Origin of the sequence: Kitasatospora sp. NPDC087314 (assembly GCF_044744365.1) — a bacterium.
GTDB lineage: Bacteria > Actinomycetota > Actinomycetes > Streptomycetales > Streptomycetaceae > Kitasatospora.
Genome location: NZ_JBIUYE010000007.1, coordinates 389,321 through 445,224, shown reverse-complemented (window position 1 = coordinate 445,224; position 55,904 = coordinate 389,321). Strand labels below are relative to the sequence as shown.

Annotated in this window: 50 protein-coding genes and 3 pseudogenes (1 of these 53 cut by a window edge); 28 read left to right on the top strand and 25 right to left on the bottom strand. The window is 72.4% G+C overall.

Features of this window, described 5'->3' with window-relative positions:
* Window positions 1–475: the 3' portion of an ABC transporter permease gene (locus ACIO5E_RS18420; RefSeq protein WP_400668696.1), read on the top strand. The gene continues 383 nt to the left of window position 1, outside the view; only the last 475 of its 858 coding nucleotides appear in the window; the start codon falls outside the window, past its left edge; the stop codon is at window positions 473–475.
* Window positions 476–553: 78 nt separating this feature from the next.
* Here the strand turns inward: ACIO5E_RS18420 and greA are convergent, their stop codons facing one another.
* Together greA and ACIO5E_RS18410 are read right to left on the bottom strand one after the other, a co-directional pair.
* Window positions 554–1,054, bottom strand: coding sequence for a transcription elongation factor GreA (gene greA, locus ACIO5E_RS18415; protein WP_400668693.1), 501 nt, complete (start codon window positions 1,052–1,054; stop codon window positions 554–556).
* Window positions 1,055–1,366: 312 nt separating this feature from the next.
* Window positions 1,367–1,780 (bottom strand): DUF4307 domain-containing protein, encoded by a 414-nt coding sequence (locus tag ACIO5E_RS18410; protein ID WP_400668690.1) that lies wholly within the window; start codon window positions 1,778–1,780, stop codon window positions 1,367–1,369.
* Between the two features lie 240 nt (window positions 1,781–2,020).
* On the opposite strand from ACIO5E_RS18410, the gene mca reads away from it, so the two are divergent.
* On the top strand, window positions 2,021–2,926 hold the full coding sequence (gene mca, locus ACIO5E_RS18405; protein ID WP_400668688.1) for a mycothiol conjugate amidase Mca: 906 nt from the start codon (window positions 2,021–2,023) through the stop codon (window positions 2,924–2,926).
* 49 nt (window positions 2,927–2,975) lie between these two features.
* Window positions 2,976–3,167, top strand: coding sequence for a hypothetical protein (locus ACIO5E_RS18400; RefSeq protein ID WP_400668685.1), 192 nt, complete (start codon window positions 2,976–2,978; stop codon window positions 3,165–3,167).
* A gap of 190 nt (window positions 3,168–3,357) precedes the next feature.
* Here the strand turns inward: ACIO5E_RS18400 and ACIO5E_RS18395 are convergent.
* Window positions 3,358–3,657, bottom strand: a pseudogene (locus ACIO5E_RS18395) (LysR family transcriptional regulator); the annotation flags it as partial.
* A 62-nt stretch (window positions 3,658–3,719) separates the two neighbouring features.
* Between ACIO5E_RS18395 and ACIO5E_RS18390 the strand changes: the two are divergent.
* Both ACIO5E_RS18390 and ACIO5E_RS18385 read left to right on the top strand, forming a co-directional pair.
* Window positions 3,720–5,768: a thioredoxin domain-containing protein gene (locus ACIO5E_RS18390; RefSeq protein ID WP_400668682.1), complete on the top strand. Its 2,049-nt coding sequence runs from the start codon at window positions 3,720–3,722 to the stop codon at window positions 5,766–5,768.
* Window positions 5,769–5,873: 105 nt separating this feature from the next.
* Window positions 5,874–6,746, top strand: coding sequence for a GNAT family N-acetyltransferase (locus tag ACIO5E_RS18385; RefSeq protein WP_400668680.1), 873 nt, complete (start codon window positions 5,874–5,876; stop codon window positions 6,744–6,746).
* Between the two features lie 7 nt (window positions 6,747–6,753).
* Here the strand turns inward: ACIO5E_RS18385 and ACIO5E_RS18380 are convergent, their stop codons facing one another.
* Window positions 6,754–7,110, bottom strand: coding sequence for a hypothetical protein (locus tag ACIO5E_RS18380; RefSeq protein ID WP_400668677.1), 357 nt, complete (start codon window positions 7,108–7,110; stop codon window positions 6,754–6,756).
* 89 nt (window positions 7,111–7,199) lie between these two features.
* Between ACIO5E_RS18380 and ACIO5E_RS18375 the strand changes: the two genes are divergently transcribed.
* Together ACIO5E_RS18375 and ACIO5E_RS18370 are read left to right on the top strand one after the other, a co-directional pair.
* Window positions 7,200–8,888 carry an alpha/beta hydrolase gene (locus ACIO5E_RS18375; protein WP_400668675.1) on the top strand — a complete coding sequence of 563 codons (1,689 nt, stop codon included), beginning with the start codon at window positions 7,200–7,202 and terminating at the stop codon, window positions 8,886–8,888.
* 38 nt (window positions 8,889–8,926) lie between these two features.
* Window positions 8,927–9,505 (top strand): hypothetical protein, encoded by a 579-nt coding sequence (locus ACIO5E_RS18370; protein WP_400668673.1) that lies wholly within the window; start codon window positions 8,927–8,929, stop codon window positions 9,503–9,505.
* A 6-nt stretch (window positions 9,506–9,511) separates the two neighbouring features.
* On the opposite strand, the gene ACIO5E_RS18365 is transcribed toward ACIO5E_RS18370, so the two are convergent.
* Window positions 9,512–10,444, bottom strand: coding sequence for a hypothetical protein (locus ACIO5E_RS18365; RefSeq protein ID WP_400668770.1), 933 nt, complete (start codon window positions 10,442–10,444; stop codon window positions 9,512–9,514).
* Between the two features lie 264 nt (window positions 10,445–10,708).
* On the opposite strand from ACIO5E_RS18365, the gene ACIO5E_RS18360 reads away from it, so the two are divergent.
* The 3 genes from ACIO5E_RS18360 to ACIO5E_RS18350 all read left to right on the top strand — a co-directional run bounded on the left by ACIO5E_RS18360 (window position 10,709) and on the right by ACIO5E_RS18350 (window position 13,077).
* On the top strand, window positions 10,709–11,377 hold the full coding sequence (locus ACIO5E_RS18360; RefSeq protein WP_400668671.1) for a papain-like cysteine protease family protein: 669 nt from the start codon (window positions 10,709–10,711) through the stop codon (window positions 11,375–11,377).
* Window positions 11,378–11,386: 9 nt separating this feature from the next.
* Entirely contained in the window at window positions 11,387–12,235 is an 849-nt protein-coding gene (locus ACIO5E_RS18355) for a hypothetical protein (RefSeq protein WP_400668669.1), read from the top strand.
* A gap of 353 nt (window positions 12,236–12,588) precedes the next feature.
* The gene (locus tag ACIO5E_RS18350; RefSeq protein WP_400668666.1) at window positions 12,589–13,077 is read left to right on the top strand and encodes a hypothetical protein; all 489 of its coding nucleotides are present in this window, start codon (window positions 12,589–12,591) and stop codon (window positions 13,075–13,077) included.
* Here ACIO5E_RS18350 and ACIO5E_RS18345 read toward each other — a convergent pair.
* Window positions 13,048–13,737 carry a hemolysin III family protein gene (locus ACIO5E_RS18345; RefSeq protein WP_280676501.1) on the bottom strand — a complete coding sequence of 230 codons (690 nt, stop codon included), beginning with the start codon at window positions 13,735–13,737 and terminating at the stop codon, window positions 13,048–13,050. The genes ACIO5E_RS18350 and ACIO5E_RS18345 overlap by 30 nt on opposite strands.
* Window positions 13,738–14,013: 276 nt before the next feature.
* On the opposite strand from ACIO5E_RS18345, the gene ACIO5E_RS18340 reads away from it, so the two are divergent.
* The gene (locus ACIO5E_RS18340; RefSeq protein WP_400668664.1) at window positions 14,014–15,840 is read left to right on the top strand and encodes a phosphoenolpyruvate carboxykinase (GTP); all 1,827 of its coding nucleotides are present in this window, start codon (window positions 14,014–14,016) and stop codon (window positions 15,838–15,840) included.
* 181 nt (window positions 15,841–16,021) lie between these two features.
* On the opposite strand, the gene ACIO5E_RS18335 is transcribed toward ACIO5E_RS18340, so the two are convergent.
* A complete protein-coding gene (locus tag ACIO5E_RS18335; protein ID WP_400668662.1) occupies window positions 16,022–17,236 on the bottom strand; it encodes a pyridoxal phosphate-dependent aminotransferase in 1,215 nt (404 codons plus the stop codon).
* Window positions 17,237–17,573: 337 nt separating this feature from the next.
* Here ACIO5E_RS18335 and ACIO5E_RS18330 point away from each other — a divergent pair, with 337 nt between their 5' ends.
* Window positions 17,574–18,287, top strand: a complete 714-nt coding sequence (locus ACIO5E_RS18330) for a prepilin peptidase (RefSeq protein WP_400668660.1) — start codon at window positions 17,574–17,576, stop codon at window positions 18,285–18,287.
* Between the two features lie 130 nt (window positions 18,288–18,417).
* On the opposite strand, the gene ACIO5E_RS18325 is transcribed toward ACIO5E_RS18330, so the two are convergent.
* Window positions 18,418–20,028, bottom strand: a complete 1,611-nt coding sequence (locus tag ACIO5E_RS18325) for a chitinase (protein WP_400668657.1) — start codon at window positions 20,026–20,028, stop codon at window positions 18,418–18,420.
* Between the two features lie 383 nt (window positions 20,029–20,411).
* Between ACIO5E_RS18325 and ACIO5E_RS18320 the strand changes: the two genes are divergently transcribed.
* From ACIO5E_RS18320 to ACIO5E_RS18305, 4 genes are all read left to right on the top strand, one after another.
* On the top strand, window positions 20,412–21,206 hold the full coding sequence (locus ACIO5E_RS18320) for an isoprenyl transferase (RefSeq protein WP_400668655.1): 795 nt from the start codon (window positions 20,412–20,414) through the stop codon (window positions 21,204–21,206).
* 205 nt (window positions 21,207–21,411) lie between these two features.
* On the top strand, window positions 21,412–22,746 hold the full coding sequence (locus tag ACIO5E_RS18315; protein WP_400668653.1) for a PhoH family protein: 1,335 nt from the start codon (window positions 21,412–21,414) through the stop codon (window positions 22,744–22,746).
* A gap of 433 nt (window positions 22,747–23,179) precedes the next feature.
* Entirely contained in the window at window positions 23,180–23,938 is a 759-nt protein-coding gene (locus tag ACIO5E_RS18310; protein WP_280676487.1) for a transglycosylase SLT domain-containing protein, read from the top strand.
* A gap of 497 nt (window positions 23,939–24,435) precedes the next feature.
* Complete coding sequence (locus tag ACIO5E_RS18305) at window positions 24,436–25,845, top strand: AI-2E family transporter (protein WP_400668651.1); 1,410 nt, start codon at window positions 24,436–24,438, stop codon at window positions 25,843–25,845.
* Between the two features lie 66 nt (window positions 25,846–25,911).
* Here ACIO5E_RS18305 and ACIO5E_RS18300 read toward each other — a convergent pair whose 3' ends face one another.
* Both ACIO5E_RS18300 and ACIO5E_RS18295 read right to left on the bottom strand, forming a co-directional pair.
* Entirely contained in the window at window positions 25,912–26,454 is a 543-nt protein-coding gene (locus ACIO5E_RS18300) for an alkyl hydroperoxide reductase (protein WP_280676482.1), read from the bottom strand.
* Between the two features lie 3 nt (window positions 26,455–26,457).
* Window positions 26,458–27,009, bottom strand: coding sequence for a peroxiredoxin (locus ACIO5E_RS18295; protein WP_063347991.1), 552 nt, complete (start codon window positions 27,007–27,009; stop codon window positions 26,458–26,460).
* 191 nt (window positions 27,010–27,200) lie between these two features.
* Here ACIO5E_RS18295 and ACIO5E_RS18290 point away from each other — a divergent pair, with 191 nt between their 5' ends.
* Window positions 27,201–28,151, top strand: coding sequence for a LysR substrate-binding domain-containing protein (locus tag ACIO5E_RS18290; protein ID WP_400668648.1), 951 nt, complete (start codon window positions 27,201–27,203; stop codon window positions 28,149–28,151).
* Window positions 28,152–28,197: 46 nt separating this feature from the next.
* Here ACIO5E_RS18290 and ACIO5E_RS18285 read toward each other — a convergent pair whose 3' ends face one another.
* Window positions 28,198–28,821, bottom strand: a complete 624-nt coding sequence (locus ACIO5E_RS18285; RefSeq protein WP_400668646.1) for a TetR/AcrR family transcriptional regulator — start codon at window positions 28,819–28,821, stop codon at window positions 28,198–28,200.
* A 156-nt stretch (window positions 28,822–28,977) separates the two neighbouring features.
* Here ACIO5E_RS18285 and ACIO5E_RS18280 point away from each other — a divergent pair, with 156 nt between their 5' ends.
* Complete coding sequence (locus ACIO5E_RS18280; RefSeq protein ID WP_400668644.1) at window positions 28,978–31,170, top strand: MMPL family transporter; 2,193 nt, start codon at window positions 28,978–28,980, stop codon at window positions 31,168–31,170.
* Window positions 31,171–31,222: 52 nt separating this feature from the next.
* On the opposite strand, the gene ACIO5E_RS18275 is transcribed toward ACIO5E_RS18280, so the two are convergent.
* From ACIO5E_RS18275 to ACIO5E_RS18260, 4 genes and pseudogenes are all read right to left on the bottom strand, one after another.
* Entirely contained in the window at window positions 31,223–33,076 is a 1,854-nt protein-coding gene (locus tag ACIO5E_RS18275) for a SpoIIE family protein phosphatase (RefSeq protein ID WP_400668642.1), read from the bottom strand.
* A gap of 80 nt (window positions 33,077–33,156) precedes the next feature.
* Window positions 33,157–33,921: a methyltransferase domain-containing protein gene (locus ACIO5E_RS18270; RefSeq protein WP_400668640.1), complete on the bottom strand. Its 765-nt coding sequence runs from the start codon at window positions 33,919–33,921 to the stop codon at window positions 33,157–33,159.
* A 466-nt stretch (window positions 33,922–34,387) separates the two neighbouring features.
* Window positions 34,388–37,072: a BTAD domain-containing putative transcriptional regulator gene (locus ACIO5E_RS18265; protein ID WP_400668767.1), complete on the bottom strand. Its 2,685-nt coding sequence runs from the start codon at window positions 37,070–37,072 to the stop codon at window positions 34,388–34,390.
* A 36-nt stretch (window positions 37,073–37,108) separates the two neighbouring features.
* A pseudogene (locus ACIO5E_RS18260) lies at window positions 37,109–37,357 on the bottom strand (winged helix-turn-helix domain-containing protein); the annotation flags it as partial.
* A gap of 214 nt (window positions 37,358–37,571) precedes the next feature.
* On the opposite strand from ACIO5E_RS18260, the gene ACIO5E_RS18255 reads away from it, so the two are divergent.
* Entirely contained in the window at window positions 37,572–37,856 is a 285-nt protein-coding gene (locus ACIO5E_RS18255) for a hypothetical protein (protein WP_400668638.1), read from the top strand.
* Window positions 37,857–38,107: 251 nt separating this feature from the next.
* Here the strand turns inward: ACIO5E_RS18255 and ACIO5E_RS18250 are convergent, their stop codons facing one another.
* Window positions 38,108–38,311 (bottom strand): hypothetical protein, encoded by a 204-nt coding sequence (locus tag ACIO5E_RS18250; protein WP_400668636.1) that lies wholly within the window; start codon window positions 38,309–38,311, stop codon window positions 38,108–38,110.
* Window positions 38,312–38,506: 195 nt separating this feature from the next.
* Between ACIO5E_RS18250 and ACIO5E_RS18245 the strand changes: the two genes are divergently transcribed.
* Complete coding sequence (locus tag ACIO5E_RS18245) at window positions 38,507–39,265, top strand: GntR family transcriptional regulator (protein ID WP_400668633.1); 759 nt, start codon at window positions 38,507–38,509, stop codon at window positions 39,263–39,265.
* 66 nt (window positions 39,266–39,331) lie between these two features.
* Here the strand turns inward: ACIO5E_RS18245 and ACIO5E_RS18240 are convergent, their stop codons facing one another.
* On the bottom strand, window positions 39,332–40,999 hold the full coding sequence (locus ACIO5E_RS18240; protein ID WP_400668630.1) for a fumarate hydratase: 1,668 nt from the start codon (window positions 40,997–40,999) through the stop codon (window positions 39,332–39,334).
* 205 nt (window positions 41,000–41,204) lie between these two features.
* Here ACIO5E_RS18240 and ACIO5E_RS18235 point away from each other — a divergent pair, with 205 nt between their 5' ends.
* Window positions 41,205–41,906 (top strand): DUF1707 domain-containing protein, encoded by a 702-nt coding sequence (locus tag ACIO5E_RS18235; protein ID WP_400668764.1) that lies wholly within the window; start codon window positions 41,205–41,207, stop codon window positions 41,904–41,906.
* A gap of 316 nt (window positions 41,907–42,222) precedes the next feature.
* Window positions 42,223–42,618, top strand: a complete 396-nt coding sequence (locus ACIO5E_RS18230; protein ID WP_400668761.1) for a WhiB family transcriptional regulator — start codon at window positions 42,223–42,225, stop codon at window positions 42,616–42,618.
* Window positions 42,619–42,769: 151 nt separating this feature from the next.
* Here the strand turns inward: ACIO5E_RS18230 and glpX are convergent, their stop codons facing one another.
* Entirely contained in the window at window positions 42,770–43,810 is a 1,041-nt protein-coding gene (glpX, locus tag ACIO5E_RS18225; RefSeq protein ID WP_280676458.1) for a class II fructose-bisphosphatase, read from the bottom strand.
* 215 nt (window positions 43,811–44,025) lie between these two features.
* Between glpX and ACIO5E_RS18220 the strand changes: the two genes are divergently transcribed.
* Window positions 44,026–44,562: a DUF4245 domain-containing protein gene (locus ACIO5E_RS18220; RefSeq protein WP_400668628.1), complete on the top strand. Its 537-nt coding sequence runs from the start codon at window positions 44,026–44,028 to the stop codon at window positions 44,560–44,562.
* A gap of 151 nt (window positions 44,563–44,713) precedes the next feature.
* On the opposite strand, the gene ACIO5E_RS18215 is transcribed toward ACIO5E_RS18220, so the two are convergent.
* The 4 genes from ACIO5E_RS18215 to ACIO5E_RS18200 all read right to left on the bottom strand — a co-directional run bounded on the left by ACIO5E_RS18215 (window position 44,714) and on the right by ACIO5E_RS18200 (window position 48,365).
* Window positions 44,714–45,316, bottom strand: coding sequence for a malonic semialdehyde reductase (locus ACIO5E_RS18215; protein WP_400668626.1), 603 nt, complete (start codon window positions 45,314–45,316; stop codon window positions 44,714–44,716).
* A gap of 112 nt (window positions 45,317–45,428) precedes the next feature.
* Complete coding sequence (locus ACIO5E_RS18210) at window positions 45,429–45,686, bottom strand: exodeoxyribonuclease VII small subunit (protein ID WP_400668624.1); 258 nt, start codon at window positions 45,684–45,686, stop codon at window positions 45,429–45,431.
* 98 nt (window positions 45,687–45,784) lie between these two features.
* The gene (gene xseA, locus ACIO5E_RS18205; RefSeq protein WP_400668622.1) at window positions 45,785–47,005 is read right to left on the bottom strand and encodes an exodeoxyribonuclease VII large subunit; all 1,221 of its coding nucleotides are present in this window, start codon (window positions 47,003–47,005) and stop codon (window positions 45,785–45,787) included.
* Window positions 47,006–47,015: 10 nt separating this feature from the next.
* Window positions 47,016–48,365: an APC family permease gene (locus ACIO5E_RS18200; RefSeq protein ID WP_400668619.1), complete on the bottom strand. Its 1,350-nt coding sequence runs from the start codon at window positions 48,363–48,365 to the stop codon at window positions 47,016–47,018.
* An 87-nt stretch (window positions 48,366–48,452) separates the two neighbouring features.
* Between ACIO5E_RS18200 and ACIO5E_RS18195 the strand changes: the two genes are divergently transcribed.
* Entirely contained in the window at window positions 48,453–49,427 is a 975-nt protein-coding gene (locus ACIO5E_RS18195; RefSeq protein WP_280676446.1) for a 4-hydroxy-3-methylbut-2-enyl diphosphate reductase, read from the top strand.
* 131 nt (window positions 49,428–49,558) lie between these two features.
* Window positions 49,559–50,305 carry a polyphosphate--glucose phosphotransferase gene (gene ppgK / locus ACIO5E_RS18190; protein WP_400668616.1) on the top strand — a complete coding sequence of 249 codons (747 nt, stop codon included), beginning with the start codon at window positions 49,559–49,561 and terminating at the stop codon, window positions 50,303–50,305.
* A 22-nt stretch (window positions 50,306–50,327) separates the two neighbouring features.
* On the opposite strand, the gene ACIO5E_RS18185 is transcribed toward ppgK, so the two are convergent.
* A complete protein-coding gene (locus ACIO5E_RS18185) occupies window positions 50,328–50,954 on the bottom strand; it encodes a DUF6542 domain-containing protein (protein WP_400668614.1) in 627 nt (208 codons plus the stop codon).
* 161 nt (window positions 50,955–51,115) lie between these two features.
* Here ACIO5E_RS18185 and ACIO5E_RS18180 point away from each other — a divergent pair, with 161 nt between their 5' ends.
* Window positions 51,116–51,508: a VOC family protein gene (locus tag ACIO5E_RS18180; protein ID WP_400668611.1), complete on the top strand. Its 393-nt coding sequence runs from the start codon at window positions 51,116–51,118 to the stop codon at window positions 51,506–51,508.
* A 75-nt stretch (window positions 51,509–51,583) separates the two neighbouring features.
* Window positions 51,584–52,657, top strand: coding sequence for a redox-regulated ATPase YchF (gene ychF, locus ACIO5E_RS18175; protein WP_400668608.1), 1,074 nt, complete (start codon window positions 51,584–51,586; stop codon window positions 52,655–52,657).
* Between the two features lie 188 nt (window positions 52,658–52,845).
* Here ychF and ACIO5E_RS18170 read toward each other — a convergent pair whose 3' ends face one another.
* Together ACIO5E_RS18170 and ACIO5E_RS18165 are read right to left on the bottom strand one after the other, a co-directional pair.
* Window positions 52,846–53,511, bottom strand: coding sequence for an HAD-IA family hydrolase (locus ACIO5E_RS18170; RefSeq protein ID WP_400668605.1), 666 nt, complete (start codon window positions 53,509–53,511; stop codon window positions 52,846–52,848).
* A 73-nt stretch (window positions 53,512–53,584) separates the two neighbouring features.
* Window positions 53,585–54,714 (bottom strand): annotated as a pseudogene (locus ACIO5E_RS18165) (dihydrofolate reductase family protein).
* Window positions 54,715–54,871: 157 nt separating this feature from the next.
* On the opposite strand from ACIO5E_RS18165, the gene ACIO5E_RS18160 reads away from it, so the two are divergent.
* The gene (locus ACIO5E_RS18160; RefSeq protein ID WP_400668602.1) at window positions 54,872–55,690 is read left to right on the top strand and encodes a methyltransferase domain-containing protein; all 819 of its coding nucleotides are present in this window, start codon (window positions 54,872–54,874) and stop codon (window positions 55,688–55,690) included.
* The last annotated feature ends 214 nt before the right edge of the window (window positions 55,691–55,904 follow it).

Below are 55,904 nucleotides of genomic sequence, written 5' to 3'. Positions count from 1 at the left end.
CCGCACCCTGGCGGACCTGTGCCAGACCGCGTTCACCGTGATCGTGCTGGCCGCGGTCGCGCTGCTGGTCGGCTGGCGGATCCACGACGGCGTGCTCAACGCGCTCGGTGCCTTCGCCCTGCTGCTCCTGCTCGGCTACGCGTTCTCCTGGATCGGCGCGCTGATCGGCCTCTCGGTGCGCAGCCCCGAGGCGGCCACCTCGGCCGGCCTGATCTGGCTGTTCCCGCTGACCTTCGTCTCCAACGCCTTCGTGCCGGTCAGCTCGATGCCGGGCTGGCTGCAGGGGGTCGCGTACTGGAACCCGTTCAGCGCCACCGTGCAGGCCTGCCGCGACCTGTTCGGCAACCAGGTCGGCCCGGTGGACAGTGCCTGGCCGATGCAGCACGCGGCCCTGGTGTCGCTGCTCTGGTCGGTGCTGATCACCGCGGTGTTCTCCTGGCTGTCGGTGCGCAAGTACCGCTCGGCCGTGGGCTGAACCGCGCCCGGTACGCCGCGAGGGCGGCCGCGGAGTCCCTGGACTCCGCGGCCGCCCTCGTCGGTTCGTTCGGCCGGGTCAGCCGGCGTGCGGTACGACCTTGACGATCTTCACCATCGCGGGCTTGCCGTTCGGCAGCTCGTAGGTGGCCTCGTCGCCGATCTGCTTGCCGTCGATCGCGCGGCCCAGCGGCGACTGCGGCGAGTAGACGTCCAGCGCGTCGGAGTTGGCCACCTCGCGCGAGGCGAGCAGGAACTCCATGGTGTCGTCCTCGTCGCCGTCGAAGGCGACCGTGACGATCATGCCCGGGGCCACCACGCCCGAGTCGGCCGGGGCCTCGCCGACCTTCGCGCGCTCCAGCAGCTGGGTCAGCTGGCGGATGCGCAGCTCGTACTTGCCCTGCTCCTCCTTGGCCGCGTGATAGCCGGCGTTCTCCTTGAGGTCGCCCTCCTCGCGCGCCGCCTCGATCTTCTGGGCGATCTCGATGCGCCAGGGCCCGGTCAGATGATCCAGCTCGGCCTTGAGCTGGTCGTAGCCGGCCTGAGTGAGCCAGGTCACGTTCTCACTGGTCTGGGTCACGGGTGCTCCTCGTAGGTGCTGGGGCTGTGCTGAGGGTGTGAGTCGTCAGCAGGGTTGGTGGTGATATCGGTCGTAACTACAAAGCAACGCCCGCTCCCGTACCATCCGGTGCGGAAGGGGCGAAACCACGAGCCTAACAAGTCCTGCCGACAAGCAGAAGGGTCGTTGGCGCGCCATTGACGTCGGCGTCGCGCCACGGTGTGCAACGGCGGTGAACCGGGCCGGGGAGGGGACTTCCTACGGATGCCCGTTCTCCCGCTCGACTATGCGCCGGGTGCGGGCCCGAGTGCCGGTGACACCCCGGTGGCGGGCCTACTTCGTGGGGGTGCAGCCCAGCAGCTCGGCGGTGGTGCCGCGGGCGGTGGTCCGCAGCGTCACCACGGCCTCGTAGCTGGAACCGCCCGCCGGGACCGGGAAGTCGGCCACCCCGACCACCGCGCCGTCCGAGCCCTGCGAGCGGACCGTGCAGCTGCCGGCCGTGCCGTCGCTCTTGCGCACCGCCAGGTGCAGCTGGACCTCGGAGTCCGAGACCGTCTGGAAGATCGGCACCGAGCCGTTGATCTTGGTCTCGCGCAGCAGGTAGGAGCCCCCCAGCCAGACCACCAGGCCCAGGCCCAGCACGCCGCAGACCGCGCCGACCACCTTCAGGCGGCGGTCCGAATCGCGGTCGCCGCGCCGGCCGTAGCGCCCCTCGGGCAGCTGCGGGGTGGTGGTGCTCGCGTTCATCGGACCCAGTCCTCTCCTGAGGGGAGGGCCGCGTGGGTGGTGCGGGGGAATGCGACGCTCCTCCAGTCCGTCACTATAGGAGGGGCACGCCCACGGCCGGTCCGGCGGGGGCGGGGCTCGACCGGTCCGGAACACGTCCGCGGCCGGTCCCGCGTTGACGCGGCCCCGAGGTGAGCGGCTCGTACGGTGGGCGGACCGGACTTCGCGGAACGCCCGATGATGTGGAAGGAACGCAAGGCGTTGACTGAGCAGTTGCGACTGATGGCGGTGCACGCCCACCCGGACGACGAGTCCAGCAAGGGCGCGGCCACCATGGCCATGTACGTCGAGCAGGGAGTGGACGTGCTCGTGGCCACCTGCACGGGGGGCGAACGCGGGTCGGTTCTCAACCCCAAGCTGCAGGGGGACCCGTACATCGAGGAGAACATCCACGAGGTGCGCCGCAAGGAAATGGACGAGGCCCGGGCGATCCTGGGCGTCAAGCAGGCCTGGCTGGGCTTCGTCGACTCCGGCCTGCCCGAGGGGGACCCGCTGCCCCCGCTGCCCGAGGGCTGCTTCGCCCTGCAGGACGTGAAGGAGGCGGCCGAGCCGCTGGTCCGGCTGATCCGCGAGTTCAAGCCGCAGGTCATCACGACCTACGACGAGAACGGCGGCTACCCGCACCCGGACCACATCATGACCCACAAGATCACCATGCTGGCCTTCGACGCCGCCGGTGACCCGGACGCCTACCCGGAGGCCGGCGAGCCCTGGCAGCCGCTGAAGGTCTACTACAACCACGGCTTCCCGATGGGCCGCATCCGCGCCCTGCACCAGTACCTCACCGAGCACGGCCACGACTCGCCGTACGGCGAGTGGATCGCGGGCTGGGAGAAGAGCGGCCGCAAGGAGCGCGAGATCACCACCCGGGTGCAGTGCGGCGACTGGTTCGAGACCCGCGACCGCGCCCTGATCGCGCACGCCACCCAGATCGACCCCGACGGGCCGTGGTTCCGCGTCCCGCTGGACGTCCAGCGCGAGGTCTGGCCCACCGAGGACTACGAGCTCGCCCGTACCCTGATCGACGTGGACCTGCCGGAGGACGACCTGTTCGCCGGCCTGCGCACCCCCACCCTGGCGGCCGAGGCCGCCGACACGCGCGACTGACCCACCCCCCGATGGCCCGGCTCCGCGTGAGCCGGGCCACCATAGAGATATGAGCGCTCCCGTGCACCTCGTCCACCTCGCCGCCGACCTCGCCGTCGACGACGCCAAGGTCACCCCCGGTCTCCTCGGCTTCGTCGTCTTCGCCGCCCTCGGCGTGGCGACGTGGTTCCTGGCCAAGTCGATGAACCGGCAGTTCAAGAAGGTCGACTTCGCGGAGGAGCCGGAGTCCCCCAAGGAGTGACACGCCAGCCCCCGGCCGGGCGCTGATGCACGCTCTCCGGGACCACCAGGTCGATGCCGGTCGACTCCCTCGCTCCCGGTCGGCACGCGAAGGTCGTCTCCGGCGGGTGCATCGACTTCCCGGCTGACGAGAACTCCGCCCCCGATTTCGTCGCGATCCTGCGGGAGGACGCGCAGCGGCAGGGCGAGCGCTACGGCTCGGGTACGGCGCCGTCACCCAGGGCTGCGGCGCGCAGGGCGGCGGCCAGGCGGACGACGGGCTCGGCCGGCGGCTCGGGGAGCCGGGCCAGCAGCAGGCGCCGCAGCTCCTGCGGGCCACCGCGCACCGGCAGGACGCGCACCCCGGGCGGTGCGGCGGTGGCCATCGCGGGCGAGACGGTGGTCAGCCCGAGGCCCGCGGCGACGAGATGCAGCTTCGCCAGCCAGTCCCGGGCCGTGTGGACGATCTCGGGCCGTTCGTCCAGACCCGGTCACACCCCCAGCAGCCGGTCTCTCGGCGTGTTCGGAGGGACGGTCCCCACAGCGGGCCGGGGGGGCTGGGATACTGCCCCTCATGGTGAATCGACTGGTGCATGCCCAGTCGCCGTATCTCCAGCAGCACGCCACCAATCCTGTGGACTGGTGGGAGTGGGGAGAGGAGGCGATGTCGGAAGCAGCACGGCGGGACGTACCCATCCTCCTCTCGGTCGGGTACGCGGCCTGCCACTGGTGCCACGTGATGGCGCACGAGAGCTTCGAGGACGCCGGGCTCGCCGGATACCTGAACGAGCGGTTCGTCGCCGTGAAGGTGGACCGGGAGGAGCGGCCGGACGTCGACGCCGTCTACATGGAGGCGGTGCAGGCCGCGACCGGCCAGGGCGGGTGGCCGATGACGGTGTTCCTCACGCCCGACAAGGAGCCGTTCTACTTCGGCACCTACTTCCCGCCGCAGCCCCGGCACGGCATGCCGTCCTTCCGGCAGGTCCTGGAAGGCGTCGACGCGGCCTGGCGGGACCGGCGCCAGGAGGTCGCGGAGGTCGCCGGGCGGATCCGGGCCGACCTCGCCGAGCGCGCCGCCGTCTACTCCGCCGGCGCCCACCACCCGCCCGCCGGCGCGGATCTGCACCAGGCGCTGGTCGCCCTCAGCCGGGAGTTCGACCAGGCCCGCGGCGGCTTCGGCGGCGCGCCCAAGTTCCCGCCGGCCATGGTCGTCGAGTTCCTGCTGCGCCACCACGCCCGCACCGGCTCCGAGGCGGCGCTGGAGATGGCCGTCCGCACCGGCGAGGCGATGGCCCGCGGCGGCATCCACGACCAGCTCGGCGGCGGCTTCGCCCGGTACGCGGTCGACGCCGACTGGGTGGTGCCGCACTTCGAGAAGATGCTGTACGACAACGCCCTGCTGCTGCGCGCCTACCTGCACCTGTGGCGCGCGACCGGCTCCCCGCTGGCACGCCGGGTGGCGCTGACCACCGCGGACTTCCTGCTGCGCGAACTGCGCACTGCCGAAGGCGCGTTCGCGTCCGCCCTGGACGCCGACAGCCTCGACGAGGAGACCGGGCAGTCCACCGAGGGCGCCTACTACGTGTGGGAGCCCAGCCAGTTGGTCGACCTGCTCGGGCCGGCCGACGCGGCCACCGCCGCCCGGCTGTTCACGGTCACCGCCGACGGCACCTTCGAACACGGCACCTCCGTCCTCCAACTCCTCGCCGACCCCGAGGACTTCGCCGAGTACGAGGCCATCCGCGCCCGACTGTTCGAGGCCCGCGCCCAGCGGCCCGCCCCGGCCCGCGACGACAAGGTCGTCGCCGCGTGGAACGGCCTGGCCATCGCCGCCCTCGCCGAGACCGGCGCCCTGCTGGAGCGCCCCGACCTCGTCGAGGCCGCCGAACGCGCCGCCGACCTGCTGCTCGCCGTCCACCTCACCCCCGACGGCCGGCTGCTGCGCACCTCCCGCGACGGCCGGGCCGGTACCAACGCGGGCGTCCTGGAGGACTACGCCGACACCGCCGAAGGCTTCCTCGCCCTGTACGCCGTCACCGGCGAGGCCACCTGGCTGCAACTGGCCGGCGGACTCCTCGACACCGTGCTCAAGCACTTCACCGACGAGGCCTCCGGCGCGCTCTACGACACCGCCGACGACGCCGAGGAACTCATCCGGCGCCCCCAGGACCCCACCGACAACGCCACCCCCTCCGGCTGGACGGCCGCCGCCGGCGCCCTGCTCACGTACGCCGCCTACACCGGCTCGGACCGGCACCGGACGGCCGCCGAGCGCGCCCTCGGCATCGTCGGCGCGCTCGCGTCGCGGGCCCCCCGGTTCATCGGCTGGGGCCTCGCCGTAGCCGAGGCGCTGCTCGACGGGCCGCGCGAGGTCGCCGTCGTCGGCCCGGCGGACGACCCGGCCACCGCCGCGCTGCGCCGGGCCGCGCTGCTCGGCACCGCGCCGGGCGCGGTCCTCGCGGTCGGTTCGCCGGCGGACGGGGACGGCGAGGTGCCACTGCTGGCCGACCGGCCGCTGGTCGGCGGGGCGCCCGCCGCGTACGTCTGCCGGCACTTCGCCTGCGACGCGCCGACCACCGACCCGGCGGTGCTGGGGGAACGGCTGGGCGTAGCGGTCGAGTAGGGCCGACCCGGGGGGTAGGGCCGACCCGGCGGGTAGGGTCGGCCGGTCGAGTGGGCCGGCCCTAAATCGCTGGTGGGTGGGGGTCGGCCGGGGCAAGAATGGCCCATGACCTGGACGTTCACCACCTCCCTCGACGACTTCCGCGCCCACGCGGGTGACTTCCTCGCCGCCCACCCGGCCCAGAACACGGTGCTGCTCACCGTCGTGCACCGGCTGGCCGAACGCGGACCGGACGTGTTCGGGGAGCGGCCGCCGGCCTTCGGCTGGTGGCGCGGCCCGGCGGGCGGTTCGGCGGGAGGTCCGGTCGAGGGCGCCTTCCTGCGGACGCCGCCGTTCGGCCCGCGCCTCTCCGTCATGCCGGAGGCCGCGGCCGCCGAGCTGGCGGTCGAACTGGCCGCCGCCGGCGCCGAGTTCACCGAGGTGTCCGGGGTCGGCGGGGGTGCGGACGCGGTCCGGGCCTTCGGCGCGGCCTGGACCGCCGCCACCGGCGCCGGCCAGTCCGTCCGCTTCAACGAACGGCTGTACCGGCTCGACGAGTTGACCGACCCGCCGCGCCCCCCGGCCGGCCGCTACCGGTCCGCCGCACCGGACGACCGCGACCTGGCGATCCGCTGGTACGAGGAGTTCCTGGTCGAAGCCGGTGTCGATCTGCCCAACATCCCCCAGGCCGTCGACGACCGCATCGCCTCCGGTCGCCTCCACCTCTGGGAGGACCGGGGCCACCCGGTCGCACTCGCCGGCAGCAGCCCGGTGATCGCCGGGATGTCCCGCATCGGCCCCGTCTACACCCCCGCCGACCAGCGCGGACGAGGCTATGCCAGCGCCGTCACCGCCGCCGCCTCCGCCCACGCCCTCGCCGAGGGCGCCACCGAGGTGCTCCTCTACACCGACCTCGCCAACCCGACCAGCAACTCCATCTACCAGCAGATCGGCTACCGGCCGGTCGAGGACTGCCTGATCCTGGACTTCCAGGCGTGACGCATCCTCACGCGTAGTCGACCGGGTGCCCGCCGACGACCTTGGTGTTGAACGGGTCGTCGGCGGCGGTACCCGTGGGTCCCGGCAGGTGGTCGGCGTTCTGGTAGGTCTGCGCGCAGGTGAGGAGGTTCCCGCCGGCCGACTTCATCTCGTTCGCGAGGTCGTCCAGCAGCTTCTTCCAGGCCGCACCGCACCCCTGCAACGCCGGACCGCTCTGCCAACCCACCAGCCCCCCGGCCGCCTTGGCAGTCGGCTCCGCCAACTTCGCGGTCCCGTCCGGGACTTTCCCGGCCACCGTCAGCGCGTTGTTGCCCGCGGCCGTCAACTCGCCCGGCTTGACGGTGAATCCCGGATCGCTCGCCATCGTGTCCCCCCGGACGTCGGTGTCGGCCGTGGGAGCTATGGTAGCCCTGAGTGCATTGGATAGTGCCTGAGGGTAACGGGGGATTCGGGATGGACCTCGCAAGCCTGAAGAACGCCAGACCGGCGGATCTGTACGCGGTGGCGGACGCGTACGACGCGCTGTGCAAGGCGTACGGGCAGCACACCACCGACTGGAAGGGCGGCACCGCGGACCGCGTCCACGGGTCCGGGTGGAGCGGACCGGCGGCGGCCGCCGCGATCCCGGTGCTGGACGGCATCGCCGGCAAACTGGGTGCGGCGGCGACCGAACTGCACTGCATCGCCGCGGAGTTACGGGACTGCGCCGACTCCCTCACGCTCGCCCAGGGCAAGCTCCGCCAGGCGCTCGCCGACGCGCAGGCGAAGGGCCTGTCGGTCGGCGATGACGGGGCGGTGAGCTGGCCCCCGGCGAGCAGCCCCTTCCAGAGCACCGACTGGGAGGCCAAGCAGAAGGCGGCGGCCGAGGACATCGGCAAACGGATCGGCGCGGCGCTGTCCGAGGCCGCCCGGATCGACCAGGGGCTAGCCGGCGAGCTCAAGAAGTACACCGGCCACGCCACCGACAAGTCCGGCCTGGACGCCAGGACGGCGAGCGCGGACGTCTACCTGCTGCAGTTCGGCGAGGCGGCCAACCCCGGCTGGCAGCTGAACATGCCGGGCAAGGATGCCACCCCGACGGACGTCAACTCCTGGTGGAAGGGGCTCGGCCCGGACGGGCAGCAGTGGTTTCTCAGCCACCACCCGGAGGTGCTCGGCAACCTCGACGGGGTGCCGGCTCAGGTGCGGGACCAGGTGAACCGGGCGCATCTGGAGGCTCTGATGGGCGATGTCATGAGGAAGCACAAGGACCACGTCCCGCTCACCCCCGACGAGAAGGACCTGTACGACCGCTACGGGCCCATCGTCAAACGGCTCGGCGCGGACGGAGCGGACCCGGAACGACCGCAGGTCTTCCTCCTCGGCCTCGGCAGTGAGGGCAAGGGCCGGGCGATCCTCTCGTACGGGAACCCGGACACCGCCACCAACATCTCCGCCTACGTGCCGGGGATCACCACCGACACCGCCAGTCTGGGGACGGAGGGCAACGTGCACGACGGGACCAACGAGGCGGAGAACGCGCTGAGCCTCTACCGCAGCGCGAGCAAGAAGGCTCCGGCCGGTCATTCGGTCGCCTCGATCGTCTGGCTCGGCTACGACCCGCCAGGGGCCGACCTCGGGGCCGCGTCGACGAAAGCGGGCAAGGACGGGGCCCCGGCGTACGCGAAGTTCCTGAGCGGAGTACGGGCGAGCCACGAGGGCGCCCAGCCACCGCACATCACCGCGATCGGGCACAGTTACGGCTCGTATCTGGTGGGTCAGGCCACCAGACTCGCCACCCGGCCCGGATCGCACGACGCGCCCCCGGACGACGTGGTCTTCCTCGGCAGCCCGGGCGTCGGTGTGGACAAGGCCTTCGACCTCAAGCTGCCGTCCGGCCACGTCTGGGTCGGTGCGGCCGACAACGACGTCGTGACGCACGTTCCGTCCAAGTTCAGCATCGACCCGGACGAACGCTGGTACGGGCGGGACCCGGCGAGCAAGCACTTCGGCGCGAACCGCTTCACCGTCGACGACTGGAGCCGGGGCAACCCCGTCGACGCGCACACCAAGTATCTGACGGGTCGCGGCGGGCCCTCGCTGGACAACATCGCGGCCATCGTCACCGGCAGCGGCGACGTCAAGCCGGCGGGCGGGCGATGAAGCGGCCACGCCGGGCGCTGGGTTGTTCCGTGGTGGCGGTGGCGGTGCTGGCCACCGGGGTGGGACTGTTCTACACCGGCTACGGGCCGATGGCTCTGAAGGATCGGGGCGCCCCTCAGCTTCGCCCGGGGGAGGCGAAGGGGCAGCTGGACGACACCCTGCGGGCAGCTGTGGGTGCGATAACCCCGTCGCTGGCCTACTTCGGCAGCGCCTACGTCGTGGACCGCGATCCGGAGCACGCCGACGGTGAGCCGAGCCTGCTGTCCCAGGTCATGGTCTCGACCAGGCTGCGGACGAAGGTGGCCCCGGCAAAGATGCCGGTGCTTGTGGACCAGATGGAGCAACTCTGGGGTGAGAGGTGCCGGAGTCAGGACAGCACCGTCGGACACGAGGCGAAGCACTACATCCAACTGAACTGCCCGGGGCGCGGTCAGGCAGGCTTCGAGCTCTTGGCGGTCAACACCCCGAGCGATCCGTTCTTCGATGTTTCGATGAGCGCAGAGGTGACCCCGGTCCGCTACCAGCCCGAGAAGGACTACGGCACCAGCCCGGTCGGCGGGCGGCTGACCGGGCACGAAACCGGGCCCGACCTCGACGACCCGTACTGGTCGCACTGACCGCCGTCACTCCCAGTCCCAGCGGATCCCCAGCAGGCAGGGCCGCAGGGCCGTAGCGACGAGGTGGACGCAGTGGTGGCCGTCGAGGGTCAACTCCTCGGTCTCGTAGGGGGCGTCGCCGGGGGAGTGGAGGGCGAAGCGGTGGCAGCGGACGGGGAGGGCGGCGGGGTGGAAGGTGATCTGGAGGACGTACTGGCCGGCGCCGGAGTTGAAGCCGCGGACGTATTCGCAGCTGGGGTCGGGCGAGGGGGCGTCGTCGAAGCCGTAGCCGAGCAGGTGGGTGTCGCCGGCGCGTAGGCGGCGGTCGAGGAGGAGTTCGGCGACGAGCAGGTGGTGGGCCTGGTCGCGGCGGATGCGGCCGGGGCGGCAGTTCTCCTCGGCGCGGACGCCGACGCGGGTGATGTCGCTGCCGGGGTCGCCCTGGTAGAGGGCGAGGTAGCGGTCGATGCCGTCGCGGTGGGCGCGCAGGGCGTGTTGGGAGTCGCGGCGGGCGAGTTGGCGGTCGGGGCCGATGCGGATGCGTTCGATGTGGGTGATGGTGTGCAGGCCGGTGTCGCGGGGGCCGGCGATGGTGGCGAGCAGGTCGTCGACGGCGGTGGCGGGGGAGATGAGGTCCCGGTAGGGGCGTACGGGCGGGGTGGCGGGGGTGGTGTCGGCGGCGCGGCGGGGGCCGAGCAGCCGGGTGAGGGAGTGTTCGGGGAGGTCGAGGACGTCTTCGAGGGCGGCGACGGCGCGTAGCGATTCGGGGCGCTCGGGGCGGCGGCGGCCCTGCTGCCAGTAGCTGAGGCTGGTGAGGCCGACGTGGACGCCGCGCAGCGCGAGGTGGCGGCGGACGCGGTGGAGGGCGAGGCCGCGGGTGGCGATGGCGGTGCGCAGGGCGAGGTGGAAGGGGCCGGTGCGCAGGGCGGCGGCGAGGTCGGCCGGGTCGGTGCGGTGGATGACGGCCTCCTGGGGGACGGGTGCGGGCAGACCGTGTTTGACCGTGAATATTCACATCCGGGCGGCCGTTTGTCATCCGGGTCGGCGTGCCGCGAGGGGGTTTCCCGGGTGGCGTTCACAGCGGGGGACGGCCGTTCACATCCGAACCGGGGCGTTCCGAAGGCCGTTGACCCGCCTCTGTCAACGGCGCGATGCTCATGGCGCGATCCGGACCGCGCCCCCACACAGCACCCCGCTCCGTTTGTGCAAGGAGGCACCTCCCCCATGCCAGTTCCACGGATACGGCTGCGTCGCGCGGTCTCACTGCTCGCCCTCGGCGTGCTGGGCCCGGCGCTGACCGCCGCGGTGGCCGCTCCCGCGGTCGCCGCCCCCGCCCAGGACGTCCTCCAGGGCCGTGCCTCGGCGCAGGTCCGCCAGGCCGCGGCGCCCGGCAGCACGGCCGATCTGGCCGGCACCTTCAAGAAGCTCAACATCACCATGCAGCAGCAACAGCAGACCAACTGGTGCTGGGCGGCGAGCGGGAACACCATCGCCACCTGGTTCGGCTACAACTACAGCCAGAACCAGTTCTGCAACGCCGCGTTCGGCCGCTCGGTCAACTCCAGCTGCCCCAACAGCCAGGCCTCGCTGGCCGACGTGCAGAACGGGCTGAACTGGGTCGGCATCAACCCGGGTTCGTACGTCACCGGGTACCTGCGCTACAACACGGTGCAGACCGAGGTGGACGCGAACCGGCCGATCGAGACCCGGATCCAGTGGAGCTCCGGCGGCGGGCACATGCACGTCGTCTACGGCTACGACACCGGCAACAACTGGGTGTACTGGGGCGACCCGTGGCCGTCCAACTACCGCTACAACTGGGCGGACTACGGGTACTACGTGAACAACGACACGTTCTCGTGGACCCACTCCCTGTACCGGATCGGCGCGTGAGGGGCGACCATGACTGACTTCGGAAAGGCCCGTCGGGCCGCCGTCGCCGCCCTGCTCGCCGCCGGCCTCGGGCTGGCGCTCGCCCCGGCCGCGCACGCGGACGGGCCGGCCGGCGCCCCGGTGCCGGTGCCCGCCGCGGACCTGGCCGAGGCCCGCGGCGTGGTCCAGGACCAGGCCGTCCTCGACAAGGTGGGCCACTTCTTCGCCCGCAAGGGCGTCCCGCCGACCCAGCAGCTGACCATCGGCGCGGCCGAGGAGGCGCAGGCGGCGAGCGCGGCCGCGCCGCGACTGGCCGGGGACACCGTGCCGGTGTACACCCTGGACGCGGGCTTCGTGGCCGGCACCCCGGGCGCGCCGGTGGCGAAGGCCGAGTTCACCGCGAGCAAGGTGGTCGCGGCGGACGGCCAGGCGGCCTCGGTGTGGACGGTCCGGCAGGGTGACACCTGGCGGGTGGTCAACATCGCCTCCGGAGGCGACGAGAGCGACTACGCGGCGAAGGCCGCCGGCAGCGGCGGCGGGACCGCGTTCCGCGAGCCGCAGGTGAACGCCTGGTACGTGCTGCGCGACGGCCGGGTGCTGCCGCTGGACGACGAGGCCCGGCGCTCGGTGGGCGCGGGCGGGGTGTCGCTGGCCGCGTACCAGAAGCTGGTGCACCAGCGGTACGGGGACAAGCTGCCCGGCTCGGCGTACGACCGGGAGGGCAAGGGCGGCGGCTACCGGCTGGCGGCCGACCCGGAGCCGGCGGCGGGCGGCGGTTCGGTGCTGCCGGCCGTGACGGCGGCCGCGGCCCTGGGCGCCACCGCGCTCGTGGGCGCGGGTGCGGTCCTGCGGCGGAGGGCGGGCGCCCGACGGGGGTAGGGCCCCTCGGGCGCGCCACGCGCGGGACGCGGCGGGGTCCGGCCAACACGGCCGGGCCCCGCCGTCGTGCGTACGGACCCTTGCTTCCCCGCGAACGCCCCGGGTTCACACCCCGGTGATCACCGCGCCGCGGTCGCGCGACCGCGCTCCGTGGCGTGTCCTGGAAGTGCTGCTTCCGCACATGGAATTGACGCAACGTTGATCTGTCGTTCGCCGCCCGGGGGCAGCCCCGAGTGACGGACGGTAGATACCATGTGGCAATCGGTCAGTGCTGGCCGACGCGTGCCGAGAGCGGAGAAGGGGTGGGGCAGCAGGAGCCGACCACGAGCCCGGCGCCGGGAAAGGGGAGTCGAATGGCCGACAGGGAGTCGAGCGCCCAGGTGTGGGGCGCGGCAGTGGTGGTGGCGTCCGCGCTCGCCGTGGTCGCGGCCTACCTGATCAACGGGGCGATGCTGGTCCTGGCCGTCGCCGGGGTCGAGGTGCTGCTGCTCATGGTCTACGTCGGCCGGCGCTGGCGGATGCTCCATCAGCCGCCCGCTCCGCGCGGGCACCGGCCGTCGGCCACGACCCCGGACGCCGCGCACTGCGAGCGCTGCCGCCGGGCCCGCGAGGCGCTGGACGCCCGGCAGGCGCGCGGCCGCGCCGCCCGTCCGACGGTGGAGCAGGAGCCGTGGCCGGAGGCCGGCGTGGCGGACCGCCCGTCGTACCCGCGCCGCTCGCAGGGCCGGGCGCCGCACGAGCGCCCCTGGACGGCGGAACGGGCGGTCGCCCGGTCCGTGGACCGCGCGACCGCCCGCCGTGGCGCGTCGGGTTCAGCCGACCGCGCTGTACGCCACCAGTGAGACCCCGACGTACTGCACGATGAACGCCCCCAGGGTGAAGGCGTGGAACACCTCGTGGAAGCCGAACCAGCGCGGTGACGGATTGGGCCGCTTGAGCCCGTAGACCACGCCGCCGATGCTGTAGAGCACTCCGCCGACGATCATCAGCACCAGGACGGCGACGCCGCCGGTGCGCAGGAAGTCCGGCAGGAAGAAGGCGGCGGCCCAGCCGAGCGCGAGGTACACCGGCGTGTACAGCCAGCGCGGCGCGCCGACCCAGAACACCCGGAACGCTATCCCGGCCAGCGCGCCGCCCCAGACCGCCCAGAGCAGCACCTGCTGGGCGGCGCCCTGCAGGAGCAGGATCGTGAACGGCGTGTAGGTGCCCGCGATGATCAGGAAGATGTTCGCGTGGTCCAGCCGGCGCAGCACGGCGTCCCCGCGCGGGCCCCAGTCGAAGCGGTGGTAGACCGCACTGACCCCGAACAGCAGCCAGGCGCTGATCGAGTAGATCGCGCAGGCGATCTTGGCGGGGGTGGAGTCGGCCAGGCAGATCAGCACGATCCCGGCGGCGACGGTGGCGGGGAACATCCCGGCGTGCAGCCAGCCGCGCCACTTCGGCTTGCGCTCCGCACTCTCGATCTCCGTGCTCTCGACGAGCTCAGCAGTCATGCGCAGCATGCTACCCGCTACCTACGGCGCCGTAGGTTACTCGTGCGTAGTGAAGTGGCGATCATCACTCTTGGACGTTTTGGAGTATTCGAGGTGGGCGCGGGGGCGTCCCGGCCGGGATGTGGACGACCTATTACCAGCCAGTAACCATACTTACTGTAGTAAAAGATGGGTCAATTTCGACGCTGCGCCGCAGTTTGGCGTCGAGGCCGGAGCTACGCTGCAAGCACCCTCAGACCCCCGCTACGCCACCTCCTCGCCGAGATGGCGTGAAACGGAGCGATCGTGTCGTACGAGATCTCTGCTCTCAGCGCATCCGCGCCCACCCGCCACCAGCGCCTGCTGGCCTGGGTGAACGAGATCGCCGAGCTCACCCAGCCGGACCGCGTCGAGTGGTGCGACGGCTCCGACGAGGAGTACCAGCGCCTCGCGGACCTGCTGGTGGCTCAGGGCACCTTCAAGAAGCTGAACGAGGAGAAGCGCCCCAACTCCTACTACGCCGCCTCGGACCCCACGGACGTGGCGCGTGTGGAGGACCGCACCTACATCTGCTCCGAGCAGGAGAAGGACGCCGGCCCGACCAACAACTGGAAGGCCCCCGCCGAGATGCGGGAGGTCTTCCAGGGCGAGAAGGGACTGTTCCGCGGCGCGATGAAGGGCCGCACGATGTACGTCGTGCCCTTCTCGATGGGCCCGGTCGGCTCCCCGCTGGCCGCGTACGGCGTCGAGATCACCGACTCCGCCTACGTCGCCGTGTCGATGCGCGTGATGACCCGCATGGGCAAGGCGGTGCTGGACCAGCTCGGCGAGGACGGCGACTTCGTCCGCGCCGTGCACACCGTCGGCGCCCCGCTGGCCGAGGGGCAGGCGGACGTGCCGTGGCCGTGCAACAGCACCAAGTACATCTCGCACTTCCCGGAGACCCGGGAGATCTGGTCCTTCGGCTCCGGCTACGGCGGCAACGCCCTGCTCGGCAAGAAGTGCTACGCGCTGCGCATCGCCTCGACCATGGCCCGCGACGAGGGCTGGCTGGCCGAGCACATGCTGATCCTCAAGCTCACCCCGCCGTCCGGTGAGGCCAAGTACGTGGCTGCCGCCTTCCCGTCGGCCTGCGGCAAGACCAACCTGGCCATGCTCCAGCCGACCGTCCCGGGCTGGAAGGTCGAGACGATCGGCGACGACATCGCCTGGATGCGCTTCGGCGCCGACGGCCAGCTGTACGCCATCAACCCGGAGGCCGGCTTCTTCGGCGTCGCCCCCGGCACCGGCGTGGACACCAACGCCAACGCCATCGACACCCTGTGGGGCAACACGGTCTTCACCAACGTCGCCCTGACCGACGACGGCGACGTGTGGTGGGAGGGCCTGACCGAGGAGCCCCCGGCGCACCTCACCGACTGGCGCGGCAACGACTGGACCCCCGAGTCCGGCACCCCGGCCGCCCACCCGAACGCCCGCTTCGCCGTCCCAGCCGCGCAGTGCCCGACCATCGCCCCCGAGTGGGAGGACCAGGCGGGCGTGCCGATCTCGGCGATCCTGTTCGGCGGCCGCCGCGCCACCGCCGTCCCGCTGGTGACCGAGTCCTTCACCTGGCAGCACGGCGTCTTCCTCGGCGCCAACATCGCCTCCGAGAAGACCGCCGCCGCCGAGGGCACCGTCGGCGAGCTGCGCCGCGACCCGTTCGCGATGCTGCCGTTCTGCGGCTACAACATGGGCGACTACTTCGCCCACTGGCTGAAGGTCGGCGCCCAGGCGGACGCCGCGAAGCTGCCGAAGATCTACTACGTCAACTGGTTCCGCAAGAACGCCGAGGGCAAGTTCGTCTGGCCCGGTTACGGCGAGAACAGCCGCGTGCTCAAGTGGATCGTCGAGCGCCTGGAGGGTACCGGCGAGGGCGTCGAGACCCCGATCGGCGTGCTGCCGACCGTCGAGGGCTTCGACCTCGGCGACCTGAAGCTGACCAAGGAAGACCTCGACCTGCTCTTCACCGTGGACGCCGACATCTGGCGCCAGGAGGCCGCGCTGGTGCCGGCCCACCTGGAGCTGTTCGGCGACCACACCCCGAAGGAGCTGTGGGACGAGTACCGGGACCTGGTCGCGCGTCTCGGCTGAGCCTGAGCCTCAGACGAGCGAGAGGCCGGCGCGCGGCACGAACCGTGCGCCCGCCGAGCGACAGGACGGCCGGAGTTCCGCCGGGCGGTCTTTCCCCGACCAAGGAGACCGCCCGGGCCGGAACTCCGGCCGTAGTGCTTTTCCGGCCCACCGGCCCCACCGGCCCACCGATCAGGACCGGTCAGGGCTGGACGTAGCCGCTCAGGAAGTCGCCGATCCGGGTCACCGCGTCGGTGATCTCCTCCGGCCTGGGCAGCGTGACCAGCCGGAAGTGGTCCGGCTCGGGCCAGTTGAAGCCGGTGCCCTGGACCAGCAGGATGCGCTGGGAGCGCAGCAGGTCCAGCACCATCTGGGCGTCGTCCTTGATCTTGTAGACCTTCGGGTCCAGCCGCGGGAACGCGTACAGCGCGCCCTTGGGCTTGACGCAGCTGACCCCCGGGATCTCGTTGAGCAGCCGGTACGCGGCGTCGCGCGAGGCCAGCAGCCGCCCGCCGGGCAGCACCAGGTCCCGGATCGACTGCCGGCCGCCGAGCGCGGCGGCCACCGCGTGCTGGGCGGGCATGTTGGCGCACAGCCGCATCGAGGCGAGGGTGGCCAGGCCCTCGATGTAACTGTGGGCGCGGTGCCGGTCGCCGGAGAGCACCATCCAGCCGGAGCGGAAGCCCGCGACCCGGTAGGCCTTGGACAGGCCGTTGAAGGTGACGCAGAAGAGGTCCGGAGCCAGGGTGGCCAGCGGGATGTGCTCGGCGTCGTCGTAGAGGATCTTGTCGTAGATCTCGTCCGCGTAGACGATCAGCTGGTGCCGACGGGCGATCTCGACGATGCCCTCCAGCACCTCGCGCGGGTAGACCGCGCCGGTCGGGTTGTTCGGGTTGATCACCACGATCGCCCGGGTCCGGTCGGTGACCTTGGCCTCGATGTCGGCGAGGTCCGGGTACCACTCGGCCTGCTCGTCGCAGCGGTAGTGCACCGCGGTGCCGCCGGCCAGCGAGACCGAGGCGGTCCAGAGCGGGTAGTCGGGGGCCGGGACGAGCACCTCGTCGCCGTCGTCCAGCAGCGCGGTCATGGCCAGCTGGATCAGCTCGGAGACGCCGTTGCCGAGGAAGACGTCCTCGACGCCCAGCCCGTGCAGGCCGCGGTCCTCGTAGTGCATGACCACCGCGCGGCGGGCGGAGAGCAGGCCCTTGGAGTCGCCGTACCCGTGCGCGGTCGCGAGGTTGCGCAGGATGTCCTGGAGAATCTCGGGCGGTGCCTCGAAGCCGAAGAGGGCGGGGTTGCCGGTGTTGAGCTTGAGAATGCGGTGGCCCTGGTCCTCCAGCCGCATCGCCTCGTCGAGTACCGGGCCGCGGATGTCGTAGCAGACATGGGCGAGCTTGCTGGACTGGATGACCTGCATGACCGCTTACTTTAGGGGCACATCCGGGCACTTCAGCGCGCGTCCGGGGACGCGCGCCGGACTGCCCGGAGCGGCCTCCTTGGATCGGCAGGTGGGGGCGTCGGCCGACCTTCCAAACCAGGGGCGTGTTGTCCAGGATGTCCCTGTACATGAGGAAATCGGGCGGTGGTCTCGTCCGGGACGAGATGGACGGCACACGGTTGCACCGGCAGCGCGCCCGCCGAGCGGGTCTTCGCCACGACCGTCGCCCCCGTTGGATGATGTGGCCGGTGCGCCCCGCCCGGTCGCCGGGCGCCGCACGGCCGTACGGGTGTCGATCGAGAGGGGGGGTGCGCCGGTGCTGGTAGCCGCAGTCGGTGCGGGGCTGGCCGCGATCCTGGTGGCTCCGCTGCTGCGCGGGCTGGTCGCCCGGTTCGCCGTGCCGGAGGGCGAACCCTGGTGCGGCGCCTGCCCGTTGTGCGGGCGCGAGGTGCTGCTGCTGCCGCCGACCGGGCGCTGTCCGGGCTGCCGGGAGCGGCTGGGCGCGGGTGCCTGGTCGGTGGAGCTGGTGGCGGCCGTCGTCGCGGTCGTGGTGGCGTACGCGGCGCACGGGCCGTCGGCCGCGGCGCTGGCCTGGGCGGCCGGGCTCGGTGTGGTGCTCGGCTTCGTCGACGCCCGGGTGCGCCGGCTGCCGTACCGCCTGGTCCTGCCGCTGGCCGGCGGGGTGGCCGCGCTGCTGGCGGTGGCGGCGCTGGCCGAGGGGCGGCCGGGGGTGCTGCTGCGCTGCCTGCTGGTGGCGTGCGCGGTCGGTGCGCTGCTCGAACTGTTGGTCTGGCTGGGCGGGTTGGGCCCGGGGGACTCCCCGCTGGGGTTCGCCCTGGGCGGGCTGCTCGGCTGGTACGGCTGGCCGGTGGCGGCGGGCGGGCTGTTCGCCGCGGTGGTGCTGGCCGGGTTCTGGGCGATCCTGCGGGCCGCCGCCGCGCTGGCCCGCCGGTGCCCGGTGCGCGGACTCGACGTCCCGGTGGGCCCGTTCCTGCTGCTCGGTGCGCTGCTGGCGGTGCTGGCCCGGTAGCGCCCGGCACGCGGCCTCCGGACGCCGCCCGGGCCCCGGACGCGGGCGGGGCCCGCCGTACCGGTCGGGTACGGCGGGCCCGCCGCCGGCGCGCAGGCCCCACCCTCAAGGAGCGGCGCGCCGGGGGGAGTTACGGCATCTTGTGGACGAACGGGCCGACCGCGTTGGAGAACGCGTTGCCGTTGTTGGCGTCCCAGTTGGTGGACCAGGTCATCGCGCCGCGGATGGAAGGCCACTTGGCCGGCGGGACGAAGCTGCCGCAGTTGTTGCCGGTGGCCAGGCAGTCCAGCGCGTTGTTCACCACCGTCGGCGAGACGTAGCCGCCGCCGGCGGCCTTGGCGGAGGCGGGGACGCCGATGCCGACCTGGTCGGGCCGCAGGCCGCCCTGGATGTGGGTGCAGACCTGCGAGGTGATGAAGTCGATGGTGCCCTGGTTGTAGACCTTGCCGTCGCAGCCGTTCATGCCGCCCGAGTTGTAGAACTGGGTGTTGACGACGGTGAGGATGTCCTTGGTGTTCAGCGCCAGCTGGAAGTAGGTGCCGGAGGTGCTGTACATCCCGATCGTCTCGGGCGCCATGGTCAGGACGAAACCGGGGCCGACCTTGGCCTGCAGGGCGTGCAGCGCGGTGCCGAGCGGGCCGGCCTGGACGCCGTTCTCCAGGTCGACGTCGATGCCGTCGAAGCCGTAGTCCTTGATGATCGAGTACGCGCTGTTGGCGAAGTTGTTGCCGGCGGTGGCGTCGCCGACGGTGATCGCGCCGTTCTGGCCGCCGATGGAGAGGATGACCTTCTTGCCGGCCGCCTGCTTGGCCTTGATGTCGGCGCGGAACTGCGCGTCGGTGTAGCCGCCGAGAGCCTTGGACAGGCCCGGGTCCAGGGTGAAGCTGATCGCGCCGGTCTGGGTCGGCACGGCGTCGGCGAAGGAGACCGCGATGATGTCGTACGCGTTCTGCACGTCGCTCAGGCGCTGCGGGGTCGAGCCGTTGTCGAAGTTCTGCCAGTAGCCGGTGACCGCGTGCGCGGGCAGGCCGGTGGCCGGCGGGGTGGTGGCGGTCGCGGTGGCCGTGGGGGTCGGCGTCGCGGTCTGGGTGGGCGTCGCGGTCGCGGTCGAGGTGGCCGTCGGCGAGCTGGTCGCGGTGGGGGAGGAGGTCGCGGTGGCCGTCGCGGTCGGCGGGGTGGCCGTGGCGGTCGGGCTCGGCGTGGAGGTGCCGCCCGGGCCGACCAGGCTGACGTCGTCGGCGAGGTAGGCGCTCTGGCCGTACCAGCCGTGCAGGTAGACGGTGACGCTGGTGGCGTTCGCGCCGGTGGTGAAGGTGGTGGACAGCTGGTTCCAGCTGTTCTGGTTCGACCAGGCGGACGGGTCGGTGCCGCCGGTGCCGCGCGCGCCGAGGTAGACGTACGGCCCCTGCACCCAAGCGCTCAGCGTGTAGCTGGTGTTGGGCAGCACGCTGATGGTCTGGGTGCACTCGGCGGTGTCGCCGGCGCCCGGGGTGGCCTGCAGCGCGCCGGTGCCGGCGTGGACCGGGGAGGAGACGGTGGTCGCCGCGCCGGCGCAGGTCCAGCCGCCCAGCCCGCTGTCGAAGCCGCCGTTGGTGACCAGGTTGCCGACCGCCGCACTGGCGCCGCCGGCGAAGAGGGCCAGGCCGCCGCCGGCCAGGGCGAGGGCGGTGGCGCCGGCCGCGACGGCCGGGAGGGGGCTGCGCCGGCGCTTGTGCGCAGGCTGGTTCAGCGTACGGGCCATGGGATGACGCTCCTGGGGAGGAAGCGGCCGCCGCGGTGGGGGGCGCGGCGGCCGCGTGTGGGGGAGGGGAGGTCCGCTGTGGTGCGTGGGGGAGGGGCGGGGTGGTGGGGGTTCGTTCCGCCTTGGATCACAAGCTGGACTAGACCATTGCCGGTCGTCAAGCATTGGACAGTCGGCTTACGGATTCCTTAAGGATTCGGAGACCGTTCCGTGTCCGCCGTCCCGGCGCCCCGGCCGGGCCCGCGACACGCCCGCCGGGACGGATTTCGTACAGGACCGTGACCAGACCGCTACCTGCTGCTTTACCGTGCGCGTGCCCGCCGGAGTAGGCTGCGCCGGGGCGGTGACGCACCAGCTGAACGAGCACGGAGGGGCCGGGAATCATGGGTCTGCGCGATGTCGCGGAACGGACGCCGGGGCTGCGAACCCTGCTGGGCGGGATGTACGGGCTCTACGGCCGCCGGGTCGAGGTCCACCTCGCCCGCACCCCGCACCACATCGGCGTGATCCTGGACGGCAACCGCCGCTGGGCGAAGGCCGCCGGCGGCTCCACGGTGTACGGCCACCAGCGCGGTGCCGACAAGATCAGCGAGTTCCTCGGCTGGTGCGACGAGACCCACGTCAAGGTCGTCACCCTGTGGATGCTCTCCACCGACAACCTCGACCGCCCCGCCGACGAGCTCGTCCCGCTGCTCGGGATCATCGAGGACGCCGTCACCGGCCTGGCCGCCGCCCGCCGCTGGAAGGTCCACCCGGTCGGTGCGCTGGACCTGCTCCCTCAGCACACCGCCGACGTGCTCAAGCGGGCCGCCGAGGAGACCGCCGACATCGACGGCATCACCGTCAACGTCGCGGTCGGCTACGGGGGCCGGCACGAGATCGCCGACGCCGTCCGCTCGCTGCTCCAGGAGCACGCCGGGCGCGGCACCTCGATCGAGGAACTGGCCGAGATCCTCGACGTCGAGCACATCGCCGAGCACCTCTACACCCGCAACCAGCCCGACCCGGACCTGATCATCCGCACCTCGGGCGAGCAGCGGCTGTCCGGTTTCCTGCTCTGGCAGAGCGCGCACAGCGAGTTCTACTTCTGCGAGGCGTACTGGCCGGCCTTCCGCAAGGTCGACTTCCTGCGGGCGCTGCGCGCCTTCGAGCAGCGCAACCGCCGACTGGGCCTCTGACCGCCGAAGTGACCGCCGTAGGGCTGGCCTACCCGGGGCCCGCGTGAGGCCAAACGTTCACCGGCAATGATCCGTCAGTTCGCCGGGGGCGCGAATGCACCGCCCCTCGCCTGGGAATACTCCAGGCAGTCCGGTCCCGAGGCCACCGGGGCAGCGGGGGCCGGCTTGCCGCGGATGACGCAGGGTCATCCGCTCTGGAGGCCTAGTGGTCAGTTCCAAGAGCCGCCGGACGCCAGACCGGCGCACGTACGTTCTCGACACCAGCGTGCTCCTGGCGGACCCTCTCGCCATGACGCGCTTCGAGGAGCACGAGGTCGTCCTTCCGGTGGTGGTCGTCACCGAGTTGGAGGCCAAGCGGCACCATCCGGAGCTGGGCTACTTCGCCCGCCAGGCGCTGCGGCTGCTCGACGACTACCGCATCCGCCACGGCCGGCTCGACGAGCCGATCCCGGTCGGCGAGCTCGGCGGCACCATCCGGGTCGAGCTCAACCACTCCGACCTGTCGATACTGCCGGCCGGCTACCGGGTCGGCGGCGGCGAGGCGGACAGCCGGATCCTCGCGGTGGCCCGCAACCTGCAGGCCGAGGGGTACGACGTCACCGTCGTCTCCAAGGACCTGCCGTTGCGGATCAAGGCCAGCTCGGTGGGTCTGCTCGCCGAGGAGTACCGGGCCGAACTCGCGATCACCTCCGGCTGGACGGGCATGTCCGAGTTGCACGTCCCGGCCGATCGGGTGGACGCGCTGTTCGCGGCCGGCCACGACGCCGCGGTGGACGTCGAGGGCGCCGCCGAGTTGCCCGTCCACACCGGACTGGTGCTCACCTCGGAGCGGGGCCGGGCGCTCGGCCGGGTGACCGGCGACGGCCGGGTCCGGCTGGTGCGCGGCGAGCGCGAGGCGTTCGGGCTGCGCGGGCGCAGCGCCGAGCAGCGGGTGGCACTGGACCTGCTGCTCGATCCGGACGTCGGCATCGTCTCGATGGGCGGCCGGGCCGGCACCGGCAAGTCCGCGCTGGCGCTGTGCGCGGGGCTGGAGGCGGTGCTGGAGCGGGGGCAGCACCGCAAGGTGATGGTCTTCCGGCCGCTGTACGCGGTCGGCGGGCAGGAGCTCGGCTACCTGCCGGGCTCCGAGACGGAGAAGATGAGCCCCTGGGCGCAGGCGGTCTTCGACACCCTCTCCGCCGTCACCACCCCGGACGTGATCGAGGAGGTCATCTCCCGCGGGATGCTGGAGGTGCTGCCGCTGACCCACATCCGGGGGCGCTCGCTGCACGACGCGTTCGTGATCGTGGACGAGGCCCAGTCGCTGGAGCGCAACGTCCTGCTGACGGTGCTGTCCCGGATCGGCCAGGGCTCGCGGGTGGTGCTCACCCACGACGTGGCGCAGCGGGACAACCTCCGGGTGGGCCGGTACGACGGCGTGGTGGCGGTGGTGGAGAAGCTGAAGGGGCATCCACTCTTCGCCCACATCACGCTCACCCGCTCGGAGCGTTCGCCGATCGCGGCGCTGGTCACGGAGATGCTGGAGGACATCCACCCGTGATCCGTCCCTGACCGGGACATAGTCGGACAATACGGTCAATTCTCGGTACGGGGCCCGCTTCTGACGAGGCGGGCCCTCACCCCTTTCATCACATCGAGTGCTTTCCGTCCGGGAAACTCCCGTGCGGTGAATGTGAGATGCGCCACGCGAAGGGGAATTGCGTCGACAGCGTCCGGTGCGGCATGGTGAGGGTTCTGTCAGGCCCCGCGTACGGCGTGGCAGGGCTTCCGGACTCCGGGAGTCCGGCCCGGATGGTCCGCCAACTCCGGTCGGTGGACCGACAATTGAACACCGATGAGCCGTACGCCGCCCGATTCCAACGCCTGGTCGCCTCACCTCGACCGGACGCCGGGCCAGTACCTCCCGTGACCAGAGCACCGTGCGGAGGTCAGTGCCAAGGGGCATGTTGCGTCCGCACGGTCACGCGTGGGCGATGCTGGAAGGAATCCATGTGACTCGGATCTCGGTCCGGGGAGTCGCTGTGGCCTCTGCCACCGCCGTCACCGCTGTCGGTGCCGTCGTGGGTATGGCCTCGGGCAGCGAGGGCAAGACGACGCAGACGGTCGATGTCGCCGGCGCGACCCTGCTTGCCGAAGTCCCCTCTGGCGCCCAGGCGCAGACCATCAGTGACAACATCGGCCAGCAGGCGACCGCCCAGCAGGCCTCTGCCGACGCCGCCGCCAAGGCCGCCGCCGAGCAGAAGGCCGCCGAGGAGGCCGCGCGCCAGAAGGCCGCCGCGGACGCCCAGGCGAAGGCCGACGCCCAGGCCAAGGCCGACGCGGAGAAGGCGGCCAAGGCCGCCGACGACAAGCGCAAGGCCGACGAGGCCGCCGCCAACCGCTCCAAGGCCCGTTCGGCGATGGCTGCCACCGACAACAGCGCCCCGCCGGTCTCGGTCAGCCCCGGCTCGGTCCAGGACATCGCCCGGCAGGTCGTCGGCGACGACGCCCAGTTCCAGTGCTTCAGCCAGATCGTGAAGCGCGAGAGCGGCTGGGACTACACCGCGACCAACAAGAGCTCCGGCGCGTACGGCCTGGTCCAGGCGCTGCCCGGCACCAAGATGGCCTCGGCCGGTGCCGACTGGCGCACCAACCCGGCCACCCAGATCAAGTGGGGTCTGGGCTACATGAACAGCCGCTACGGCAGCCCCTGCGGCGCCTGGTCGTTCTGGCAGTCCCACAACTGGTACTAGGAGCCACCACCCCTGCGGTGGACTCCGTACGGCCCCCGGTCGCTCGTCGGATCCGACGAGCGACCGGGGGCCGTCGCTTTCCCGCCGGTCGGGCGGAGGGTCGGGCCGCGCCGCCCGGGCTGCGCTGACCAGTGCGCCCACGGGCGGTGCGGGCCCGGGTGCGGACGCGGGGCGCGGGAAGGGGTCCTGGTTGCCTCCCGCACCGGCAGGTCCGCCGACAGTTGGTCTGAGGCCGGGGCCGCTGAGACCGGGGCCGCTGAGGCCGTGATCTCGCCCTCCCCGGGGTCTCGTCCCGACTCCTCCCCAGCGATCCAGGTCCGAAACCATCTGAAACCTGGCGTTTTGCCCCGGTTTGATGACGGGGTTGTTCGAGCCGAACCCGCCGGGGGCCGGACTCGCCGCGCCCCCGCCCGGTAGCGTCATCCCTGACGGCCGTGGCGGGACCCACGGCGTACCGCCGGGTACGGCGGCTCAGCAGGGGAGCGGTGGTAGCGAGGATGGCGCGGGGCGGAAAGGCCTTCAAGGCCGTGGCCAAGGGCATGGCCGTGGTGGCGAGCGCGGCCGCCGTGATCGAACGGCGCCGGCGCGCCGCGATGGCGGCGGACCCGCACGAGCTCGCCGTCCCCGTGCTGGCCGGGGCGCCCGATCCGGTCCCGGCCCCGCGGGCCGAGCCCGCCGCGGCGCCGTCCTCCGAACCGGCGGCCGCGGCGGCCGCGGCCACCCCCGCGTCGGCCGCGCCGGCCGGCCTCGGACGGGAGTACCACCCCGGCCGGCCCGCCACCCCGGCCGAGGCCGTGCCCTGGGGGCTGCGGGTGGCCGCCGAGTCGACCTGGCGGCTGCTGCTGCTCGGTGCCGCGCTCTACGTCGTCTTCTACATCGTCGACATGCTGCGGTTGGTCGCCTTCGCGGTGCTGGCCTCGCTGCTGATCTCCGCGCTGCTGGAGCCGACGGTCTCCTGGCTGCGGCGGCACGGGGTGCCGCGCTCGCTGGCGGCGGGCGCGGTGTTCCTGAGCGGGTTGGCCGGCATCGGACTGGTCGGCTGGTTCGTGGTCTGGCAGGTGTCCACCAACCTGTCGAAGGTCACCAGTCGCGTGCAGGACGGTGTGAACACGCTGCGGGACTGGCTGAGCACCGGGCCGCTGCACCTGACCCAGCAGCAGATCAACGACTACGCCGACCAGATCGGCAAGGCGATCACCACCAACACCGACCAGATCACCTCGGCCAGCCTGACCGGCGCGCAGATCGCCGTCGAGGTGCTGACCGCGGTGGCGCTGGCCTTCTTCACCACCTTCTTCTTCCTCTACGACGGCGCGCGGATCTGGAACTGGGCGCTGCGCGGGCTGCCCCGGCACTCCCGCTTCGCCATGGCCGGCGCCGGCCCGAAGGCCTGGGCGACGCTCACCGCGTACGTGCGCGGCACCGTCTGCGTGGCCTTCATCGACGCGGTCTGCATCGGCATCGGCATCGATCTGCTGGGCGTGCCGATGGCGATGCCGCTGGCCGTGATCATCTTCCTGGGCGCCTTCGTCCCGCTGGTCGGCGCCCTCGTCACCGGCACGGTCGCGATGCTGATCGCCCTGGTCACCGAGGGGCCGTGGACGGCGCTGATGGTGCTGATCGTGCTGGTCGCGGTGATGCAGGTCGAGAGCCACATCCTCCAGCCGCTGATCCTCGGCCGCGCCGTCCGGGTGCACCCGCTGGGCGTCGTCCTCGGCGTCGCGGCCGGCGGCATCATCGGCGGCATCGGCGGTGCGGTGGTGGCCGTCCCCCTGATCGCCGTCACCAACACCGTGATCACCCACCTGCGCCGGCGCAACGAGGCCGGTCAGGCCGTCTTCACCGCTCTGGAGGCCGCCCGCGAAGCCGCCGGCCGTAGCGCCGCAGCCCCGCCCGCGGAGAGCTGACGACGCCGACGGGCCCCTTCCGGACGTGGTGTCCGGAAGGGGCCCGTCGGCGTTGGCGCGGGTCCGTCAGGCGGTGGCGTCGGCCAGGGCGGCCTCGGCGTCGAGGACGCCGGCCACGGCCTGCAGGACGGCGGCGATCTTCATCGAGGCCTGGACGACCTCGCGCTCGACGCCGGCCTTGCGCAGGACGGCCTCGTGCGAGTCGAGGCACTGGCCGCAGCCGTTGATGGCCGACACGGCGAAGCACCAGAGCTCGAAGTCGACCTTCTCGACGCCCGGAGTGCCGATGATGTTCATCCGCAGACCGGCGCGCATCGTGCTGTACTCCTTGTCGGAGAGCAGGTGCAGCGTCCGGTAGTAGACGTTGTTCATCCCCATGATCGCGGCCGCGCCCTTGGCGGCGGTGTACGCCTCCGGGGAGAGGTTGGCCTTGGCCTCGGGCTCCAGCTCGCGCAGCAGACCGGCGCTGCGGGTGGCCATCGCGCAGGACAGCACGGTGCCCCAGAGCTGCTGGGCGGGGAGGTCGGAGTTGCCGATGACCGAGCCCAGGTTGAGCTTGAGGTCCTTGGCGTAGTCCGGGAGGGCGGCCTTCAGGTCGTCGAGGGCCATGGGTCAGCCCGCCAGCAGGGCCTGGGCGTCGAGGGTGTCCTCGCCCTTGGTCCAGTTGCACGGGCACAGCTCGTCGGTCTGCAGGGCGTCCAGCACCCGCAGGACCTCCTTGGGGTTACGGCCGACGGAGCCGGCGGTCACCATGACGAACTGGATCTCGTTGTTCGGGTCGACGATGAACACCGCGCGCTGAGCGGTGCCGTCGGCGCCCTCGACGCCGCAGGCGCGCATCAGGTCGTGCTTGACGTCGGCCAGCATCGGGAAGGGCAGGTCGCGCAGGTCCTTGTGGTCCTTGCGCCAGGCGTGGTGCACGAACTCGGAGTCGCCGGAGACGCCGAGGATCTGGGCGTCGCGGTCGGCGAACTCGTCGTTCAGCTTGCCGAACGCGGCGATCTCGGTCGGGCAGACGAAGGTGAAGTCCATCGGCCAGAAGAAGACGATCTTCCACTTGCCCTCGTAGGACTTGTGGTTGATCTCGGCGAAGGCGTTCGCGGCGTCCAGGTCGACACAGGCGTTGAGTTCGAACTCGGGGAACTTGTCACCGATCGTGAGCACGTTCGCTTCTCCTGAAGTGAGACTGAGGGGAGTTTGTCCGGATTCCGGACACGTCCTACGTTTCCACATCGTGGACTGATCAGGGAAATAGCTAGACTGGATGTGTCTGATCGGAGATGGCTATCAGTACCGAACCTCCCACGTCCCGGCCCCGGCCCCGCAGGGGTGCCGCCGCCAGACCCGAGCCCGTTGTGGCGAGCGCCACAGTCCGCAGCCCCCGGGCGCCGACCGTCGCCCAGCTCAGGGCGTTCCTCGCGGTCGCCGAGCACCGGCACTTCCGGGAGGCCGCCGCCGCCACCGGGACCAGCCAGCCGGCGCTGTCCGGGGCGATCGCGGCGCTGGAGGAGTCGCTGGGCGCGCAGCTGGTCGAGCGTACGACGCGCAGGGTGATTATCACTCCCTTGGGGGAGCGCGTGCGCGAGCATGCACGCCGGGTGCTCGCCTCGCTGCAGGCCCTCACCGAGGAGGTCGACGCGGCCCGCCGCCCGTTCACCGGGCCGCTGCACCTCGGTGTCATCCCGACCGTCGCGCCCTACCTGCTGCCCACCGTGCTGCGCTTGGTCCGCGACCGCTTCCCGGAGCTGGAGCTGCACGTCCACGAGGAGCGCACGCCCTCGCTGCTGGAGGGGCTGGCAGCCGGGCGGCTGGACGTCCTGCTGCTCGCGCTCCCGGCCGGCGGCGTCTCCCCGACCCGGGACATCCCGCTGTTCGACGAGGACTTCGTCCTGGTCACCCCGCCCGACCATCCGCTCGCCGGGCGGATCGACGTCCCGCGCGACGTGCTGCTCGACCTGGACGTGCTGCTGTTGGAGGAGGGCCACTGCCTGCGCGACCAGGCCCTCGACATCTGCCGCGAGGTCGGCGCCGATCCGACGGGCTCCACCACCCGCGCGGCCGGCCTGTCCACCCTGGTGCAACTGGTCGCCGGCGGCCTCGGGGTGACGCTGCTGCCGGCCACCGCGCTGGACGTCGAGGCCGGCCGCACCGACCGGCTGGCCGCCGTGCGCTTCGCCGCCCCGGCGCCCGGCCGCCGGATCGGGCTGGCCACCCGCCCGGGTTCGGCGCGCAGTGCCGAGTACGAACGCTTCGCGGTCGCGCTGCGCGAGGTGCTGGCCGAACTCCCGGTCCGGATCGTCTCCTAGGGCGCGTCTGACGATTAGGGCGCGTCTGACGATTCCCGCCGAGGGCCTACGGTCTCGCCGGGGCGCCGAGGCAGAGCCCGACCGTGGTGGCCACCAGCAGGTCCAGGGCTCGCAGGGTGTCCGGGTCGGGTTGCTCGCCCGGCGCGCGCAGCGCCAGGTAGCGGTCGGTGAGGCCGTCGAAGCCGGTGAGGAAGTGGATGGCGATCTCCCGGGCGGGCATGGCCAGTTGGAGGCCGTGCGCGTCGGCGAGCGCGGTGAGCATCTCCGCCGCGGTGCCCTCGATCCCGTGCTGGAGCGCCCGCATGATCTCCTGCAGGTCCGGGTCGCGCATCGCCAGCGCCGCGAACTCGCTCAGCAGCACGCACCGCCCGTCCTCGCCGGTCGAGCTCTCCCAGAGCGCGTGGACCAGCGTCCCGACCTGCTCGCCGAAGGAGCCGTCGCCCGGGTAGGAGGCGCGGACGTGGCCGATGAACTCGGCGGTCAGCTGCTCGACGACGGCCCGGTAGAGGTCCTTCTTGGTGCCGAAGGTGTAGTGCACCGTCGCCTGCGCCACGCCCAGCTCGGCCGCGATCGCGCGGGTGCTGCCGGCGGCGACCCCCTCCCGGGTCATCAGGTCGAGGGCGGCCTGGACCAGTTGCGGACGGCGTTCGGAGGCGGGGACATGAGCCATCCCGCCAGGGTATCGCCATGGTCGGATAACTGTGTCGAACGATTCTGTCACTCGATTCGGTCGACCAACTTTGTCACCCGACAAGGTTGCGCGTACGGTGGAGCGCGACCTGCTTCAGGCACCTGCCTGCCCGACGACCTGACCGAGGGGTCACCCATGGCCACGTACCTCTACCGACTGGGCCACTACTGCTTCCGGCGAAGGCGGGCGGTGCTGGCCGTCTGGATCGCCGTGCTGATCGCGCTCGGCGGGGCCGCAGGGGCGTTCGCCGGCAGGACCAGCGACGAGTTCAAGGTGCCGGGCACCGAGGCGCAGACCACTCTGGACCGGATCAAGGACACCTTCCCGCAGCAGGCCCACGGCTCCGCCCAGGTCGTCTTCGCGGCCCCCGCGCCCGGCGGCGCCACCGCACCCGAGGCGGGCCGGGCCGTCAGCGAGGCGGTCGGCCGGATCGCCGCCGTCCCGGGCGTCGCCACCGTGCCCGACCCGTACGCCACCGGCGCCGTCTCGCCGGACGGCCGGGTCGCGATCGCCCTGGTCTCCTTCGACCACAAGCTCGCCGACGTCACCGACCAGCAGCGCGAGGCCGTCAGGGCCGCCGCCGAGCCGGCCCGCGCGGCCGGGCTGGACGTCGCCTTCGGCGGCGACGCGTACAACAAGATGGCGCAGGTCGACGGCGGGGAGGCGATCGGCCTGGTGGTCGCCGGAGTGGTCCTGGTGATCACCCTCGGCTCGCTGGTCGCCGCCGGGCTGCCGCTGCTGACCGCCCTGGTCGGGGTCGGCGCGGCGATGGCCGCGATCATGGCGCTGTCCGGCTCGTTCGAGATCATCACCACCGCGCCGGTGCTGGCGCTGATGGTCGGCCTCGCCGTCGGCATCGACTACGCGCTGTTCATCCTCTCCCGGCACCGCCGCCACCTGGACGAGGGCCTGGAGCCGGACGAGGCCGCCGCCCGCGCCACCGCCACCGCCGGCAGCGCCGTCGTCTTCGCCGGCCTGACCGTCGTCGTGGCGCTCGCCGGGCTCGCCGTCGCGGGCGTCCCCTTCCTGACCGTGATGGGCCTGGCCGCCTCCGGCGCCGTCGTGGTCGCCGTCCTGGTCGCGATCACGCTGCTGCCCGCGCTGCTCGGCTTCGCCGGCCGGGCCATCGACCGGCTGCCGGTCTGGAAGCGGGCGCTGCACCGGGAGACCCGCCCCGATGGCCGCACCACCCTGGGCGAGCGCTGGGCCCGCTTCGTGGTCCGCCGCCCGCTGGCGGTGCTGCTCGCCGGACTGGCCGGGTTGGGCCTGCTCGCCGTGCCCGCCGCGAGCCTCGACCTCGGCCTGCCGGGCGGCGGTTCGCAGGCCGCCGGCACCGACGCGCGCAAGGCCTACGACCTGGTCGGCGACGGCTTCGGGCCGGGCTTCAACGCGCCGCTGGTGGTCGTCGTGGACGCCCAGGGCGCGCCGCGGCCGGAGCAGGCGGTGCAGGGCGTGGCGGCCCGGCTGCAGACCCTGCCGGGTGTGCGGACACTGCTGCCCCCGGCCGTCGACCGGACCGGCGGCACCGCTCTGCTGACCGTCATCCCGCAGACCGGGCCGGACGACGCCGGCACCAGGACGCTGGTCAACGAGATCCGCGACCAGCGCGAGTCGCTGAAGTCCGCCACCGGCGCGGACATCGCCGTCACCGGCACCACCGCCGCCAACATCGACGTCTCCACCAAGCTCGGCCAGGCGCTGCCGCCGTTCCTCGCGGTGATCGTCGGTATCGCGCTGGTGCTGCTGGCGCTGGCGTTCCGCTCGGTGCTCGTCCCGCTCAAGGCGGTGGCCGGCTTCCTGCTCAGCGTCACCGCCTCGCTCGGCGCGGTGGTCGCGGTCTACCAGTGGGGCTGGCTGGACGGCCTGATCGACGTGCCGAAGGTCGGGCCGGTGGTGAGCTTCGTGCCGATCCTGCTGATCGGCGTGCTGTTCGGGCTGGCGATGGACTACGAGCTGTTCCTGGTCTCCGGGATGAAGGAGGAGTACGTCCACGGCAGGGCACCGCGGGACGCGGTCGTGGCCGGGGTGCGGGGCGGCGCCCGGGTGGTCACGGCGGCGGCACTGATCATGGTGTCGGTGTTCGGCTCGTTCGTCTTTGGCCACGACCCGATCGTGCAGCCGATCGGCTTCGCCCTCGCGGTGGGCGTGCTGGTGGACGCCTTCGTGGTGCGGATGGCGCTGGTGCCGGCCGCGATGGCGCTGTTCGGCCGGGCCGCCTGGTGGTTCCCGAAGCGGCTGGAGAAGGTCGTGCCGCGGGTCGACATGGAGGGCGAGCAGCTGATCGCCCGCCTGGAGGAGCGGCCGGCGAAGGAGCCGGTCGGGGTCTGAACCGCGGTCCGGGCGCTCGGCGGGCCGCTCCCGCCGGGCGCCCGCGCAGGCCCTAAGGCTGCCGCTGCTCGGTGGACGGCTGGGGGAGGCGCTGCTCGAACCAGACCACCTTGCCGGTGCCCAGCCGGGTGGCGCCCCAGCGGTCGGCGCACCTGGCCACTATCTGCAGGCCGCGGCCGCGTTCGTCCTCCGGCCCGGTGCGGCGCGGCCGCGGCAGCAGCGGACTGTCGTCGCCGACCTCGCAGCGCAGCCGGGTGGTGCGCACCAGGCTCAGGGTGACCGGGCGGGTCGCGTGCTGGACGGCGTTGGTCACCAGCTCGCTGACCATCAGCTCGGTCGCCTCGCTGAGCTCGCCGAGTCCCCAGCGGCGCAGCGTGTGGGCGGCCAGCCGACGGGCCCGACCGGGCGTCTCGTTGCGCGGCTGCAGGTACCAGTGCGCGACGTCCCCGGCCGGGATGCCGTCGAAGCACGCGCCCAGCAGGGCGATGTCGTCGCCGCGGTCGCCCGGCGGCAGGATCCGCAGTGCCTCCTGGCAGAGCTGTTCGGGGGACTGCCAGCGGGCGGCGGCGATCCGGGCGCGGAGCACCTCCAGGCCGTCGCTGATCGGGCGGCTGCGGGTCTCCACCAGGCCGTCGGTGAACAGCAGCAGGGCCGAGCCGGGAGGCGCGGGCAGTTCGACCGAGTTGAAGTCCACCCCGCCGACCCCGATCGGTGCCCCGGAGTCCAGCTCCACCAACTCGGCCGTCCCGTCCGGTCGGACCAGGACGGGCGGGACGTGCCCGGCGTTGGCCAGCACCACCCGGTTGGCGATCGGGTCGTACACCGCGTACACGCAGGTCGCCAGGTGCTGCTCGCGGCCGAGCCGCTGGGCCTGCTCGTCCAGGTGGTAGAGCACCTCGTGCGGCGGCAGGTCGAGGGCCGCCAAGGTCTGGGCACTGGTGCGCAGTTGGCCCATGATGGCGGCCGAGGTGAGCGAGTGGCCCATCACGTCGCCGACGATCAGGGCGACCCGGTTGCCGGGCAGCGGTACGGCGTCGTACCAGTCGCCGCCGACCTGTGCGCCGCGCTCGCCGGGCAGGTAGCGCTGGGCCAGCCGGACGCCGTGCGGCTGCGGAAGGCGCAACGGCAGCATGCTGCGCTGGAGTTCGTTGGCTATCTCCCACTCGCGGGCGTACCGCAGCGCGGTGTCCACCGCCAGCCCCGCCTGGGTGGCGAGGTGTGCGGCGGTCGCGGTGTCGGCGGCGTCGAAGGCGGGCCGGCCGGTGCGTTCAGGAGGGCGGCGGATCAGCACCAGCAGGCCGAGGACGGCCTTGCGACCGCGCAACGGCAGGGCCAGCACCGAGGTGCCCGCCGCCAACCGGGCCAGCCCGCGGGTGCCGTACAGCTCGCGCAGCAGCGCCTCGGTGCGTTCGGCGCCGGGCGTGCCGAGCACCGCGGACTCGGCGGGGCGGCGGCTCAGCAGGGCGTGCGCGAGCGCCCCGCCGCGGGTCACCGGGGTGGCGGGGCCGGTGTCGGCGGCCGAGCGGGAGCCGTACCGGGAGCGGTGCCGGTCGTCCGCGCCGCTCGGCCGGCCGCGCCGTCCGATCCGGGTGCCGGTGCTGTGGTGGATCCGCAGCTCGTCCGGGAAGCCGGGTTCGCGTTCGACGTTGGGCAGCGGGTCGCGCAGGTGGACCACGGCGGCGTCGGCCAGGGTCGGGACCAGTACCCGGCCGATGTTGCGCAGCGTCGCGGACAGGTCGAGCGCGCTGTTGATCCGCCGGGTCGCCGAATCGAGGTAGCCGAGCCGGCCCGCCACGTCCTCACGGTGTGGGTGGCCGGCCGGAGCGTGCGCCGGCGCCGGGAGCCCGCCGCGCTGGCCCGGGACGGCAGGCGGCTGTCCGGCCTCGGTCTTGAGCTGGTCGCGCACGGGCTGCCTGTCCTGGATTCGGTGTGGTTCTGCGGTGGTCTGCGGTGTTCTGCTGGCGGACGCTGCTGCCGTCCGGTCGGTCAGCCGACGCGTCGACAGCACAGGAACAGCTGTTCCTCCGGCGGCAGCGCGGTACTGGCCGGCGCGTACGGATGACCCGAGCACTCCTCGACGGAGAAGCCCGCCGTGACCAGAACCCGCTCCAGATCCTCCCTCAGATACCCACTGATCCGCAGCTCTCTGCCAAGGAATGGAAGCGGAACGTGATCCAGATCCGCCTCGACCATGCCGAGCGCCAGCAGTCCGCCCGGCCGAAGGAGTTCGCGCAGCCGGGCGAGCACGGTCGGGATCTCGTCCTGCGGCAGCAGGATCAGCGAGAAGAACGCGGTGACGGCGGCGAACCCGTTCTTGCCCAGCGGCCCCAGCCCGGGGGCGTTCCAGACCTGCCCGGCGCGCTCGGTGGCCAGATCGAACAGGTCGATCCGATGGAACTCCGGCGGGTGTGCACCCGGGTAGCGGGCCTCCCTGGCCAGCGCGAGCATGACGTCCGAGAGGTCTATCCCGGTCACCCGCAGCCCGCCCGCGACCAGCTGCCGGACCGTCGGGTCCCCGGTGCCGCAGCCCACGTCCAGCACCCGCGCCCCGGGTTCGAGCTCGGCCAGCAGCTGCCGCCCGCAGGCCAGCTGCCCGTCCTTGGCCGGGAAGGCCTCGCCGTACCCGGCGCCGATGGTGTCGAAGGCGACCGCCTGCAGGGCACGTGCCGCCCGGCGCCGCCGTACGTCGGGCTCGTCGTCTCCCGCGTCCTCGTCGACGGGGAACGCGTCGGATATCTGTCCGGTCGTCACGATTGAGAGGCACCCTTCCACCCGTGGCCTCCGGCCGGCTGCACGCGGCCGCACGGGAGCGGGCTGCCGTCCGCCCCGGCGCCCGCCCTGCCTCGCCGGCCCACACGTTGCCGGCAGACACTCGTGTGTGTACTGGCATCTGAGAATATGCGTGATCTCTGCGCCATGGGGTCCCTTTCCAGCCAACTCGTCATGCTTGGGCCGGTGTGGACCGGGTTGCGGAAGCACGACGGTGCGGGTGGGGGTGGTGCGACCGGTCTCCGCGCGCCGGATGGCGCGCCGTGGTGGAACGACTGACCTGCGGTTTCGCCGATCCGCGGACTGACAATCGGGCGTTTATCGAACGTCAATCGCCTCGGTGCAGAGTGGAGTCCAGCGCCGGGGAAGCGTTGAGGGCGCTCCCGCAGCCGGGGGGCTGCGGGGGCGCCGACGCGCGCAAGGGGGGACTCCGCCGGGGGGCGGAGGCCTACGGCGCGGGGGGAGAAGAAGGGGGAGGCTCGGTGTGCTGTCGGGAGATGAGGTCCGCAACGGGGGAGGCCTCTGGCACACCGAGCCGCGTGAAGATCGCGTGCGCCTCTTGGAGGCACGCGAGGCCACGGGCGGGCTGGGCCAGGGCGAGCAGCGCTTCGCCTAGGGCGGCGTTGGCCAGGCCCTGGCAGTAGGCGGAGTCCATCTCCTGCGCGATCGCGAGCGAAGCGCCCGCCGCCTCGGCCGCCTCGCCCTGCTGTCCGGCGGCGAGTAGGGCGGAGGCCAGACGGGCGAGGGTGTAGCCCTCCCAGAGCCGGTTCCGTTGGGACCGGTAAAGCTGATGTGCCTCCCGCAGGTGCGGGACGGCTTCGCCACCGGTGAGCACCACGCCGAGCTGGTACAGCGTCTGCGCGAGCAGCGGGCCGTTCTTGGACTCGCGCGCTGCGGAGACTCCGTCGCTGGCGGACTGGATTGCCGTCTCGGTCATGCCGAGCCAGTGCTGCACCCGGGCCATGTTGCCGACGATCCGCGCCTCGGCGGTCGGTGTGCGGACAGCCTGGCTGGTGGCCCGGGCCTGTTCGAGGAACCCCAGGGCCTCGGTTTTGCTGTTACCGATGCCCAGGATCCAGCCCAGCGTGTTGGCCGTAGCCAGCAGCAGGATGGACGGGTTGTCCGGTGCCTGGTGGTCGAGGCTCCGACGCAGCGAATGCTCGGCGCCCTGGAAGTCGCTGGTGACGGACTGGAGGGTACCGAGGGCGAAGTACGCTCGGGCGAGCACTGCCGAGTCGCCACGGCGTTCCGCGTCCTGGCTGATGGTTTCCAGGACCCGGCATCCCCGAGGGCCGCGGGTCGGGTCGGGGTCGATGCTGAACATCAGGTTCAGCAGATCGACTGCCGAGCGCTGCAGGGCGTCGGGACCGTTCGCGGCGGTCTCGACGGCACTGAGGAGCAGGGCGCCCTCGGTTCGGAGCCAGTCTTGCGCGGACTGGCTGGTCGGAAGGCCGATCCCCGGCAAGGCGGGCGTCGTCAGCAGCTCCGGCAGTGTGTCGTCCGGTTCGATGGCCTGGGCCGCATTGCGCATGGTCGGGATGAGCAGGTCGAACAGCCGCTGAATCGCCCGCTCCCGCTCCTCGGCGTCGCCGATCCGCTCGTTCTGCCGCTGGGCGTACAGGCGGAGCAGGTCGTGGTAGCGGTAGCGGCCCGGGGTGAAGCATTCCAGCATGTTCGCTTCGACCAGTGCCTCGACGAGGTCCTCGGCGGCATCTTCGTTCAGATCGAGCAGCGCAGCTGCCGCCTCCAGCGGGATGTCAGTGGAGTCGATCAACGAGAGAAGCCGAAAGGCCCGAGCCTCGGCCGCGGAGAGTTGTCCGTAGCCGAGCCCGATGGTGGTCTCCACAGCGAGGTTGCCCAGCTGGAGTTCGTCTAGGCGGCGCCTTTGATCGGCTAACCGGCGGGCCAGATCGGAGACGCTCCAGCGCGGGCGGCTGGCCAGGCGGGCGGCGGCAATGCGGACGGCCAGCGGCAGGAAACCGCACGCTTTGACCACGGCCATGGTGGCCTCCGGCTCAGCAGCGGCCCGCTGCTCCCCGACGATGGCCGAGAACAGCGACATTGCCTCGGCCGGCGTCAGCTCCTCCACGTCGAACAACTGCGCACCCGGGATGCCGGCCAGTCGGGACCGGCTGGTGGCCAGTACGGCGCAGCCGGAGACGCCTGGGATCAGCGGCTTGATCTGTTCGGCGTCCCGTGCGTTGTCCAGCAGGATGAGCATCCGTCGTCCGGCGAGCTGTGAGCGGTAGAGGGCCGCGCGCTGTTCGAGCGAGTCGGGACTCTCGGTGACGCCGAGTGAATGCAGGAAGTCGCCCAGGACGACCACCGGGTCGGCCGGTGAGGCGCCGGCCCCACGCAGGTCGACGTACAGCTGACCGTCCGGGAATTCCGACCGGACGCGGTGGGCGACGTGGACAGCGAGGGTGGTCTTGCCGACGCCCCCGATCCCGGCCAACGACGTCACCACCACGGCCTGGCCGGTGGCGTTCTGCAGGATCGTCGACAGATCGGCCACCAGCTTTGAGCGGCCGCTGAAGTCCGATACGTCGGCGGGGAGTTGGGCTGGTGCCGGGGGGGCGGCCGGACCGTCCCTTCGGGCTGCGGCGGAGGCGGTCACCTCCGGGAGGGTCAGTGCCGGGTCCGCCGCGAGGATACGGGCGTGCATGGCGGACAGGCTGGCGCCCGGCTCGACCCCGAGTTCCTCGATGAGCAGCTTGCGGGTGTCGGTGTAGACACCCAGGGCTTCGGCCTGGCGACCGCATCGGTACAACGCCAGCATGAGCAGTTCGCGGAGTCGTTCGCGCAGTGGGTGCTCGGCCGTCAGGATGTTGAGGTCGCTGACGATTTCGGCGTGGAGGCCGATGTCGAGGGCGGCGGCGCAGGATTCCTCGACGGCGGCCACTTGACGTTCGGCCAGCCGCAGCCGTTGGGCGTCGGCGTAGGGGCCAGGGATGCCGGTGAGTGGACGGCCGCTGAACAGCTGCAGGGCCTGGGCGAGGAGTCGGTGTGCCTCGTGCTGGTCTCCCGAGGCCCGGGCGGCCGCGGCGTCGACGGACAGCTTTTCGAAGACCGTCAGGTCCAGGGCGTCGTTTGGGATGCGCAGCGCATAGCCGTCCGCGATGGAGACCAGCACCTCGGAGGGCCCGCGAATCTCTCGTCGGGGTTCGATGACGGAGCGCAGTCGGGAGACGTATGTGCGGAGCGCGGCCACGGCTTGGGTCGGCGGTCGGTCGCCCCACAGGGCGTCGACGAGATCCTGGGTGGTGACCGGACGGCCGGACTGCAACAGAAGGGTGGTCAGGATGGCTTGCTGCTGGGGGGACCCGAGGGAGAGGGGCTTCCCGTCGAGCCAGGCCTGGACCGGACCGAGGACTTGGAAGCGCAGCGCAGGTGCCTGCGGTGTCTCCCGAAACTCCATGAAGTCCCCCGATGGCCTGTGGTGTTGATCTCTTGAAAGGGCGCTCGGCGGTCCGCCGCGGTGCTTCAGCTTAGGCGGACGCCCGACTCTGCCGGACGGCCCCGCAAGCCGCACGATGTTTATCGGACATTTAATCAACCCTACGATACTGTCCCCGCGCCCGCGCCAAGCAGGTCGGGCTGAAGACAATTGATGACTGAAAGGCGGCCGCCCAATGGCCAACAACCAGAGCGAGACCCCGGTGTCGTCGACGCCCGAGAGTGCGGCGCAGACTCCGGCTCCGGCCGCCGCTGTGGAGGCCGGCCAGGCTGTCGAGGGCGCGGTGGCTGCGACCTCGAACCCGACCGAGTACACCGAGCCGAACGCGGACCGGAAGGATGCCTTCGAGAACGAGGTCTTCGGCGACGAGGCTGAGCACGTACTGGAGCCCGTCAAGCCGGCCGCCGACGAGCCGGGCAAGACCTACGAACCCGAGAACGTCGTTTCCGGCTGCCCGTAAAGAGATCGGCCCGAGTGTCCCCGTGCCCGTCCGGGTGCGGGGGCGCTGTTGGTGATGTGCGCGCCAATTCGTGTGCGGGTCCATCGCGGTGGCCGATTCCCGTCCGTGGTGCACGCATGGTGACCGGCGTTATCCGTAACGTGCCCGGCGTCGGGCGCGGGGCGTTCCGGAATTCCTGATTCACCGGGGGGATTACCGGGCCCCGAATGCCGTAGTTTGCGTGGGTTTTGCCGCAACTACCGGCGCCGATGTCAATCAGCTGAATCGCGGGGTCTGGGAACGGGCGAGACGTGGTTCGGTTCGGCGGTCCATTCGCAGCCGCCGCCCTCGGGGCGCAGGTAGTGCTCCCCGCCGATGGTGTCCATGTAGATGCCGGTGCGTCCGGTCCTCCGGTCGAGGACGAGTTCACCCACGTGCGGCCGGTAGGCCGCGGCGTCGCGTTGACGGGTGCTCACCGCGCTGCTCCTTGCTCTGGTGCGGGCGCGGCGTCGGGTGGGGCCGCGTCCTGGTCGCTGTCCGTGCGTGCCTGCTGCTCGGCGACTACCCAGCATCTCTAGAGAAGCTAATATCTCTAGAGATGTCAACGGTCGTATCTGCTTACTGTCGGCCGCGGGCGCGCCTACGATTTGTCCGAGGGAGAGGGAGCGGCGATGACCGGCAGCAGTGGCGACAAGCAGCCCAAGTACCAGCGGATCGCCGACACACTGAAGGCGGCCATCGACGCCGGCCAGTACTGCGCGGGCGACCGGCTGCCGGGCGAGAACGACCTCATGGACGAGTACGGCGTGGCCCGGATGACCGCCCGTCAGGCGCTCGGCGTGCTGCAGAGCGAGGGCATCGCCGAGGCGCGCCGGGGCGCGGGGGTCTTCGTCCGGGACTTCCGCCCGCTGCGCCGGCGCGGGATCCAGCGGCTGGCGCAGGGGCAGTGGGGCTCCGGCCGGTCGATATGGTCGGCGGACATCGACAACCGCTCGCTGGTGGTCGACCAGGTGTCCGTCACCGAGCAGGTCGCCCCGGAGCACGTCGCCCGGGTGCTGGGCGTGGACCCGGGCGAGCCGATGTGCGTACGGCACCGCCGCTTCGCCCTGGACGGCAAGCCGGTGCTGCTGTCGACCTCCTACCTGCCGGCCGGCCTGGTCGCCGGCACGGCCATCACCCGCGAGGACACCGGCCCGGGCGGCACCTACGCCCGACTGGCCGAGATAGGCGCGAAGCCGGTCCACTTCCGCGAGGAGGTCCGCTCCCGGATGCCGGGGGCGGAGGAGGCCGCCCGCCTGGAGCTCTCGGCCGGCACCCCGGTCATCCTGATCTGCCGCACCGCTTTCGCCGACGAGGGGCAGGTCGTCGAGCTCAACGAGATGATCCTCGACGCCGCCTCCTACGTCCTGGAGTACGACTTCGACGCGTGAGTGCGCGCGACGACGCCGCCCCGGCCGCGAGGGGCGGCCGGGGCGGCGGGGTGACGCGGGCGGGGGCTACTCCTTGGAGCGGACGCGCAGGCTGGTGATCAGCGGGCCCTCGGTGGTCTCGCGGAAGAAGTCGTTGCCCTTGTCGTCGACCACGATGAAGGCCGGGAAGTCCTCGACCTCGATGCGCCAGACGGCCTCCATGCCGAGCTCGGCGTACTCCAGGACCTCGACCTTCTTGATGCAGTCCTGGGCCAGGCGGGCGGCCGGGCCGCCGATGGAGCCGAGGTAGAAGCCGCCGTGGGCGGCGCAGGCGTCGGTGACCTGCTTGCTGCGGTTGCCCTTGGCGAGCATGACCATGGAGCCGCCGGCGGCCTGGAACTGGTCGACGTAGGAGTCCATCCGGCCGGCGGTGGTGGGGCCGAAGGAGCCGGAGGCGTAGCCCTCGGGGGTCTTGGCCGGGCCGGCGTAGTAGACGGGGTGGTCCTGGAGGTACTTGGGCATGCCCTCGCCGGAGTCCAGGCGCTCCTTGATCTTGGCGTGCGCGATGTCGCGGGCGACGACCAGGGTGCCGGTGAGCGAGAGCCGGGTCTTGACCGGGTACTTGGACAGCTCGGCGCGGATCGCGGACATCGGCTGGTTGAGGTCGACGCGCACGACGTCGTCGTCCAGGTGCTCGTCGGTGGTGTCCGGCAGGTACCCGGCCGGGTCGGTCTCCAGCTGCTCCAGGAAGACGCCCTCGGCGGTGATCTTGCCGAGCGCCTGGCGGTCGGCGGAGCAGGAGACGGCCATGGCGACCGGCAGCGAGGCGCCGTGGCGCGGCAGGCGGACGACGCGCACGTCGTGGCAGAAGTACTTGCCGCCGAACTGGGCGCCGATGCCGATCTTCTGGGTCAGTTCGGTGACCTTGGCCTCCAGCTCCAGGTCCCGGAAGCCGTGGCCGGTCTTGGCGTCGCCGGAGGTCGGCAGGTTGTCCAGGTAGTGCGCGGAGGCGTACTTGGCGGTCTTGAGCGCGAACTCGGCGCTGGTGCCGCCGATCACGATGGCCAGGTGGTACGGCGGGCAGGCGGCCGTGCCGAGGGAGCGGATCTTCTGCTCCAGGAACGAGAGCATGCTCGCCTCGTTCAGGATGGCCTTGGTCTCCTGGTACAGGTACGACTTGTTGGCGGAGCCGCCGCCCTTGGCCATGAAGAGGAACTTGTACGCGTCGCCGTCGGTGGCGTACAACTCGATCTGGGCCGGCAGGTTGTTGCCGGTGTTCTTCTCGTCCCACATGGTCACCGGGGCCATCTGGGAGTAGCGCAGGTTGAGCTTCGTGTACGCGTCGAAGACGCCGCGCGCGATGGCGGACTCGTCGCCGCCCCGGGTGAGCACGTTCTGGCCGCGCTTGCCCATGACGATGGCGGTGCCGGTGTCCTGGCACATCGGGAGGATGCCGCCGGCCGAGATGTTGACGTTCTTCAGCAGGTCGAGCGCGACGAAGCGGTCGTTCGGGCTGGCCTCCGGGTCGTCCAGGATGCGGCGCAGTTGGGCGAGGTGGGCGGGGCGCAGGTAGTGCGAGATGTCGTGCATCGCCTCGGCGGTGAGCAGCCGCAGGGCCTCGGGCTCGACCTGGAGGAAGGTGCGACCGCCGGCCTCGAAGGTGGAGACACCCTCGGAGGTCAGCTTGCGGTACGGGGTCGGGTCAGCACCCAGGGGGAGCAGGTCGCTGTACTCGAAGTCTGGCGTGGGAGCCATGGGGGCGGTCCTTAGGTTTCCAGTGGTCCGGCTGCGTCGGCGAAGCACCCTCAAGGGTAGGACCCGGCCTTGCGTCGCATGCGGACAGGGCAGCCTGCGTGACCGGGCTCACTCGTCCGTGCGTGCGAGCGACTAGGCTTGCGCCGTGGAGAACTCGCCGCCGCAGGACGATCCGGGGCAGCCGCCCGTGCCGGCGCCCGTACCGATGACCAAGCCCGAACCGAAGCCCGAGCTCAAGCCGCAGCCGCAGCCGTCGCACGCCCCGGTGGCGCAGGCGGACCTGCGGGTCTCGGACGCCGACCGCGAGCGGATCGCGGAGCTGCTGCGGGACGCCTACGCCGAGGGCCGGCTGGACGCGGACGAGCACGCCGAGCGGATCGGGGCCGCGTACGCCGCCAAGACCTTCGGCGATCTGGTGCCGCTCACCCGGGACCTGCCCAGCCACCGGCCGCTGTCGTTCGAGAAGCCGCCGCTGGAGGCCCCGGCGCCGCGTCCGGTGGCGCCGGCGCTGCCGCCCGCGCGCCAGGAGTCCGCGTCGATGGTGGCGGTCTTCGGCGGCGCGTCCCGCCGGGGCCGCTGGCGGGTGGGCTCGCACCTGAGGGCGTTCGCGGCCTTCGGTGGGGTGGAGATCGACCTGACCGACGCCGTCTTCGAGTCTCCCGAGGTGGAGATCGAGGTGACGGCGCTGTTCGGCGGGGTCGAGATCCGGGTGCCGGAGAACGTGAGCCTGCACGGTAGCGGCGTCGGCATCTTCGGCGGATTCGACGTCAAGGAGCAGACCGCGGCGGACCCGTACGCACCGGTGGTCCGGGTCAAGGGCGTCGCGGTGTTCGGCGGCTGTGAGGCCAAGCCGCGCCGGGGCAAGAAGCTCAAGGAGTGGGTGCGCAAGCAACTCGGCACCGAGTAGCCGGGGTTGACCGACAGGGCGCCCGATCGGGGATCAACTCCCGGTCGGGCGCTCCGCGTTGTGTCCGGTGCGCTCCGTAGTCGATTGCGTGCAGTGTGCATGAATCGCGGCCGGGCGGGGTAGTTCCTTCCGCACATCGCTTCTTGTACGGCTGCGCACCGGAGGCGGCCCAGTGCCGGTCCGGGGGTTGGACAGCGGGGGCTCGCAGCCGGGCAGGGGAGCGAGCTTCCCCGTGTCCGAGAGTCTCGTCAGGAGTACGGCCGTGCTGCATCCGATCGAGTCCCGCACCACCTCCCCCGTCGCCGCCGCGCAGCTGCTGGAGCGCCGACCGGCCGTCCGGCCGCAGCCGCACCCCCCGGGCGGCCGGGGTTCCCAGGGCGCCGCCCCGAACCCCCCTTCCTCGGGCGAGGACAACCCCTGGCACACCGGTGCGGCCTGCCGGCGGGACGAGGTGGGGCTGTTCTTCGCGCCCTCGAAGGAGCCGACGGCGGCCCGGCTGTCGCGCGAGGAGCAGGCGAAGCAGGTGTGCGCCCGGTGTCCGGTGCTGCTGGAATGCCGCGAGCACGCGCTGGCGCAGCCGGAGCCGTACGGGGTCTGGGGCGGGTTGACGGCCGCCGAGCGGCGGGTGGTACTGGCCCGGCGCCGCCGCCGGGAGCCGGAGCTGCGCGAGGCGTCCCGGGTGGCCGCGGGGCAGCAGCGGATAGCCGGCTGACGCCGCGACGGGCTTGCGGGCCGGTCCCGGGCCGGACGCGCCGCGGCCTCGGCGGAGGGGGATTCCGCCGAGGCCGCGGGTGCGCTCGCCCCGTCCTGGTCCGCGCGGTCGGCGCGGTGTCGGTCGGCGCGGTTGTCGGTTCGCGCGGTTGTCAGTTCGCGCGGTCGAAGTCGATCGCGCTGTAGGCCCGCAGCTTCGACAGCTTGTGGACGGAGTTGATCTCGCGGATCGTGCCGCTCTTGGACCGCATCACCAGCGAGCTGGTGGTGGCGGTCTCCTGGCGGTAGTGCACGCCGCGCAGCAGCTCGCCGTCGGTGATGCCGGTGGCGACGAAGAACACGTTCTCGCCGCTGACCAGGTCGTCGGTGGTGAGTACCCGGTCCAGGTCGTGGCCGGCGTCGAGGGCCTTCTGCCGCTCGGCGTCGTCCTTGGGCCACAGCCGGCCCTGGATCACGCCGCCCATGCACTTCATGGCGCAGGCCGCGATGATGCCCTCGGGGGTGCCGCCGACGCCCATCAGCAGGTCGACGCCGGTGCCCTCGCGGGCGGCCATGATGGCGCCGGCCACGTCGCCGTCGGAGATGAACTTGATCCGGGCGCCCGCCTCGCGGATCTCCCGGACCAGGCCGTCGTGGCGCGGGCGGTCGAGGACGACGACCGTGACGTCCTCGACGGCACTGCCCTTGGCCTTGGCGACCCGGCGGATGTTGACGGCCGCCGGGGCGGTGATGTCGACGAAGTCGGCGGCCTCGGGGCCGGCCACGAGCTTGTCCATGTAGAACACGGCGCTGGGGTCGAACATGGTGCCGCGGTCGGCGACGGCCAGGACGGCGACGGCGTTGTTCATGCCCTTGGCGGTGAGCGTGGTGCCGTCGACCGGGTCGACCGCGACGTCGCACTCGGCGCCGGTGCCGTCGCCGACCCGCTCGCCGTTGTAGAGCATCGGGGCTTCGTCCTTCTCGCCCTCCCCGATGACGACGACGCCGTTCATCGAGACGGTCGAGACCAGGGTGCGCATCGCCTTGACGGCGGCGCCGTCCGCGCCGTTCTTGTCGCCACGGCCGACCCACCGGCCGGCGGCCATCGCGGCCGCTTCGGTCACCCGGACGAGTTCGAGCGCGAGGTTCCGGTCCGGAGCCTCGGGCGCGACCTCCAGGGCGCTGGGAAGGTGGTGCGGGTACTGCGTGGTCATCGTCGTTACCTCTCTGTACGCGACGGCCAGTAAGCGCCCGACTACTGCCTGGTCGAACGCCGTGGTGAGGGTCCTGCGATCGTATCTGCCCACAAGATGACTGTCTGTGGCGCGGGTCGCCACCCGGCATCGAGTGCGGCCGGTTTGCCCCGCTTCACCCGTACGCGGGCACCCCGGGTGGCCCTGCCGGTGTGTGGATGAGTCACCATGTGGGGGTGGCTGGAGAGAGCAAGCGCATCAGGGGCCGGGAGACCGTACGGGACATGATCCTGTCGATGCTGGCGGTCGGCGTCGTGGTCTGGATCGGGTACCTGTTCCTTCCGCACGACGCGAACAGCGACCCGGTGCACGTGGTCGAGTACAAGGTGGCGGCGGCCTCCGCGAAGCGCGGTGCGCCGTACCAGCTGCTCTCCCCGGACGGGCTGTCCGGCCAGTGGCGGGCCACCTCGGTCGGCTACCAGCCGGCCGCGAACGGCAACGGCAAGGGCAACGCCTGGCACCTGGGCTTCGTCACGCCGTCCGGCCAGTACGCGGCGGTCGAGCAGAGCGACGTCCCGCGCGACGCGCTGCTGGCCGACAAGATCGCCGGCGGCAAGCCGGACGGCACCTCGGAGGTGGCCGGACAGACCTGGGAGCGCCTGCAGGGCGAGAAGTCCCGCGCGCTGACCGTGCAGACCGGCGGCGCGACCACGGTGCTCACCGGCACCGCCTCCTACGAGGAGCTGGCCGAGCTGGCGCAGGCGCTCAAGTAGGCCCGCCCCCTCCCGCGAACCGTTCCGTACGCCCCCGCGAGCGCCCCGCGAGCGCCCCACGAACGCGCCCGTACACCCGTGGACGCCCCCGTACGCATGCGAAAGGGCCCGCACCGGACGAACCGGTGCGGGCCCTTTCGCGCGTGGCGGATCAGACCGTGGTGACGACCTGGTCGTACTCCAGGCGCGGCGAACGCGGGAACCAGGCGTCGTCGCCCGGCTTGCCGATGTTGACCACGGCCAGCACCGAGTGCTCGCCGTCGCCGAAGAACTCCTTGTTGATGCCCTCGGCGTCGTAGCCGGTCATCGGGCCGGCGGCCAGGCCGGCGGCGCGCACGCCGATGATGAAGTAGGCGGCCTGCAGGGCGCCGTTCAGCGTGGCGGAGCGCTCACGGACGCTGCGCTCGGCGAAGAACACGTCCTTGGCCTGCGGGAAGTGCGGGAACTGGCTCGGCAGCTCCTCGTGGAACTCGTTGTCCGCGGCCAGGATGGCGACCAGCGGGGCGGCAGCGGTCTTGGCCTTGTTGCCGTCCGCCAGGTGCTGGACGAGGCGCTCGCGGCCCTCGGTCGAGCGGACCAGGACGACGCGCAGCGGCTGCTGGTTGAAGGCGGTCGGGCCGTACTTGACCAGGTCGTAGATGGCCTGGACCTGCTCCTCGGTCACCGGCTCGTCGGTGAAGGTGTTCGCGGTGCGTGCCTCACGGAACAGCAGGTCCTGAGCGGCGGCGTCGAGTACCAGGGCGTCGGTGGTCATGCTTGTCTGCACCTCATGCGGGAGGGGTTCGTCGGAGTGACCGGCCGGGGCCGGTCACTCCATCCCAACATGGGTGAACTTTCAACGATTCCCCGGCCTCCTGTGAGCTGCGTCACTCGCTGCCTGCGGCCCCGTCCTCCTCGGCGGCCAGCGCCGCGTCCAGCCGGGCCCGGGCGCCGTCCAGCCAGCGCTGGCACACCTTCGCCAGCTGCTCGCCGCGCTCCCACAGCGCCAGCGACTCCTCCAGCGACGTCCCGCCGTTCTCCAACTGCCGGACCACCTCCAGCAGCGCGTCCCGGGCGTGCTCGTAGCCCAGCGCGTCGTCCGGGGTCGGCGCCGCCGCGCCCTGCTGCTCCTGCTGCTCTGCCATGCGTGCCAGCGTAGGGGCTGGCACCGACGGAACGGCCGCGGCGGCGGTGAGTCGCGCCACCGCGGGCCCGCAGCCTCGGCTCCGGCGAGGGCGGGCTGCTACGCGCCCCGGCCGTCCTCCACCGCGACGCCGAAGGACCCGCCCGCCACCCTGGCGTGCAGTCCCTCACCGGCCGTGACCTGCGCCGGATCGGTCACCACCGTGCCGTCCGCACGCTGCAGCACCGCGTAGCCGCGCTCCAGGGTGGCCGCCGGGGAGAGCGCGACCACCCGCGCGAGGGTGTGCCCGAGGTCGCTCTGCGCGTGGTCCAGCCGGTGCCGCAGGGTGCGCCGGGCCCGTTCCAGCAGCGCGCCGACCTCCTGGCCGCGCCCGTCCAGCATCCGGTGCGGGGCGGCCAGCGCGGGGCGGCTGCGCAGGCCGTCCAGCCCGTGCTGCTCGCGCTCGACCCGGCCGAGGACGTGCCGTCGGGCGCGGTCCCGCAGCTGGCGGACCTTGGCCAGCTCCTCGCCGACGTCCGGAACCACCCGTTTGGCGGCATCGGTCGGAGTGGATGCGCGCAGGTCGGCGACGAAGTCCAGCAGCGGCTGGTCCGGCTCGTGGCCGATCGCGCTCACCACCGGCGTGCGGGCGGCTGCGACCAGCCGCACCAGCCCCTCGTCCGAGAACGGCAGCAGGTCCTCGACGCTGCCGCCTCCGCGGGCCACGATGATCACGTCCACCTCGGGGTGCTCGTCCAGCTCCCGGACGGCCGCGCTCACCCGCTCCACCGCGCTGACCCCCTGCACCGGGACGTTGCGCACCTCGAAGCGGACGGCCGGCCAGCGCCGCCGGGCGTTCTCCAGCACGTCCCGCTCGGCCGCCGAGCCGCGCCCGGTGACCAGCCCGACGCACTGCGGCAGGAACGGCAGCGGCCGCTTGCGCTCGGCCGCGAACAGGCCCTCCCCGGCGAGCCGTCGCTTCAGCTGTTCCAGCCGGGCCAGCAGCTCGCCCAGTCCGACCGGCCGGATCTCCGAGGCCCGCAGCGACAGCTGCCCGCGCGCCGCGTACCACTCCGGCTTGGCGTGCACGACGACCCGGGCGCCCTCCTGCACCACGTCCGCGACCTGGTCGAACACCGAGCGGAAGCAGGTCACCGTGAGCGACACGTCCGCCTGCGGGTCGCGCAGGGTCAGGAACACCACGCCCGCCCCGGGCCGGCGACTGAGCTGGGTGATCTGCCCCTCCACCCAGACCGAGCCGAGCCGGTCGATCCAGCCGCCGATCAGCGCGGAGACCTTGCCGACCGGGAGCGGGGCTTCGGGGGAGCTCGTGTTGGCCATGCGTACGAGGTTAGGGCCTGCCGGAAGCGGGGGAACCCTGGACGCCCAGCACCACCAGGCCGACCGCCAGCCAGATCAGCCCGACGATCTGCGCGGTCGTCGAGGCCTCGTAGACCACCGCGCCGATCACCGCGATCCCCAGGGCCGGGACGGCCAGGTGCCGCAGCCGGTCCCGGGAGCCGTGCCGCACCGTGTACCAGCCGATCACCGAGGCGTGCAGCAGTGCGAAGGCGGTCAGCGCGCCCACGTTGACCACCGAGGTCAGCTGGTCCAGCCCGTCGTCCCGGTCGGCCGCCCAGACCGCCGCGGCCATGGTGATCACCGCGGCCACCAGCAGTGCCCGGCGCGGCACCGCGGTGGCCGGGTCGACCGTGCCGAGGACGCGCGGCGGCCGCCCCTCCCGGCCCATCGCGAAGACCAGCCGCCCGGCCGCCGCCTGCCCGGCCAGCGCCGCGAAGGCCGCGCCGATCGCCTTGCTGGCCGCCACCAGGACGTGCAGCCAGTGCCCGATCCCGCTCTCCACGGTGTCGTAGAAGGCCGAGCCCTGCGCCGCCGGGTCGGCGGCCAGCTGCTGCGGGGTCGTCGGCTCCAGCAGCGCCGCCAGGTACGTCTGCGCGACGAACAGCACCCCGGCCAGCGCCAGACACCAGAGCACCGCCCGGGCCACCGCCGCCGAGGCGCCGACCGCCTCCTCGACGAAGGTCGCGATCGCGTCGAAGCCCAGGTAGGAGAGCACCGCGACGGAGACCGCCGAGACCACCGCGGCCGGCGAGAAGGGGCCGACGGCGGTGAACGGGGTGTCCCAGCCGCGCCGGGCGCCGTCCTGGACCAGCGCCACCACGGCCGCGGCGACGAACACCGCCAGCACCGCGATCTCCAGGGCGAGCACCGCGAAGCCGACCACGGCCGCCGTCCGCACACCGACCAGGTTGAGCGCGGTGGTCACCACCACCGCGAGCGCCGTCCAGACCCAGCGGGAGACCTCGGGCACCAGCGAGTTCAGCGCGATCCCGGAGAACAGGTAGGCGACCGCCGGGATCAGCAGGTAGTCGAGCATCGCCATCCAGCCGGCGATGAACCCGGGCCCCTCGCCCAGCCCGGCCCGCGCGTAGGCGAACACCGAGCCGGTCTGCGGCACCGCACGCACCATCTGGGCGTACGAGAGGGCGGTGAAGCCCATCGCGACCGTCGCGGCCAGGTAGACCGTGGCGACGGCGCCGTGGCTCCTGGCGTCCAGGACGCCGAACACGCCGACCGGTGCCATCGGGGCGATGAACAGCAGGCCGTAGACCATCAGGTCGCGGACACCCAGGGTGCGGCGCAGGCCGCCCGGTGCCGTCTGCCCGTTCGCGGAGCTCATAGACACCACATTTGAGCACCGACGACCGGGTCTGTCCGGAAAGCGCCTGCCGTCGGCGCGGCTCGGCGCCGCCCGTACGATGGAGCCATGTCCAACACCGCGCAGCGCCGTGTCCTGCTCGCCGCCCCCCGGGGCTACTGCGCGGGTGTCGACCGCGCCGTGATCGCCGTGGAGAAGGCCCTGGAGCAGTACGGGGCCCCCATCTACGTCCGCAAGCAGATCGTCCACAACAAGTACGTGGTGCAGACCCTGGAGAAGAAGGGCGCGATCTTCGTCGACGAGACGGAGGAGGTGCCCGAGGGCTCGATCGTGGTCTTCTCCGCGCACGGCGTCGCCCCGTCCGTCCACGACGAGGCGAAGGCGGGTCGGCTCGCCACCATCGACGCCACCTGCCCGCTGGTCACCAAGGTGCACAAGGAGGCCGTGCGCTTCGCCGACGAGGACTTCGACATCCTGCTGGTGGGCCACGAGGGCCACGAGGAGGTCGTCGGGACGATGGGCGAGGCGCCGGACCGGATCCACCTGGTGGACGGCGCGGAGGACGTCGCCAACGTGAAGGTTCGGGACGAGTCCAGGGTCGTCTGGCTGTCCCAGACCACCCTGTCGGTGGACGAGACCATGGCCACCGTCGGCGAGCTGAAGAAGCGCTTCCCGGCGCTGGTCAGCCCGCCCAGCGACGACATCTGCTACGCCACCCAGAACCGCCAGGTCGCGGTCAAGCAGATGGCCCCCGAGACCGACCTGCTGATCGTCGTCGGCTCCAAGAACTCCTCCAACTCCGTCCGCCTGGTCGAGGTCGGCCTGGAGTACGGCGCCAAGGCCGCCCACCTGGTGGACTTCGCCGAGGAGATCCAGGAGGCCTGGCTGGAGGGCGTCACCACGGTCGGCCTGACCAGCGGCGCCTCGGTGCCGGAGATCCTGGTCGAGGGCGTGCTGGAGTGGCTGGCCGCGCGCGGCTACGAGACGGTCGAGACGGTCAAGACCGCCGAGGAGCACCTGACCTTCTCGCTGCCCAAGGAACTGCGCCGCGACCTGCGCGCCGAGGCCGCGGGCAAGCTGTAGTCCCGTTCGGGAGGACCCGGTGCCCGGACGGGGTACCGGGTCCTTTGCTGTGCGGGCGCGTTCGGGCTCTCGTACTTTTGTGCACAGGCTGTGGACACGAGGGTCCGCGGCCTCGGCGGAGGGTGGTCGTGATGACGGCGGTATTCGGCGTGGACATCGGCGGTTCGGGCATCAAGGGCGCCCCGGTCGACCTCGGACGGGGGGCGCCGGCCCAGGAGCGGTACAAGGTGCTCACCCCGCAGCCGTCCGCCCCCGAGGCCGTGGTCGAGGCCGTCCGCGAGGTGGTCCGCCACTTCGACCACCGGGGCCCGGTCGGGCTCACCTTCCCCGGCGTGGTGGTCGGCGGCCGGACCAGAACCGCTGCCAACGTGGACAAGGGCTGGATCGGCCTGGACGCCGCGGGCCTGTTCCGCGAGGCGCTGGACCTGCCCGCGACCGTGCTCAACGACGCGGACGCGGCCGGACTCGCCGAGACCGCGCACGGCGCCGGACGCGACCAGCCCGGCGTGGTGCTGGTGCTCACTTTCGGCACCGGCATCGGCAGCGCGCTCTTCGTGGACGGCGCGCTGGTGCCCAACACCGAGCTGGGCCACCTGGAACTGCGCGGCAAGGACGCCGAGCGCCGGGCCTCCTCGGCCGCCAAGGAGCGGCACGGGCTGACCTGGGAGCAGTGGAGCGAGCGGGTCGACGAGTACCTGGACCTGGTCGAGATGCTGTTCTCGCCGCAGCTGATCGTGATCGGCGGCGGGGTGAGCCGCAAGCACGAGAAGTTCCTGCCGCTGCTGCGCGAGCGCGAGGCACGGGTGGTCCCGGCCGAGCTGCGCAACGACGCGGGCATCGTCGGCGCGGCCATGGCGGCGGCCCGGGCGGCGGGCTGAGGCCGCCCGCCCGTGGCGCTGCTCAGCGGGAGCGGTGGATCCGGCGCTGGGCCACGAACCGGGCGAGCACGATCAGCGCGGCCAGCCCGGTGCCGGAGAACAGCCAGCCGGCCCGCAGTGCCAGCCCGGTCGCCAGCGCCACCACGTGGGCGGTGACGCCCGAGGAGGTGGCCGGCCCGAGCACCAGCAGCGCCAGCGCGAAGGCGATCGGGCCGCTGATCGGCGCGGCCAGCAGGTCGGCGTAGCGCACCCGGACGGCCAGCTGGAAGCAGACCACGACGTAGCCGAGGCCGAACAGCCAGCCGAGGCCGTCGAACAGCAGCCGGTCCAGGCCCGCCACCGCGAGCGTCGCCAGCACGGCGACCACACCGGTGCCGACGGCGGTCAGCCGGGTCGGCCGGCCGGTGCGGCGCCGCCCGTACAGCGGGGCCTCGGACCGCCCGTGCAGTGGCAGCCGAAGCCGCGGCCCGGGGGCGGCCGGGCGGTCGGCGGCGGGCGGGCCGGCTACCGGCCGTAGTCGGGCGGGCGGGGCGGCGGGGGCTCCGGCGGACTCGGGAGCCCGGCCGGGCCCGGGGACGGCGGCCCCGGCCGCGCCGTTCGGCGGTCGGCGTCTGGGCCCTGGCGGCTGGGTTCGGATGCTCTGCTCCACCCGCCCAACGTACGGTCCGATCATCGCCACACTGTGTAATGGACCGTTCAGGTCTTGCTCCGTGTCTCCGTGCGGAGTACTGATGTGATCGTCGCTCAAGGGCCCGACCTGTCCGGCCCATTCGACGTGCCATGATCATCCGACCGTGTACGGGGGACCCGATGACCAGCGGTTTCAGCTTCGAACGGCTTCACCACGTCCAGCTCGACATCCCGGCCGGCGCGGAGGACCAGTGCCGCGCCTTCTGGGCCGGTGTCCTCGGCATGGCGGAACTGGAGAAGCCGCCGGTGCTCGCCGCCCGCGGCGGCTGCTGGTTCCGCAGCGGCGGGGTCGAGGTGCACCTCGGTGTCACCCCGGACTTCCGCCCGGCCCGCAAGGGGCACCCGGGCATCCAGGTGGGCTCGCTGGACGCGCTCGCCGAACGGCTCACCGCGCACGGCCACGAGGTGGTCTGGGACGACGACCTGCCCGGCCACCGTCGCTTCCACGCCGCCGACAACCTGGGCAACCGGCTGGAGTTCCTGGAGCCCCTCCCGGCGCCGACCGAGGCGTGAGGCGCTGCCCGTAGACTTGGGGGTCGGCCCGCACGGTGCCGACCCAACTCCTCCAAGCCCCCGGGACTGCGCTTCATGTCGCTCACGATCGGAATCGTCGGCCTGCCGAACGTCGGCAAGTCGACCCTGTTCAACGCCCTGACCAAGAACGACGTGCTGGCGGCCAACTACCCGTTCGCCACCATCGAGCCGAACGTCGGCGTCGTCGGCGTCCCGGACACGCGGCTGGCCAAGCTCGCCGAGATCTTCGGCTCCCAGCGCATCCTCCCGGCCACCGTCGACTTCGTCGACATCGCCGGCATCGTGCGCGGCGCCAGCGAGGGCGAGGGCCTGGGCAACAAGTTCCTCGCCAACATCCGTGAGTCGGACGCGATCTGCCAGGTCGTGCGCGCCTTCACCGACCCGGACGTGGTGCACGTGGACGGCAAGGTGTCGCCCAAGGACGACATCGAGACCATCCACACCGAGCTGATCCTGGCCGACCTCCAGACCATCGAGAAGGTCCTGCCGCGGCTCCAGAAGGAGGCGCGCCTCAAGAAGGACACCGCCCCCGTGCTGGCCGCCGCCGAGGCCGCGCAGGCGGTCCTGGAGACCGGCAAGACCCTCTTCGAGGCCGGCTTCGACACCACCCCGATCCGAGACCTCCACCTGCTGACCGCCAAGCCCTTCCTCTACGTCTTCAACGTGGACGAGGCCGAGCTGGCCGACGAGGACTTCAAGAACGCCCAGCGCGAGCTGGTCGCCCCGGCCGAGGCGATCTTCCTCAACGCCAAGATCGAGTCCGAGCTGATCGAGCTCGACGACGACGAGGCCCTGGAGCTGCTCCAGTCGATGGGCCAGGAGGAGCCCGGCCTCGCCACCCTCGCCCGCGTCGGCTTCGACACCCTGGGCCTGCAGACCTACCTCACCGCAGGCCCCAAGGAGACCCGCGCCTGGACCATCAAGAAGGGCGCCACCGCCCCCGAGGCCGCCGGAGTCATCCACACCGACTTCCAGAAGGGCTTCATCAAGGCCGAGGTGATCTCCTTCGCCGACCTGGTCGAGACCGGCTCCATCGCCGAGGCCCGCTCCAAGGGCAAGGCCCGCATCGAGGGCAAGGAGTACATCATGCAGGACGGCGACGTGGTGGAGTTCCGCTTCAACGTGTGACCGGTGCCGGACGGGACGGGCCTGGCCTTTCGGGGCCGGGCCCGTTGTGCTTCGGCGGGGTCGGGGAGTAGTGTCTGTCGGCCGGGAGCGGGGTGACGCGCTGGCCGTCCAACTGCCGGACGGTGTCCGGGGGTTGCTGTTCTAGGTCGCCGGTATTCAGCGTGCCGGCGACCAGGCGGCCGCCCCGGTCAGGGGTGGACGGTGACGGTGATGACGCCGTCCGGGGCGGCGGTCACGGTGACGCCGTCGAGGGTGTCGGTGTGGGCGTCCGGGTGGTGGGCGACGGCGCGGGGGCCGATGCCGATGACGCGGATGCCGGCTGCCCGGGCGGCCGCGATCCCGGCGTCGGAGTCCTCGAAGGCGAGGCAGTCGGCGGGGGCGAAGCCGAGGGCGGCGGCGCCCTTGAGGAAGCCCTCCGGGTCGGGCTTGCTGGCGCCGACGGACTCGGCGGTCACCAGGACGGGCGGCAGCGGCAGGTCGGCGGCGGCCATCCGGACCCGGGCGAGCGGCTGGTCGGCCGAGGTGACCAGGGCGTGCGGCAGGGCGGCCAGGGTGGCGAGGAGGGCGGCGGCGCCGGGGACGGGGACGACGCCGTCGGTGTCGGCGCGCTCGGTGGCGAGCATCCGCTCGTTGTCGGCGAGGTTGAGCTCCACCGGGCGGTCGGGCAGCAGTGCGGCCATGGTCGCGTGGCCCTGGCGGCCGTGGGCGACGGCCAGGACGGCGGCCGGGTCGAGGCCCTGCTGCTCGGCCCAGCGGCGCCAGCAGCGCTCGACCACGGCGTCGGAGTTGACCAGGGTGCCGTCCATGTCGAGGAGGAAGGCGCGCGTGGTCAGCTGGATGGGGGTGGCGGGCATGGAGTGGCTCCTCGCGGGTGCGGCGAATGGACGACGCAGAGCTGAGTTGTTTGTTTCCTAAGGATACAAAAGATCAGCCGAGCAGGTGGGCGTTGACCGCGCGGGCCTCCTCGGCGAGCTCCGGCAGCTCCACCACCTCGACCCCGGCCGCCGCGAGCAGGGCGGTGCCCTGGCAGTCGGCGACGAACAGGTCCGGCTCGCGCCAGGCCACCACCACCCGTGGTACGCCCGCCGCGATGAGCAGTCGGGCGCACGGCACCGGCCGCGAGGCGCGCTGTCCGCAGGGTTCCAGCGAGCTGTAGACGGTCGCCCCGCGCAGTCGCGGGTCGCCGGCCGGGAGCTTGCCGAGGGCCGCCTCCTCGGCGTGGTCGTGCGCGTCGGCCTCCCGGCTGTAGCCCTCCGCCAGCACCTCGCCGTCGGCGCCGACGATCACCGCGCCGACCGAGAAGGCCGTCTCGGACGGCGGGCAGCGGCGGGAGAGTTCGACGGCCCGGCGCAGGTGGTCGAGGTCGGTGGTCACGGGGCGGGCTCCTTCGGGGCGTACCTGAGCAGGACGACGTCGCCCACCGTACGTGCCTCCAGCAGGCGCATCCGCCGGGCCGGGCCGCCCGGGAACGCGGCGGGCCGGACGAACCGCGGCGCCTCGACCTGGCCGACCAGCAACGGGGCGACCACCAGCTGGAGCTCGTCCGCCAGGCCCTGGGCCAGGAACTGGGTGTGCACGCCGCCGCCGCCCTCGACCATCAGTCGGCGCACCCCGCGCGCGCCCAGGTCGTCCAGCACCGCACCGGGGTCCACCGCGCCGCCGAGCGTGACCACCTCGGCCAGCCCGTCCAGGCGGGGCCGCAGCACCGCCGCGCCGGTGTCGGTGGTGTAGGCGAGCTTGGCGCCGCCGGTGTGCCAGAAGCGCAGGCTTGCGTCGAGCGCGCCGCTCGCGCTGAGCGTCACCTTCAGCGGGTACTCGGCGCGGCCGGCCGCGAGTCGGGCGGCCCGGCGGGCGGGGTCGTTGACCAGCAGGCGCGGGTTGTCGGCGCGCAGCGTGTTGCCGCCGACCAGGATCGCGTCGGCGGCCGCGCGCTCCGCGTCGACCCGGTCGAAGTCGGCCTGGTTGGAGAGCAGCAGGCGGTCGGGGGAGGCGTCGTCGAGGTGGCCGTCGAGGGACATCGCGGCGCTCAGCAGGACGAAGGGGCGCTGGCCGGGCATGGCGGGGACCGTTCTGTCGGGGGCGCCTCCACGGTACGGCCGACGGGGGTGGTGCGACCGGCAGATGGTCGCCATGTGAGACGAATCCTCTCGGCATTCGGAACGTCCGGTAGCGTCGAAGGCGTCGCGGAAACCGACCACGCCCCAGGGGGATCCCATGACCGGACAGCAGCCCGTCGCCGTCTACACGCACGGCCACCAGGAGGCCGTACTGCGCTCGCACCGCTCCCGGACGGCCGCCGACTCGGCCGCCTACCTGTTGCCCGAACTGCGGTCCGGGCAGGCGCTGTTGGACATCGGCTGCGGGCCCGGCACGATCACCGCCGACCTGGCCGAGCTGGTCGGCCCGGGCGGGCGGGTGGTGGCCGTGGACACCTCCGCCGAGGTGATGGAGCAGGCGGCCGCGTACGTGGCCGGGCGCGGCCTGTCGAACGTCGTGTTCGAGGTCGCCGACGTCCACGGACTGCCCTACGCGGACGGCGAGTTCGACGTGGTGCACGCCCACCAGGTGCTGCAGCACGTGGCCGACCCGGTGGCCGCGCTGCGCGAGATGCGCCGGGTGGTGGCGCCGGGCGGCGTGGTCGCGGCGCGGGACGTCGACTACGCGTCGATGACCTGGTTCCCCGAAGTGCCCGCGCTGGACCGCTGGTTGGAGTTGTACGAGCGGATCGCCCGGGCCAACGGCGGTGAGCCGGACGCCGGGCGGCGGCTGCTGTCCTGGGCGCGGGCGGCGGGCTTCGCCGACATCGCGGCGACCGCCACCACCTGGACGTACGCGACGCCCGAGCAGCGCGCCTGGTGGGGCGGGATGTGGGCGGACCGGGTCACCGGCTCCACGATCGGCCGGGCGGCGGTGGAGCGGGGCTTCGCGGACCGGGCCGGACTGGAGCGGATCGCGGCCGGCTGGCAGGAGTGGAGCGCCGCCGGGGACGGCTGGTTCTCCATGCTGCACGGCGAGATCCTGGCACGCGGCTGACCGGGGGCCGGGGACGATCGGGGGCGAGACGGGGGCGGACGAAACGGTCGCGCGGACGTTCGGAAAGATCAGGTAAAGTCGCGCGTCCGCTCGTACCGGGTCCGTTCGGGCCCGTCCGGCCCGCCGCTGGAGGGGCGAGCCGACGAGTCGAACTGCCGAGTTGATGCCCGTACCGGCGGGCCGGGGGAGCGCACGTGTCCAAGCCTGAGTCCGC

Coding starts and splice junctions, on each gene's coding strand:
- ACIO5E_RS18305 (WP_400668651.1), top strand. CDS start 24,436: ATGGCGCGGGGCGGAAAGGCCTTCAAGGCCGTGGCCAAGGGCATGGCC.
- ACIO5E_RS18375 (WP_400668675.1), top strand. CDS start 7,200: ATGGACCTCGCAAGCCTGAAGAACGCCAGACCGGCGGATCTGTACGCG.
- ACIO5E_RS18390 (WP_400668682.1), top strand. CDS start 3,720: ATGGTGAATCGACTGGTGCATGCCCAGTCGCCGTATCTCCAGCAGCAC.
- ACIO5E_RS18195 (WP_280676446.1), top strand. CDS start 48,453: ATGTCCAACACCGCGCAGCGCCGTGTCCTGCTCGCCGCCCCCCGGGGC.
- ACIO5E_RS18345 (WP_280676501.1), bottom strand. CDS start 13,737: ATGCTGCGCATGACTGCTGAGCTCGTCGAGAGCACGGAGATCGAGAGT.
- ychF (WP_400668608.1), top strand. CDS start 51,584: ATGTCGCTCACGATCGGAATCGTCGGCCTGCCGAACGTCGGCAAGTCG.
- glpX (WP_280676458.1), bottom strand. CDS start 43,810: ATGACCACGCAGTACCCGCACCACCTTCCCAGCGCCCTGGAGGTCGCG.
- ACIO5E_RS18160 (WP_400668602.1), top strand. CDS start 54,872: ATGACCGGACAGCAGCCCGTCGCCGTCTACACGCACGGCCACCAGGAG.
- ACIO5E_RS18355 (WP_400668669.1), top strand. CDS start 11,387: ATGACTGACTTCGGAAAGGCCCGTCGGGCCGCCGTCGCCGCCCTGCTC.
- xseA (WP_400668622.1), bottom strand. CDS start 47,005: ATGGCCAACACGAGCTCCCCCGAAGCCCCGCTCCCGGTCGGCAAGGTC.
- ACIO5E_RS18385 (WP_400668680.1), top strand. CDS start 5,874: ATGACCTGGACGTTCACCACCTCCCTCGACGACTTCCGCGCCCACGCG.
- ACIO5E_RS18245 (WP_400668633.1), top strand. CDS start 38,507: ATGACCGGCAGCAGTGGCGACAAGCAGCCCAAGTACCAGCGGATCGCC.
- ACIO5E_RS18335 (WP_400668662.1), bottom strand. CDS start 17,236: ATGCAGGTCATCCAGTCCAGCAAGCTCGCCCATGTCTGCTACGACATC.
- ACIO5E_RS18280 (WP_400668644.1), top strand. CDS start 28,978: ATGGCCACGTACCTCTACCGACTGGGCCACTACTGCTTCCGGCGAAGG.
- ACIO5E_RS18360 (WP_400668671.1), top strand. CDS start 10,709: ATGCCAGTTCCACGGATACGGCTGCGTCGCGCGGTCTCACTGCTCGCC.
- ACIO5E_RS18320 (WP_400668655.1), top strand. CDS start 20,412: ATGGGTCTGCGCGATGTCGCGGAACGGACGCCGGGGCTGCGAACCCTG.
- ACIO5E_RS18235 (WP_400668764.1), top strand. CDS start 41,205: ATGACCAAGCCCGAACCGAAGCCCGAGCTCAAGCCGCAGCCGCAGCCG.
- ACIO5E_RS18310 (WP_280676487.1), top strand. CDS start 23,180: ATGCTGGAAGGAATCCATGTGACTCGGATCTCGGTCCGGGGAGTCGCT.
- ACIO5E_RS18210 (WP_400668624.1), bottom strand. CDS start 45,686: ATGGCAGAGCAGCAGGAGCAGCAGGGCGCGGCGGCGCCGACCCCGGAC.
- ACIO5E_RS18380 (WP_400668677.1), bottom strand. CDS start 7,110: ATGGCGAGCGATCCGGGATTCACCGTCAAGCCGGGCGAGTTGACGGCC.
- ACIO5E_RS18350 (WP_400668666.1), top strand. CDS start 12,589: ATGGCCGACAGGGAGTCGAGCGCCCAGGTGTGGGGCGCGGCAGTGGTG.
- ACIO5E_RS18325 (WP_400668657.1), bottom strand. CDS start 20,028: ATGGCCCGTACGCTGAACCAGCCTGCGCACAAGCGCCGGCGCAGCCCC.
- ACIO5E_RS18215 (WP_400668626.1), bottom strand. CDS start 45,316: ATGACCACCGACGCCCTGGTACTCGACGCCGCCGCTCAGGACCTGCTG.
- ACIO5E_RS18400 (WP_400668685.1), top strand. CDS start 2,976: ATGAGCGCTCCCGTGCACCTCGTCCACCTCGCCGCCGACCTCGCCGTC.
- ACIO5E_RS18240 (WP_400668630.1), bottom strand. CDS start 40,999: ATGGCTCCCACGCCAGACTTCGAGTACAGCGACCTGCTCCCCCTGGGT.
- ACIO5E_RS18180 (WP_400668611.1), top strand. CDS start 51,116: ATGACCAGCGGTTTCAGCTTCGAACGGCTTCACCACGTCCAGCTCGAC.
- ACIO5E_RS18410 (WP_400668690.1), bottom strand. CDS start 1,780: ATGAACGCGAGCACCACCACCCCGCAGCTGCCCGAGGGGCGCTACGGC.
- ACIO5E_RS18255 (WP_400668638.1), top strand. CDS start 37,572: ATGGCCAACAACCAGAGCGAGACCCCGGTGTCGTCGACGCCCGAGAGT.
- ACIO5E_RS18300 (WP_280676482.1), bottom strand. CDS start 26,454: ATGGCCCTCGACGACCTGAAGGCCGCCCTCCCGGACTACGCCAAGGAC.
- ACIO5E_RS18285 (WP_400668646.1), bottom strand. CDS start 28,821: ATGGCTCATGTCCCCGCCTCCGAACGCCGTCCGCAACTGGTCCAGGCC.
- ACIO5E_RS18170 (WP_400668605.1), bottom strand. CDS start 53,511: ATGCCCGCCACCCCCATCCAGCTGACCACGCGCGCCTTCCTCCTCGAC.
- ACIO5E_RS18200 (WP_400668619.1), bottom strand. CDS start 48,365: ATGAGCTCCGCGAACGGGCAGACGGCACCGGGCGGCCTGCGCCGCACC.
- ppgK (WP_400668616.1), top strand. CDS start 49,559: ATGACGGCGGTATTCGGCGTGGACATCGGCGGTTCGGGCATCAAGGGC.